The following is a 57,671-nucleotide window of genomic DNA, read 5'->3' as shown; positions in this document are numbered from 1 at the left end:
TTGTTTTTGGTCGTGCGGAAGCCTTCTGGCTTTCTTTCAAATCTTTTATCAGCTCTTCAATTTTTTTTCTGCGCGGATCGCCTTCCGGCAGCTTGTCCAGCATCTCCCGGTTATGCCTTATTAATCCTTCGTGAGTCAAGAAGGAAGGATAAATTGGCGCTGCAACAGCTATACCGGAATTTCTAAACGATTCCTGTAAAAATGCTATGTTGCCGCCTAAAGTTCGCCCGGTCATTTTCTGGCTGGCTATATCAGCGCCGCGGCCTATAACCTCACCGCGCTTTTTCCATTCCTCCAGGTCATACAACTTCATAAACCGATCAACGCCACCGGCAATATTTCCGGTGGCAGTATCCATGACGCCTTGATGTTCAAGATTATCCAGTAGATGATTGTATGGCTGCACTAATGAAGCGCCTTCGGTGGCGTAAGCCATAACGGACGTTCCGCCAATGCCAAACGCCCTTGTTAGAGTTCCCAGAGCTCTCATTCTCGCTAGAATCTCCGGTGAGCGCATTTTTATTTTATGCCAAGCTTTGCCGAACTGGCCGACGCCGGCCTCTTCCAGCTTTTCCATTTCGGCTTTTTCAAATTCCAATTTTTTCTTTATTTGTTCAGGGTTCAGCCTCCCTTCTTTTCTTCCATGCCTTAATTCATTATATGTTTCCCGGGCCGCCGTAACCGTTGTACCTTTTAACACTTCCCTGAATTTTTCGGCCGATACTTCGTTATGAGCGCTTTTCCAGTCACCCGCATCCTCGCCGCTCTCCTGCTTTTTTTTAAAGGCTGATCTTGAATATTTATCCCATTCCGATTTTCCCCGGTCTAAGGCCGCGAAAGCGCCATATGTAATCCCTCTTAGCATAAAAAATCCCGTGCAAGTCAAGACTGAATTAACCGCATCCCGGCCCAGCCGGAAAGCATTTACCTTCTGTCCGGTATATTTCCGCAATGCACCTTCATATTCATCGCTTTGCCCTTTTTGCAGGCTCGTTTCCTTTAACTTATGCCCGCGCATTATTTCTAAAAGATTTTTCCTTAGTTCCAATCTCTTGGCTTCAGGCAAATTTACGTCATCAATCTTAGCTTTAACCTCCCGAACCGTATCGCGGTACTCTTTTCCGGCCGTAGTTATTTCTTTTTGCTCTTCCTTTGATAATGACCCGAATCCTCCTCTGCCCTTGGCCCGCTGACGGAGATCAATGGCCCTGTTATTAACGCCAAGCAAAGTCCTTTCCACCGCGTTCTCCGTAAAATGCTTATGGACATCGCCGCGCATGGAAGTCTTAACTCCCAGCTTGGATAACCCATACAAAGACCAGTCGACAATTCCTTTTACTCCGGCAATCGAAGCAATAGTGTCATAACCGATCTTTCCGCCCTTAGTTACGATAGCGTTTTCCCTCTCTTTGGTTAAAAATTTTCCGATTCTTTGCAGCCGACTTTCGGGTTTTGAGCCAGCCGCGCTTTCCATGTCCGCCGGATCGTTAAAATTCTCTTCGCGGCGCGCGCCAAAAGCCCGGTCATACATTCCTTTGGCCTTTTCATACATTCCGGACAAAAAAGACTTACTTTCAATATTCACTCCATTCTCTTGGCGTGCGTTTACCTCAAGCTTATTTTCCTTCGGTTTTTTCGGTTTAAGCTGGAACGGCATTTCCGGGCTGAATGTTGCGCCTGAACTCATATGAGTATTGTTAAATAATTTATAATAACGCTTTTAGTTTGTCCGCGGTCTCTTGATTCAAGGCTTTCTCCTCCTTAAAATAGTCGCTCCGGATTTTTTCCAGCTCTTTTCTTAACTCGTCTTCAATCTGGCCGGTTTCATCATTTATCAGGCGGGTTTCCAGTATGCCGGCTAGCCGTTCAAGCTGGGCCAGCGAAAAATCAGCGATAATTTCCATAAATGCGTCCTTAGCTTCATCCGGAATATTCAAAGCCGCTATTAAAAAACCGATTTTCTTCCCTAGCTCTTCGGCGTATTTTACTAAGTCTTTGGAGTCGTTGCCCATAAAGTTGATGTTAGCTTTTATACTGAAATTATACCAAAAATAAGAAGACCTAGCAATTGCCAGCAAAAAAGAGGAACTTTAATTCCTCTTTAATAAGCCTTTCTCGGGAAGTTAGCTGTTAATTCCTTAGATTTTCCATTCTCCCCTGGGTTAGAATATCTTCATACCCTGCCTGGCCTGCTTCAGGGTAAGGAATGTTTTCCGGGCCAGCTTCCTCAAAAAATCCCAAATCGCTTGGTCCTTCTTTTTTAGCCTCAAGTATATTAGCAAGAGGAGTCCAATTATCTTTTGGCTCGCTAAAATTATTAAAATTGTTTTCATATTGTTTTGAAGTCTGAATTTTTTCCCTGTTTTTAGCCCGGCCTGGCCGGCGGGAAGGCCAAAAACCTAGATCGTATCTCTTCTCGGGAAAAAGATAAGTATAAGTAAGCCCGAGGATTAGCCCGAAAACTAATGCCAAGGCCACATTCAAAAAGATATTCGGTTTGACCGGCCAATTGGAAACCGCCGGCTTGTCGATTACTTTAACAACAACATTATCCCCGCCGCCGTGGTAATTCTGATTCTTGGTTATTAGAACGAAATTCACCGCCCGCGAGATCTGCTCGGCTTGATAGCGGTCCGGGTGGTAAACATCTACTTGCATGATTCCCGAATCAGCCAGCGATTTTGCCGCCACTGTCTTTTCCCATTTTTTCAGCTCGTCTTTCCCCGCGCCTTCTTTGGTAAAATATTTAAGATCAATATTAAAGCCGGCGTTTTTCACCTCCTCGTAAAACGAGTCAGACGAAATTACGCTCGCCAAAACTCCGCTTAGATATTCATTCGAGCGGTTGATAGTATAAATGTCCGTTCCGCCGGGGAATTTTTGGTAAACCAAAATTTTTGATTCTGAACCGTATTTCAGAGTTTGGACCAGGCTTAAGCCGATTCTAAAAATCAAAAATAGAGCGATAATGGTTGCCAGGGTCCCTTTTTTATTTTTTAGTAAAATTAGATCCATAAAAATTGGAAATAATTATCTTTTGCGTTATTTAATTTGACTCATCACCTTATCATTTTCGAGTCCAAAAGTCAACACTACAAGAACACTATTTTTTAAAAAAATCAAATATACACAAAAAGCCCAAATTATTGGTAAATTTGAGCTAATATTAGAAGATTTATCTAATAATGATTTTATATTGCGCTACATCTGGCCGGTTTCGTCAATAATAACCATCTTCTTTCCTTCCAGTATATTATAAAGAAAAACGTCGGTAATATCTCTCCGGTACTTAAACTCATTATAGTCCATAACGGTAAAGTTCAGCTCTTTTTCCAGCTCTTTTTCCATTTCGCCGATTAAAAGATTTAATTTTCCCTTGTTGACTTTGCCGACAATCAGAATATCAACCGGAGAATTCCCGTTTCCGGCAAAGACGCCGGTAAAAATCAAAAGTTTAATCAATCCGGCTTTTTTGATTTTTTCCGTAAAATCTTTTTCATAAAGCACTTGGGCGTGGATAATGAGATTCTTTAGTTCATCCAGTAAAACAAAATCCAGATTGATTTGGTAATATTTCCTTATTTGGCTGGGAGCCGTTCTTGCCTGGGTTATGCCGGCCAAAATTTTTATTGGAGCTTTGCCGGATTTTTTCCCATTATCCGGCTCTGTATCCACATCCGGCTTCGATTCGTTCGGATTTACGGTTTCTAATTGCGATTTTAAAAGGCCCAGCTTTTCCAAATTATCCAATTCCCTTTTAGCGGCATTGACCTGCAGGCCAAGGCGCCTGGCTATTTGGCGGACATAAAACTTTTCTTTCGGGTTAAGAAAAAAAAGTTTTAGTATGGAAACTCTTGCTTTGGATCCGAAAAGTTTTGTAAGCATAATATTTCCCTGTTCACAAATTTTATCCGCCCAAGCTCTGCCGGCAAAAATCGTATCGGGCGGCCCTTTTATCTATTTATGTATTTATAGTATAATAAAACCAGTAAACAGTCAAAACTATTATGAATTATAAATTTGCGCAAATAAACCTGGCTTCCCGGGGCAATGCCAAGTCTTTTAGCGATATTTTTCTTGCCGAAGTGGATGTTGATAAGGAATTGCGAATGGGAAAGCTTTTCGTGCTGGTGGAAATAGATTCAAACCGGAACGACGGCTTGAAGCTTATTAATTTTCTATTGGCCGAGATTTCGAAAAATTATTATCAAAACGAAAGATACTTTTTTAAGGAGGCCGGCCTCTTAAAAATCGACCATCTCTTGGAAGCCGCGCTGGCCGATACTAACAAAGCGCTGGTTAAATTTTCTTCGGAGCAGAAAATCCCGGTTATCCGAAAAAATTTCAATCTTACCGTCGGGGTAGTCCATAAGGACTTTTTGTATTTTTCCGTTACCGGGAAAAATAAAGCCTTCCTGGTCGCCAAAGTTTTAGAAAAAGACCAGCTGAAGAACAAGCTCATGAATATCCTGGATGAAAGCAAGGGCTCGGTTCCGGAAACCGAATCAAAAAAATACCTTTTTTCCCATATCATTTCCGGGCCCTTGAGGCGCGGATCCTATGCCTTCTTCACTAACGAAGCCTTGCCCGAATACTTTAGCGAAAAAAAATTATCGGACATTATCGCCACCCTGCCTCCGGCCGGCGCCGCCGAACAAATAAAAAACGACTTATCAAACATCAACACCTACTCTTCCTTTCTTGGGTTAATTATAAAAAATTTAAAAACTGAAAAAACAACCCAGGAAAGCCTCTTGATTAACGGCCCGGCCGAGCCGAGCGCTTCTCTTTCTTATCTCGATAAGACCGAAAAGCAAACCGAAACCTTCTTAAGCCCGTCCGGATTGATCCCGGTTAAAAAATGGGGGCAAAAAATTATTTCAGCCCTTCAATCCCGGTCGAAAAAATTTCTTCCGAAAAACGACCGGTTTATCTTATTGGGAGAAAAAATAATTTCAAAAAGAAGGGCTAATCCGTTTTCTCCGAAAAAAGCCTTCCAGGGGACGAAGACGGCGGCGATGAGGCTAGCCGGGTTTGGCTGGTATCACGCGTCAAAAATCCGCTTTTCGCCGCGCGCCGCTTTGGCTTCGATTGTCCGCGCCGGAAAAAAAACCATCGCGGCAATAATAAGCGGAGTAATTTGGCTAAAAAATTTAAAACCGATAAGCAAAGGATTGCTTGGCGCGGGGATTATTTGTTTAATCCTTTTTTCGCTAAACCTTTTCTGGCTTTCTAATAAGAAAAAAGGCGCCGAAGAGGAAAGGAATTTTACTCAATTGGCCGAAGATGTCGCGCAAAAGCAGAACCAGATTGAAGCTAACCTGCTTTACGGCAACGAAAAAGGCGCCAAGGAGCTATTATTGGAAATAAAAAACCTGCTTGGCCAGATTCCCCAGAAGACAAAAGACCAGCAAAATAAGTATGCCGAACTAAAGGCCAAATTCGACGCCGAAGAAATTAAGTTAAGCCATCTGGTCAATATTGAAAATCCCAAAGAGATTGCCAATTTTTCCTTAGTGGCGGCCGCGCCCCATCCTTCCAATATCATTAAATCGGGCAATAAGATATTTTCGGTCGATTCTCCCAACTCGCTTCTTTTTAAAGTCGACTTGGGAAAAGCCGCCACCTCTCTCCCCCTGCCCGCGGAATACCAAGGGTTGTCTTCTCCGAGCCTGGATAAAGGCGGGAGCGCGCTGTTTAAAACCGGGGGGATAATAGCGGCATTAGATCCGGCCACGGAGAAATGGGAAAGCCGGCCGCTTGACTATCCGGACACTTCCAGCTTAGGAAATTTTTCCATTTATAATAACCGGCTTTACTTTTTAGCTAAAACTAAAAATGAGATTGTCCGCTTTAAGCAAAACGGCGCCGCCTATAGCGAGAGCATGAATTGGCTTACTGACGCGGTTAATTTTAATGACGCGGTGGATATTGATATCGACGGCAATGTTTACGTGCTTTATAAGGACGGCTATATCCAAAAATTTTACTCGGGAAAATCCGTGGTCTTAAAGCTTGACGCCTTAACCCGGCCGATTGAAGAAGCGGATGCCATCCAGGTTACGCCCTCGGACGGCGGGTATATCTACATCCTTGAAGCTAAAAATAGGCGGCTTATAGTCTTTGACAAATCCGGGCAATACGCCATGCAATACCAGTCAGACAAGTTCGATAAGTTAAAAGACTTTTTCGTCGACGAAAAAGCTAAAAAAATTTATTTCTTAAACGGCGCGATTGTATACGAGGTTGATCTGCAAACTATAAAATAATAAAATTGCGCGCATTAAAAAATTGAGGGAAAAACAGGCTGGAATTTTTCTTTACAAAATTTCACTGTTTGACCCCGCATTTGCGGGGGAGTTTGAAATTTTGTTAGAAAAATAACAGACTGTTCCGAAATTTTTTTCGCGGACAATTTTATTATTTTATGGCTTGCAATATGCAAAACACCCCGCTCAAAATAAGCAGGGTGTTTTAAAACTTGCGGTTGTAGCCTTATTTTAAAGTTACTTTGGCGCCGGCTTCTTCCAATTTCTTTTTTATAGCCTCGGCATCCTCTTTCTTTATGCCTTCTTTGATCATTTTCGGGGCTCCGTCAACCAAGTCTTTAGCGTCTTTTAATCCCATCTCGGTGACTTCGCGGACTACTTTAATGACGGCGATTTTATTGGCGCCGGCTTCGGTAATCTCAACGTCAAAGCTGGTCTTTTCTTCAGCGGCCGGGGCTCCGTTTCCGGCGCCCGGCGCGGCCATCATCATAGCCGGAGCGGCGGCGGATACGCCGAATTTCTTTTCTAAAATTTTGACCAATTCGGCCAAGTCGAGCACCGACATTTTTTCGACGGTTTCAACTAAAGTTTTGAATTTTTCCGGCACTTCGACCGGAGTTTCTTCCTTGCCCGCCGCAGTTTCGGAGGCGGGATTTTTGATTTCGTCTGCCATATTGTTTTTTAATTATCAATTATCAATTCGCAATTTTCAATAATTCATTAATTCGTAATTATTAAAAATGCTTTTAAAGCTAATTGTAAATTAATTATATTAAATTGTTAATTATATTAACTGGTCTTTTTTTCCTCAATCGCTTTTAAGGCATAAACCAAATTCCGAATGTTGCCGGCTAAGGCGTTTACGAATCCGGAAACAGGAGAATTAATCGATCCGACAAGCCTGGCATACAATTCCTGTTTGGAAGGCAGATTTGCTAACTGCTTTACCTCCATAGCGCTAATCAGTTTCCCGTCTAAGATGCCGGCCAAAAACTGGAGCTTAGCATCCTTTTCCCGGGCATACTTGTCGGCTTCCCTTACCGGGACGATCTCATCGCCGTAGCCGAAAATCAAACCTACCTGGCCGTCAAGCGCCTTCGCGTCCACTCCCTCAATCTTATTTTCTTTTAAAGCCAGGTTAATAAGAGTTTTCTTAGCTACTAAAAATTCCGCGTCGTTTTTTTTCAAATCATTCCTTAACTTTTCACTGTCTTCCACCGTCATGCCGGTGTATTTGGTGAAAAATAAAGATTTGGATTTTTTTATTTTTTCTATTAGGGTCCTTAAAATTTCCGATTTTTGCTCTCTGGTTTTTGGCATATTTTAAAATTTAGCTTAGATTAAATAAAAAACTGTGGATAACCACAGTGCGAGTACAACAAACATCCTAAAATCCGAATGTTTTTGCCTCGGCAGGACTTACCTCTGCGCCTGCTTTCTGCGGCTGATTATTATTATACTACCACATCTAAAAATTCTGTCAACTGATATTTCGTCTGGCCAAGCCTTCGATAATTTCAAGCGTCTCCCGGGCGCATTTTTCCCAGCTAAAATCCTTGGCCCGCGAAAGCCCCCGGGCAATCAATTTTTTCCTTAATTCCTGGTCAATTATTATTTCATAAAGGCGCTCGGCCATGGCGTAGGGATCTTCACTATTGTAAAACAACGCCGCGTCGCCGACTACTTCAGGAATCGGACCAAAATCAGAAGCGGCAATCGGAATGCCGGTCGCCATAGCCTGCAAAAGCGGAATGCCGAAGCCTTCATAGCGCGACGGAAAAACAAAGGCGTCGGCGCCCTTATATAAAAACGGCAAATCCCTTTCTTCAACCCAGCCCGTCATAATTACCTCCTTTTCCACGTCATACTCGGAAGCCATAAAATTCACTTCATCATAACCGGATCCGGCGTCTCCGGCCAGGACCAATTTATGCTCTACCTCGGGATGCTTATTTTTCATGATCCCGTAGGCTTCAACCAAAGCGGAAATATTTTTCTTTCTTTCCAGGCGGCCGCAATAAAAAAAATACGGCTTCTTTAGGCCGTATTTTTCCAAAGCCGCCGCAACGCGGGTTGCGCTGGCCTCGGCGTTATAAGCTTCATTATTATAGCCATTAGCGATAACTTTAATTTTTTCTCCCCGCGCCTTATAAATCCTCATGATCTCTTTTTTAGTAAATTCGGACGGGCAAAGGATTATTTTCGCGTGCCGTAAAGCATAACCTACCGCCCAGTTTTGGTAGTCTAAAGAATTGGCCCCATATTTTCCTAAAGTAAAAATCCGGACGAAAAGGTCGGTTAGGCTTTGGACCCGGAGGTTTTCCGGTCCTTCCCGCTCAAAATCATAAAAGCGGCGGTCATGCTGAAAGCCGATATCATGGATAGTAACAATCGATCGGCCGGGGTGGAAAAAAGGCAATGTGTGGGCCGGAATAAAAAGGGCGTCCAGCCGGACAATTTTTCTTTTTAGCATCGCAATCGACAGCCGGCCTTGAGTCCATAAAAAATTAAAAGGCCAGGAAAGAACCTTGGCCCGGAAATTATTATAGGGACTCTTTATAGCCTGAAAGCCTCTGCGGTCTAATTTTATTTCGCCGGCCGGATTTTTTGCTAGCTCCGGGCATGTCAAATCCATAAGCCCGCCGGTAAGCGGCCGGTCGGAAAAAAGGATATATTGGTTTTTTTTGTCCAGGCGGGCAAAGTATTTTATCAAGTAGTACGAATACCATTCAGGCCCTCCTCGGTGCTCGCGGTTTGCCCTGGACGCGTCAATGCCAATTAACATTTTATATTATTTAGTAGCCAGGATAGATCTTTTGTATGAATCCAAATTATCTAGCGCGATTCCGGTTCCTTTAGCGACGCATAAAAGCGAATCATCAGCGACGTAAGCCGGAACGCCGGTGGTCCGGGAGACCAGCTGGTCGATATTTCGCAAAAGTGAGCTTCCGCCGGACATAACGATCCCCTTGTCCATAATATCGGCGGCTAATTCCGGCGGCGTGTCGTGCAAGACTCTTTTAGCCGAATTGACGATCGCTTCCAGTTCATTTTGGATGGCCTCGGTAACATCATCCGATTTCACGGTGATAGTGCGCGGCAGTCCGGTTATTAAATCGCGGCCCCGGACTTCCATGGTTAGTTTGTCTTCCAAGTATAGAGCCGATCCGATATTTATTTTTACGTCTTCGGCCGTGCGCTCGCCGATCGCCAAATTATATTTTCTTCTGATAAATTCGATTAAGGCCGCGTCGAATTTATTGCCGCCGACCCGGACTGAAGTTGAGGTGACGATTCCGCCCAAAGATATTACCGCCATTTCCGAAGTTCCGCCGCCGATATCGATTATCATGTGCCCTGAAGCCGAGCCGATCGGGATGTCGGCGCCGATCGCGGCCGCCACCGGCTCTTTAATTATGTAGGCGGCTTTGGCGCCGGCGGCAATAGTGGCGTCGATTACGGCGCGCCGCTCGGTTGATGATATTCCCGCCGGTACGGCTACCATAACTTCGGGCCGAAAAAGTTTTATCCCGCCGGTAGCTTTATTGATAAAATACCTAAGCATCGCCTCGGTAGTCCGATAATCGGCAATCACGCCGTCTTTTAACGGCTTCAGGGCGATAATCGTGTCCGGAGTCCGGCCCAGCATATCCTTGGCTTCATTCCCCACTGCCAAAACTTTCCGGTCCACCATAGATACCGCGACGACCGAAGGCTCGTTTATTACAATCCCGCGCTTCGGCAGGTAAACCAGCGTGTATGTTGTCCCTAAATCAATTCCGACTCTTTTAATAAACATAAATTTTTTCAAATTTCCCTTTCCGGTTTTATAATTTCACCTCAAAAGACTTGTCCGTAGTTAAATCCGTTTTCCAGATGATTTCGCCGCTTGAAATTTTGTCCGCGGAAAATCCGGTCGGGATGTAGGCTTTTATAGTCCGGTCCGGTTTTATATCCACCTGGACTTCTGATACCCGGTTGCCCGGCTGTTTCTGCAGGGTTAATTTATATTCTCCCTGGTCTAATTTCCTGTACAGTCTGTCCGGCAACTGGTATTCGATGGTAAAATTCCCGATTTTTCCCGGCGCGATTTTCAAGAATCCGCCGAAGAACATCTTGTCTTTTTCGGTTTTGGAGCAAGTTTGAACAATATAATCCTCGTCCTGTCCGGCCGTAACTTCGCTTAAAAAGCCTTCGGAACTCACCAGCCTTGAACCCTGCGGAACGTAAACCCTGGTATAAGTCCGGTAATCGGTTGTCCGCCAGTCTCTGGTCCCCTGATGGGAATAATAGGCGGTAACTTTGGCGAACAGGCCGCCGGTTTTTTCTTCCAGCTTATAGATTATATTTTTATTCATTACTGAATCGGTCTTAAACGAGCCCATATTGGAATCAACGACCATTAAATAATCGTTATCGGCCGCTTTCTGCTCGCCGGCAATTCCCTCTTCGACCGCCAGCTCTTCCAAGTCGCAATCATTAAAGTAGACCAAAATATTTTTCTCATCGATATTGTTGGCTATGGCTTTAAAAATTTCTTCCCAGCGGTCCATCGGCAGGTCGAAAATCCTTGTCTTCAGCTCATTGGCGATTTTTCCCACCATCTGTTTGCGGTTCCAGGAAGACTCCCCCATTTCCTTGTAGCCCATTTCCACCCGGTATTCCAAAAGCTCGGAAAAATTGTCTTTGTTGTATTCATGCCCCTCAAGGATAATCGGTCCGGTAATGGCCAATAAATCAGTGATGAATTTCGGAGTGATGGCGATAATTCCGGAAAAATCCGTATTTTCCTTGCTTTGAGCCAGCCCGGACTCCTGCTTAAAAAACCATTCAGACGTCTTCGCGGCCGCGGTAAAATCCGGCTGCCAGTTAGAATCCCTAAAATACCATTTCTTAGCCAGATATTCTTTTACCGGCGCCGGCGGATCGATATTCAATTTATCTTTGACCGGCATATCAAGATGATAGGAGTCGTCGGTGTCGAACCGGACAATATCGCCGTTTTGAGTTTCGATGATTCCGTAGTTGCCGATAAATCCTCCGGTAGGCCGGAGCTCGTCGGAATTCTGGAGCAGAAACAGAAAGCGCCTTTTTTCGGGAAAACCGGCCAGTTCGGGTAAAAATTTCGAAGCCGGAATCGCCCGCTCTAAAATTTCCCGCCCCAGATCCAGGCGCTCTTTTAAGCTTTCAATTTTGCCTTTTATCGGAAACAAAAGAAATGAAAATTTTATTTTTTCCAGGTTCAGGCTGGCTAAATCAAGGTTGGCCTTTAGCCCGACCAGTTCCGGGGAGCTTTGGTAAAGATAGGCAAGCACTTTTCCTTTTTCTTCCGGAGTGAACTTTGAAAAACTGGCGCTTGATTTTTTAACCAAGCTCTCCATGCCTTTAGAAATTGTAACGCCTTCGGTAACAGTGCGGCTTAAGATGCTGGCGGTGGAAAGAAGATATTTAGCGTCCGAAACCGATGAGCCGATAAGCGGCAGGTATTTTATGGCGCTCCCGTCCATTTCATTGGCCATGATGAGCGCGTTCTTGAAATTTATTTCGGCTTGTTTGGAAAAGGATATTGAACTTTCAAAATCGCCCTGCCCAATGAAGGCGACCGATTGCTCGATATTGGCTTTGCCGCGCATGGCTTCAAAATAGATCTTCGCGAACATCCAAAAAGAAATGCCGGCGAGAATTATGAACAAGGCAAAAAAACCGATTAAAAGCGGCGCGGCCAGCCGGACGATTTTAGCCGCCTTAATTCTTTGCTTTTTTTTCTTAACCAGCGGCGCTTCGCTATAGATTTCCCTGGCTTCGGATACGATTTTTTCTTCCTGGTTTTTTACGTACGAAACGAGTTCTTTTGCCTCAATTTTTGCCAGCTCGCCAATATCGGCCGCTTCGTCCTTAACTTTTTCAAAAGCTTTGGAAAAATCTATTTTTTTCTCTTTGCGGTAAAACATAAAATATGGGACAAAATGCCGGTCCCATCAATTTTTACTTAAATAAACCGTTTTAGATTATGTCCGATGACATAGTCTTGTTCGCTCGTCCCGCATGGTGCGGGGCTCACTCAATGCGATTATGTCAAAAAGACATAGTCTTCTTCGCTCGGAAATTGGAGCAAGCTCCATTTCCTCACTCAATGCGATTATAGCACTTAATCCTAACTTTTCAATACCGCCGGTCTTTTTACTCTGTCCCTGTATTACCGCCCACGCATCCATCCTTTGCCTGGCTATCCGGCAACTTTGCCTTATTCGCGGCGCAAAGCTTCAACCGGGTCAAGACGCGCCGCCTTCCTCGCCGGATACAGGCCGAAGGCCAAGCCGAATAATAAAGAAAAACCTATGGCCACGGGATAAGCGCGAAGCGGAACGGCAAATTCCCAGGCCAGTCCAAAGCCTCTGGCCGCGAGCGCGATTAAAAATGATAATAACACCCCGAGAACGATTCCCACAATCGCGCCCGTAAGGGTGATAAGGATTGATTCAAACAAAAACTGGCCCATGATATCCGAAAATTTCGCGCCGATTGATTTGCGCAATCCAATTTCCGGCGTCCGCTCGGAAACCATTACGTACATAATATTCATAACGCCAACGCCGCCGACGACTAATGATATGGCGACAATAGTTAGAAGTAAAAGGGTAATGGCGTTGGTAACAGTCCCCAAAATTTTCATCATCTCGGCCATGGTAGTAACGGCAAAATCATCCCGGTCCGGATCGGTGATGTTATGATTGGTTCTTAAAATCGTTTTTATTTCGGCGGCGGTTTCATCTGCCAGACTTACGTCATTTAGCTCATGGATCATATATAATACATGGTCAATGCCCATAATCTTTTTTTGCAGGGTGCGAAGCGGGATAAAAACAAATTGGTCGAAATTCATTACTCCGCCCATTGAACCCCGTTCTTTTAAGACGCCGATAATCCGGAATTTTTGTTTTCTTACCCTTATCCACTTGTCCAAAGGGTCAGAATCGCCGAACAGCTGATTACTGATTTCCGAACCAAGAACCGCCACCTCGGCCAATGAGCGGTCTTCGGCATCGGTAAAAAAACGGCCGGAGTCGATTTCGCTTTGGTCAATGTCAATGTAGCTCGCGCTTACTCCTTCGACAAAAACTTTTTTAAGTTCATTGCCGTAGCTGGCCTGCTCCTGGCCTAAAACCGCGCCATAGCTTTCTTTTACGTTCGGCAATTTATCAATATCATCCATATCTTTCAATTTCATGGAAGTAACCTGGACGCCTTGAGCCGCCGCCATGCCCTGTTCGGTGTCCGAGGCTCTTCCTTTAGCGGTTTTTTTCGGCACCCGCGGCTCTGATTCAATAATATTGGTTCCAAAGGATTCTACCTGCCCGATAATCAGATGGCGGATTCCCTCGCCGGCCGAGAAGACTATTATGACCGACGCTATGCCGATTACTATGCCTAAAATCGCCAAAGCCGTTCGGCCCTTGTTGGTGCGTAAAGACTTAAAGGCGGTTTTAAGGGATGAAAACATATTGGTGCCCTCGGCAGGAATCGAAGGGGCGGAAGCCCCCTGCAAAACGGCAGGTCCTCGCAACCGCCGAAGAACAAAAATTTCCGGCTCTAAAGAGCCGTGAATTTTTGTGCCCTCGGCAGGAATCGAACCTGCATCACAAGTTCCGGAAACTTGCGTCCTATCCATTGAACGACGAAGGCAAAATGTGAATTTTATTTTTTATTCATGCGCCAAGCTATTCATACCGCAAAGCTTCAATCGGGTCAAGCTTCCCCGCTTTGCTGGCCGGGTAAATTCCAAACACCAAACCGACAAAAGAGGAAACTCCCACGCCTAAGGCGATGGATAAAAACGAAACGCTGTAATCCCATTGGTAGTTCATGGCATGGGCTCCCAAAGCGATTATAAGCGAAACCAGCGCGCCGGCGGCAATGCCGATTATTCCTCCGGTAAGGGTAATAATTATCGATTCAGTTAAAAATTGAATAAGGATATCCGAGCGCCTGGCGCCGACTGCTTTTCTTAGCCCAATCTCGCGCGTCCGCTCGGAAACGCTCACGAGCATTATATTCATAATGCCAATGCCGCCAACCACAAGGGAAATTGCCGCCATGGCCGCCAAAAAATATTTTAGCGCGTCAGTAACCGTCGTTACCATATCAAGCGCCTGGGCGGCGTTTCGAACCGTAAAATCGTCCCCGGCGCCGGATTGGTCGCTTATTCCGTGCCGTTCGCGAAGCGTCTTTTCTATATCCTCGGTCGCTTTAGGAATATTGTCTTCGCTATCTACCTTGCCGCGGATCATGTTGACGTAGTTAATCCCCAGAATCAGCTTTTGGGCCGCGGTAATCGGGACCATAATTTGGTCATCATAGTCCTGGAAGGCTACGCTTCCCTTTTTCTTCATAACGCCGATTACCTGGAAAGTATGTTTTTTAATTTTCAGCTTTTGCCCGATAGCGTCGCTTTGGCCGAAAATATCGTCTTTTACTTTTGAGCCCAGCACTACTACCTTGGCAATGCCCCTTTCTTCGTCCGCCGTAAAAAACCGCCCGGCTTCCACGTCATGCGATTCGGCTTCCGGATAGCTAGCCATAGTCCCGTTTAAATTGGTATCAACTTCATTATTCTCCCATGAAACCGTAACCACTCCTTTAACGGTCGCTTCAACGCTCGTCAAGTCCGGAACATTATTCACTTTCGCGAGCGCCAAAGCGTCTTCGTAAGTAAGAGTGGCGATTACGATTCCCATCACCGAAGCCGGCGGCTCTTTAGAATCGCTTTTACCCGGCTGAATACCGATTAAATCCGTACCGATTCCTTTGATCTGATCTAAAATCAGGCTTTGAGCCCCGGCGCCGACCGCCATGATAATAATTACCGCCGACACGCCGATGATAATCCCGAGCATGGTCAAAAAGCTCCTCATCTTATTTCCTAAAAGCGCCCGGACAGAATTCTTTACGCATTGTTTGCAAAAATTAATCATGGCCGTTTATATTTACTTTTCCGTCTTTATCATCGCCAGACAATCACATCTATCGCGTCCATATCAAAAATTCTACTTGAGCATCACGCCGTCTTTGGCTATGCGGCGGTGCTCCACGAGATAGTCATCGACAATTTCGCCGTCTCTTATCTTTATAATTCTTTTCGCGTGCTCGGAAGTGTAAGTTTCGTGCGTTACCATGACAATCGTATTGCCTTCATTATTCAAATGCTGGAGTATTTCCATAATTTGGGTGCCGGATTTTGAGTCAAGATTTCCGGTTGGCTCGTCGGCAAAAATTATCGACGGCTCATTGACCAAAGCCCGGGCAATGGCGACGCGCTGTTTTTCCCCGCCCGATATTTGGTTAGTGAAGTATGGCAGGCGATGGCCCAGCCCGACGCTTTCCAAAACTTTTTTCGCCCGGCCCTGCATGCCGGCCTTGTTCGCCGAATAAGACAAAGGCAGAACTACATTTTCCAAAACGCTGGTCCGCGGAAGCAGGTTAAAAGCCTGAAAAACAAACCCGATTTTCTCATTACGCATTTTAGCCAATTCATTGTCCGACAGTTCGGTTACGTTCACTCCTTCGAATTCATAAACGCCGGATGACGCCCGGTCAAGGAGCCCCAGGATATGCATAAGCGTCGATTTTCCCGAGCCGGACGGCCCCATAATCGAGACAAATTCGCCTTTCTCGATTTTAAAACTAACCCCACGCAGAACGTGGGTTTCGATGTCTTCGGATTTATAGATTTTATGAAGGTCGTTAATATTAATCAAAGCGGGCATATTGGCAATTTCCTATTTTATTTTTCCGCCGTCCGGCGGATATTATTTCGCGTTTTCTTTTACGAACGTAACTACCTCGTCGCCTTCTTTAACCCCGGAAATCACTTCGACCATCCCTTCGTCGCCTTTTAATCCGATTTCAACCGGAACTTCTTTCGGAGTTTTGCCGTCCATAACGCGGACGTACTTTCCTGATCCGTTTTTATCAACGACCGCGCGCAAAGGCATAATCAGGACTCCGTCTTTTTTGGCGGCAAAGATATCGACGTTGGCGGTCATCCCGGGTTTTATCCGGGAATATTCTTCAGTCATCTCGGCCTCCGCTTTCGCGGCAGAGGCATTTTCGGCGGTCTCGGCCGGATTTTCCAGGTCTTCTCCGGCTTCCGAAGAGCCTTCTAATAAAGGGGCCGTAGATGTCGCGCCAATAGCTACGGCGCCAGCCGTGCTCGTCGCCGTTAGTTCGTCCATAACATCGGTTCCTTTTAATTTGACTTTCACTTTGTAATATACTACGTCCTGGATTATGGTCGGAGCCGTGTCAATAAAATAAACAATTCCCTCGAATTTCTTTTCCGCGCCAAAGGAATCGAAAGTGATTTCGCATTCATTCCCCGCGCTTATTTTGGAGACGTCGATTTCAGAAATATCGATCTTTATATTAAAGTCATTGTCGCCGATCATTGAGATGGCGGTCGAAGCCGCCTGAACGGTTTCACCAATTTGGTAGGCGATTTTGGTTACCGTTCCGGAAACCGGCGCGATGATGACGCTGTCTTCAATCTGCCTGTTTATTGATTCTAAATTAGCTTCGGCCTGGGCAAAGCCGGCCTGGGCCGCGCGGATATCGAAGTTATTTGATCCAGCCAAAACCTTATCCAGGCTGGCTTGCGCCGAGTCGTAAGCCTTAAGCGCCGTTTCAACTTTTGATTCTGCCGCCGCCAAGCTTTGCTCCCCGGTTAATTTAGTTGAGTCTAAACTGTTTTGGGCGCCCAAAGCGGCGTTATCCAGGCTGGCTTGCGCCTGGGCCAGGTCTTCTTCAGCTTCCCGGACTTTAGTATCATAATTTAAGATTCCGGTATTAAGATTCTGACCGGCGGTTTGCAGAGACGAGATGCTCGCGGTAATGGTGCTTATTTGCGTTGAAATTAATGTTTTATCGGCATCCAGCGTAGCTTGGGAATAATCCGAAGTAGCCAAGCTTTTTTCCAGTCCTTTAAAGCAGTAATCAAGCGCTTTTAAAACCGCGTTAAGGAAAGTGATGGCGCTATTAGACGCCGTTTTAATGTCGGCGTCCCGGTTAGAAGATTTGCCGGCGGAAAGATCAGTATTAGCCGTATTTTTTTTAACCCCGGCGTCAGTATAACCATCTTTGGTTTTCGCGATAAAAGACGCATCTTTAACGCTGAAGTTGGCCATCTTGTCCGTATCCTGCAAAATCGCGTCAATTTTATCCAGAGCAGTTTGACCGTCGAAAATACTGTCTTCAACGGCGGACAAGGCGTCAGCGCGATAATTTTTTAAGGCCGTTTCGTAAGAAGATCTGGTATTGTCCAGGACGGTTTTCGCTTGGATTACCGACTGCTCATAAGTAGTAACGTCAGTCGGCGCGGACGAGGTTAAGTCACTTACCTTTTTTTGCGCCTGCCGGTTGTTTTCAGCCGTGGTATTTTTTGTTTTTTCCAAGTCAACCACCGCGGCGTTATAGCTGGCTTTGGCCTGATTGACATTAGCCCGGGCGACTCTTATTTCTGATCCGGTTGACCCGGAAATAAGTTTGTCCAAACTGGCATTAGCCGAATCCAGGCTGGCCTGGGCTTCTTTTTTCTTAATGGATAATGCGCCATAATCCAGTTCGGCCAAAGCTTGGCCGCCAAAAACCCTTTCCCCTTCTTTCACTAAAATTTTATTCAAGCGCCCGGAAGCCAAAAAACTTAAATTCAAATCTTCCGGCGCCTCGACCGTTCCGGTTTCCGATACGGTTTGCTTTAAGGTTCCTAGGGCGGCTTTGGCGGTCGTATACTCGGCCGCCGGCTTTTTCTTTAAAACAAAAAACGCTCCGATAATAATGACGGCCAGCGTTAATACCAACAATATTTTCTTTTTTAACGATAAGGACTTAATCCAGGAAATTATTCTTAGCATTTGGTTTTTTCAAAATTGGAAACAATCTTTTTTATTTTTTCTATAAAATCATCAATATTAAATTCATTTTTATTTATGAACTGGACGGCGCCGAGCCTGGCCGCCTTTTCCCGGCTTTCCGAATCGCTTAAATTGGTAAAAACAAATACCGGCAGGTTCGGCAGTCCCCGGCTCGATTTTAAAAGGGATAAGATTTTAAAGCCTTCGGTTTGCGGAAGTACAAGATCAAGAATAAGATAATCCGGTAAAAAGCTCTTTACTTTTTCCACAACCCTTTCTTCGGTCTCGTCGCCCTGGCTGATGATAACTTCAAAACCGGCGACCCTTAATTTAGCCTGCAGGCTAAAAAGCATATTGGCGTCATCTTCGACGATGAATATTTTTTTTGGCATAAATTATAAAAATTCTTTCCGTTTGAAAGCTTGCCTTAATTATCCCATAAATCCGAAGCTGTGAAAAGGGCTGGGCATTTCATTTTATTAGGGCGCCAGCCTGGTTTAGATAATATCGGGCATGGGTGTTTTCTTTATCGATTTTTAAAGCCTCTTCCCACATTTTCTTAGCCTCCCCGTATTCCCCCAAACTCCAATAGCTAAGGCCGATTTGGACGTAAATTCCCGGAAGCCGGTAGCCGTTTTCAGCCGCCTTTTTGAAAAGCTCGACGGCTTTTATTTGGTCTTCGGCTTTGGGCCGGCCGGCATAAACTCCGGCCAGGCCAGCCAGTTGCTTGCCGCCTTGCGGATTTTTTGCGAGCTCGCCCTCGTATATTTCCTGCGCCAGTCCGTCTTCGCCATAGAGTTCGGCAAAATTCGCGAGAAGCATCTTGTCCGCCCCGGCCAGGCCAGCCAGTTGCTTAAAGCGCTTTTTAAATTTTTCCCCGTCCATTTTATATCTATTAATGAGCTCGCGGTTTTTTTCGCCGTTTTTTACCATCAGCACGGTATAATTATCAAAATAAATCATCGGCCAATTTTCATCCTTCATCCGTTCGGCCAAAAACTGCCTAGCCCAGGGCGTTCCATCAGTGTAGGAAAAATAAATTAAATTTATGCCATACTCTTTAGAATATTTTTCCCAAGCCTCTTTTGAGGTCTGCATGGGCTTATAGATGTTCTGGAAGAACTCAACCGTATAAGCCTCGGGCCGGTTGTCGGTAAATACCCGCTCGCCCGGATAAAGCCAAAATTCCAAGGCGCTGCCTAAATCATAGTTATTAAAAATCGGGCCGGCTAACCGGCTTGGCTGTCCGGGTAAATTATTTTCCTTAAAAAATTTTATGGATTGGTCTGACCCGGCTTTTAAGCCAAGACCGAATGGATTTCTCACAATTTTTTGATCGGTTTTTTCGTCCTTAATGACGTAATTTAAGGCCGACGCGTAAACAATTAAAATCACGGCTATAGTAATAGCGTTTATTTTCAAGCTTCCCCCGCTTTTTTTATTATCGGTTTCCTTCAGAGAAAGCCCGGCCGCGAAGCCGGGCCATTTTTTCAATGAACTAAAATTCAAGGCAATAATCGGCCAGCAAATAAGCCCGAAAACAGGCAAATTGCGGATAGCAAAAAAAGAAATCGCTGAAAAAAATATGGAAACGAAAAAATGAAAAATAAATCTTTCGCTGATTTTTTCTTTTCGCCGGATGATAAAAGCTGTCTTTACGATAAAGCTGGCAGCAAGCAGTCCGAGTATCAGCTTAAATACGAAAATATTCGGGTCGACCATTAAATTCTCTAAAAAAAACGGCGATTTGTTTTCGACTATTTCGTAGCCGTAAGCCTTAAAAATATTTAAAGGATAAATAAGCCCCTGGATGAAACGGGGATTTGCGAGGCATGCCCCCCAGGCGCCAAGAGCCAAATAAATCTTATCCTTGTTCGCAATAACAGTCTCTTTAAAGCGCGGCCTGCTTTTTTGTTTAAGAAACGAAAAAATTAGCGAAAGAGCTGAAAAAAGGCTTATTAGAAGAAGACCGGCGAAAAAATAAATATGCAGATTCACCCAAAAAAGCATTATTAAGGACGAAGCATATATTATCCGCTTATTGGAAAGGCCCCGGCTTTCATTCTGCCGCCATTTTTCCAAAAGCCAAAAAAATAAAACAATTAAAAACAGGCTGAACATTTCCGGCCGAATATCCGTCCGTTCGCTCATGATTATAATCGCCGGCAGGCCGATTATAGCGGCTATTGCCGTACCAGACATTTTTTTGGCATGGAAAAAACTAAAACCGGCGGCAAGAAGAGCCAGTAAAATATTTAACAGGCTTAAAATTTTGAATCCGCCGATTTTATACAATCCATAGTAAACTACGCCCGAGAGCCAATGGTGGTTTACGAAAGGATGATCCGGTTCGGTAAAAGAATATAAATTTTTATATAGCACCTGCGGCTCGCTCCAGACTATCTTGCCGTTTTCCAAATGCCTCCCTAAATCAAGCGAAGTAAAATTAATTTCCTGAAAAAAAATCAAGCCGGTCAAGGCCAGCATTAAAATTAAGATGAGGGATTTTAAAATAATTATGATTTTTTCTTTATTAAAATACATATCTGTAAAAGGGTAAAAAATATTCGGTTTTGAAGCGAGGACTTAAGCCAGATACCAATGTGAGATTAAATCATTGACAAACATCCATTAAGCAAGAATTAATTAGTTACATTTGAAGCGGTTCCACAGCGAAAAACCGAATATTTTTCACCCTTTTAACGCTGGCATCCTTCGCAAAAAAACGCGCTCCTTTGCTTGTGTTTTTCGCGTTTAACAACTCCGGCGCATCGGAGGCGCGCGCATTTCTTCCCTTCCTGGTTATAAACTTTTAAAACTTCCTGGAACCGACCCTTGGCGCCGGAAGTATCGCGGTAGTCCGAATCCGACGTGCCGCGCAAGGCCACGGCTTTTTTCAGCACACTTTTAATCGCCGAATAAACCTTTTTCACCTCGCCTAGAGATAAATCATGCGCCCGCCTTTTCGGCATCACTCCGGCTTCAAATAAAATTTCCGAAACGTAAATATTCCCGATTCCGGCGATTAAATTCTGTTCCATTAAAATATCCCGGACAAACCAATTGTTCTTCCGCTCCAGTATTTTTTTAAATTTATTCAGGGTAAAATCCAGAGCCAAGGGCTCAACCCCTAAGCTATTTAATTCTTTATCGCTTTCCAGTTCTTCGGCTGTCATTAACCTGATCTTCGCGAACTTCCTTAAATCGGAAAAATCCATCTGGAATTTTTTCCCGTTTTTTTTAAGATACCAGATATGATGGATGTATTGGTTTACTTTTTCGCTAAAATGACTATTTTTATCAATTGCCTGTTCCCGGCCGCCAGCCATCTTTACTAATAAATGCCCGGTCATCTTAAGGTGGATATGTATAACCAGTTTGCCGCTTAAAAATATGAGCAGATTTTTTCCCCGCCTTTTTACTTCCAGAATTTTTCGCCCCGTTATGTTTTTTTTAAATTTCGCCAAATCCATCTTAATCCCCTTCTTCCAGTCAGTCCAAAAATCAAAAATCACCGCGCCTTTAATTTTGCGGTTTAAATCATCTTTAATAGTTTCGACTTCCGGCAGTTCGGGCATAGTATTATTATATCAAGGCTAAAGAAAAAAGCTATTTTTTATCAAAAGCTTGATTATTCAAAGGTAATAAAAGAGCCGTCCAAAAAAAACATGGACGGCTCGGGTTTCGCTGTTATCAGTGAGCAGCACATCAGCTCAAAAGATAGTTCATGGCGTCTTCTACGCCGTAATCACCGTTTTCGTCGGTGAGTAACTCGCGTATAAACGCAAATTTACTGCTATAGGTCTGGGTCGGTATTTCTCCCGGGCCGCCGATTTGTGAATTTCCGAATAAACCGTTACAAAGGGAAACCACGCCTTTGGTTTTTTCGATATTGCCGCCTTTGCGCAAGTAATCCTTGATCGGTTCAGCCGGACAACGGTAGAAGTCATGGCCTTTTTCGTCAATGCACACTTCAACGAGGGCGCCATGGGTGCACTTTGGCGTCCTTAACGCCAACTGATCCCTGTCGGTAAGATTTGTGAGTTTAAAGGGAAAACCGGTTGGAGAGGCCGACATATCGGTTTTCACTAATAGTTCATTGCGATAGGCGAGCCGATTTTTTCTTCGGCGCAAATCATCCCGCTCTCCCGATTCTCTGCTCGAAGCCATTATGCCGCCCACCTGAACGCCGGTAGCTCCGATGCTTTTGGCCCAGGCCAACTTTTCCGGCGAAGCGCAGTCGCCGCCGACCCACCAAGGCAACCCGAGCTTTCGCATCAAGTTTACCATTCTTCCCCAATTTGGCATGTCGCGTATTGGGTCGTATATCGGTTCGCCAAAATCATCATACCGGATTATCCCCCTGGGCCGGACAACATGGCCGCCGGCCGGAGGCAGTTCGACAACAAATCCTTCTATTGTACTACTGCACTTGCTAGCCAAATATTCGGCCAGCACGTGCGTGCCAATAATAGGAATAAAACCTGGGCGTTTCATCTTGGGAAGATGTTTGCGGAAAAATTTTATAAGATCAAATTCTATCCGCACTGTCCCCTTTTTGTCGGCTATCGTTGCGTCAACCTCATAGGCAGGATTTCGGCCCGCGGCTATCGCGTCCAAGATCCCGGGAATCTGGATAGGAATTCCCGCGCCCGCGGTCACCTCGTCAACACCGGCCAGCATAGCGCCAACCAAACCGTAGATTAGGCTAAGCTGGACCTTTTCCAAAAAATTTATTGCAATCGGCCCGCCATGTCCCTCTTTTGCCAGCCAAACCAGGCAAAAATTAGCGCAAACCGTCAACGCTATCAATAAATTGGATGGGTTTAAGGTGAACATGGGAACTGGCTTGAACTGTGCGCAAGGCAGAATACCGCCGGCCACAAAGTACGCTTCCAGAACCTGTTCAGCTATTTCCGGAAAGGGGAAATGAGCTAAAGCGCGACGATAGTGTCCGCCGATGTCGCCAAGCTGTAATCGGCGCGCCAATACAGTACCGGCGACAACCCCCGATACCGTGCCATAGCCACCCAGCCGAGACACTTTGTTGCCCAAGGATGGAATTGAGATATCAATACCCATTCCTCCTTGACGTATTATTGGAAGTTCCATCATCATTTCCCCCTTTAGTTGAGTGTAAATCCTATATCGGATACTTTTTTGAAAGAGCCAAAAGAGCCGCTTGTTTACTTTCTAAGCTAACTTTAACAATACTAATTTTCTTAATCTTACGCAATAACCGGTCAAATGCGAATAAAATAAAAAACAGCTTTTTAGGCTGTTTTTCTTGTGGGCCGGGGTGGACTCGAACCACCGAAGGCCGAAGCCAGCAGATTTACAGTCTGCCCCAGTTGACCGCTTTGGTACCGACCCGATTTTTACTGTCTTAAATGACTGCCCTTCATTCTAGAGGCAGCCATTATTTTGATTATTTATTAATATCACAATTCCCGTTTTTTTTCAAGTAAAAAACTCACCGGGGGTTTTACGCCCGGCGAGTAAATCCGTTCTAGATTTATAAGAGTGCTTACGCTGGTCCGCCGCATTTTAACCGTTCGTATCGTCGATAATCGGTTGCTTCTTCGGCAGTACGCTCCAGTCAACGTCCATGGATTTTAACTGGTCCTTTCCGGCATCCCAAGGCATTTCTTCCGTCTCGCCGGTTAACTCGCTCACAATTTCTTCAAATTCCTGGCCTAAAGAATCCAGTTCGTCGAACTTGGCGCTTAAAATATCATCGTCGATTTTCTTGGTTTTTATCATGGCGACAATTTCATTGCCCTTTATATTTATTTCATTCAATTTCACTTCCGCCTCTTTGGTCGCGAGCTTTTTCCTTTTTAAGTCCCGGATTGTTTTTTGTCCGGCCGCGATCCGTTTTTTGAAATCCGAAGCAAACCGCCCGAGGTTGGACATCATGGATATTATTTTTACTTTTCCCCAGACCTCTTCCATCTGCCCGAACACGTCGTTTTCCATAAGGTCAAAAGCGTCGTCCGCTTCGCCGGCCGCGATTTTCTTTTTGGCCTCGGCGCTGGCCGCCTTCAACTTATTATAGGCCTCTTCGGCTTCCGCGTATTCAGCTTTCATGTCAAAGCCTTTTTTCGCCAGACTGGCTAAAGACGACTTGGCTTTTTTTAGTTCGCTGGCGATGCTTTTCAATTCCTTATCAGATTGTTTAACAGTTTCATTCCAGCGCGCCAATTTCTCCAGACTGTCGCGGTTTTCTTCCAAAGAAACCATTATGTCCTGCAAGTCCTCAACTCCGGCCGCTTCCATCTCATCCCAGTTTTTGGCCTTATTGACCGCGGCGTAAATTTCTTTGGCTTTTTTCAGGTTAGCGGTAATTTCTTCCGGTATGGTAATTTTTTGCTTGACCAGTTTTTTTATCAGGCTTTCATACATTTTAATGCCGTTCATCATGCCCTTTATTCCCCGCTTTACGTCCTGCACGCGGTTGACGTTTTCTTCGATGTCCTGCCGGCTTCCTTCCAGCTCATTAATAATATCGCCCAGAGCGCCCATATCTATGTTTTGAATTTCATCCACGGTTTGGGCATTATTTAATTCCTTAATTATAGCGTCGGCTTTATCTAAGTTGGCCTTGATCTCCGCCGTCATCTCCATGCCTTTGGCTTTCCCGTACATGGACTTAAATCTTTTCAGATCCACTTCCATCCTTTTAACATTGCGCTTGATATCTTTCAGCTGTTGCGCGTCTTGAGTTTTGCGCCGCGCCTCGTCTTGAGGATTGGATTGGTTGTTGTTTTGTCCGCTTTGCCCTCCCTGGTTATTGTTTTCGCAAGCTCCCGGCTGTTCCACGCCGTCAATTCGGCAAGTCGCGCCAGGCTGGGATGGAGGGTTGGCAGGTTCTACTGGCTGGAGCGGTGCTGGCGGATTGCCGGTATTTCCTCCATCAGCCGGAGGAGCCGGTTCTACTGGCTCGACCGATGGAGCCGGAGTTTCCCCGCTTTCTTGCGTTAATTTAGTGCCTAAAACTTTCTGCTTAGCGCCAATTTCTTTGAGAGCTTTTGGCATTTCCAAATAAAATGCCCCAGCCGGCATAGCTCCGAGTACTAATGCCGCCAGCGAAAATACGCAAACCATCTTTTTGAGATGCTTCATACTTTTTTTTGCAAGCCCCAGCCGTCTAATGGCGGGACGAGAAATATAATAAATTATGGTATTTTTTTAATTATACCAAAAATTCTAAAGCTGAACAATATAGCTCTGACCATATTATTAGCTATCAGCTTGATCACGATTTAACTCATATATTAAATTGCGTCTCTTAAAGCCAGTCTTTAGAGGCTTGACTTTACCTTAATTTAAAAGCATAATCTATGTTAAGGTTCGAAATTTTTTGAACCTTGATTTTAAATATAGAAAGGAGATTGCCCTTTACAAAACTTTTTTAACCGCATTTAAACATGCGTGAAATACATAACTCTGGAATTAACCCCAAGACTGACAAAGGAGTATTTCATGAGCACGGATTTCTTGTTTGATGGTACGAGGGGAAAACCAAACGACGTTGTCGTAGAAAGAACCCTCCTGGATCTGCCATCACCGAGGGAAATGGTGGAGAAGCACGGACCGAAGGTCGGACAATATCCTACCGCCGACTGGAGCGACAATAACGGCATGTTCGCTTTGCGACTGGCAAAGGCCGATCGTTACGGCATCGAAGACTGGAGGCGATGGGTCGTGACGCACGGAGGGATGGGGGCTATCGAATCCATTCTTCTGGCTGTTAAAAAAATGCCAAGGAAAGGAGTAATCCTGGCTGAAGAATTCACCTACGATCGCTTTCTCCAAGCGGCGAAGATTCATGATCTTACCGTCATCGGCGTAAGGCTTACCGACGAAGGCATGGATTTAGACCACCTGGATTACTGCCTGAAGCACAACCAGGTTGCCGCGCTGTACCAGGGGCTCATTGGAAATCCGACCGGAATCCTGACGCCATTCGAGAATATCATCAAGGTTTCCGAACGCGCCGTAGGCAAATTTTTCCACGCCCTTGATATCGCCTACCTTGAGGTTCCGGCTGATGAAGACGAATTACCGCGCTACAAAGCCTTCCCATTTGACGCCTGCCCGGGCACGTCCTTTATCGTTTCAGATTCAAAGGCGGGCGGGACTCCCGCGTTGAGGTCGGGCGGTATAATCCTGGCCGACCAAAAATATTTGGACCTGTTCACCCACTTAAACGCCAACACCTTCCTCTGTACCAACTTCCTGGTCCAGGCACAAATACTGGAGATTATGGAAAACGGAATCCTGGACAATACTCTCATTCCTTGCCTTCACAAAATATATCCGGCCAGAAGGAAGGCGCATAATCAAGCGCTCGACAAATTTATGCCCGGCCACAGGAAGATGGATGCTGGTTTCTTCAACCTGCTTCAGATTCCGGGTATTACCAGCCCGGAAAAATTCATCCGCGAAGTGGCAAAACACCCAGTAAAAATCGTTGACGCCAGTAACTGCGTCACCCCTGACCGCCGGGCGTATTACCAAGCCAGAAACATTTTTCTAACCCGACTCCCGGTCGGGAGCAACACAGTTGAAGGCAATAAGCTGGCGATTAAAACGATATCAGAAGCCAGCCAAGAATCGCGCGTTTTCGTCAGAGATCCCGCGCTTGCAAAAGCCAGCTAGTCGCAGGAGGCAATAAATGACCGCTTACGATTACGGCATGTCCCGGCTCGAAGAGCTGGGACTGGGAAAAGACACGCTGGCCATGCTCAAACGCCATCGCGTTCTCGGTGGGCGAAAAGTCGGAGGGGGCGAGTTCCGTGTCCTCATCGACGGCGGATGACGTCCGCTCTTTTTCCGCGGTCGCGGTAGCGATTGGTCTGATTGGAGAAGGGACTAGCCCTACTCCCAGAACCAAAACAACAAAACGGCGGGTCTCCCTTGAGGAAGGAGCCCGCCCACCATTTTTTAACTAAAAAGACGCTATTTGAGCGCCTTTTATTTTTGCGTTTAAAAAAGATAGAACTGCCTCTTATCCAAATATCCGCATCCAGTTTTACCATCCTCCGCCACCGCCGCCTCCTCCGCCACCGCCAGCCCCTCCCGCTTCTCCGGAACCAGAAGGCGAAGAAGTGTTTGAGGCGATTGAAGACGATAGCCCGGAAATCGCGCCGTTCAAACTGTCCGCGTCAAACGAGCCCATATTGCCGATAAACCAAACCGGCGCGTAAGTCCGATAAAAATCCTCGCCGTAAATATCTTTCATTTTTTTAATCCACAGCCCGGTAATGCCAAAGACTATGGCGTAGGGTAAAAACTTTTCAAATATATTTTCTTTTTCGTAAAACTCGGCCCGGTGCTTGTCTACCGTTTCCATGAACATTCTAAAACCTTTTATTTCCCAGTTTAATTCCGCTCCGGCTAAAGTCCTTTTAGGCATTATTGCTCCGAAAATCAAAATGATTGTTCCGGAGACGATAAGGCTCGCGCTTAAAAATATCGACCAGCCGGCAAAAACAAAAGCGGCGGGAATAAGAATTGCGCCAATAACTATCATGCCGATACTGTAGCGCCGGCTGGAAGCGACTAACAATTTCTTTTCTTCCAAAAGCCCAAGCGCCTTGTCTTTAATCCATTTTATCGCGGTGTAAAAATCATTCTTTAAGTCGGATAGCTTCACCGTATCTCCATCCAAAAAAATCCTTTCAAGAATCGCCTTTTCAGCCGGCGTCAATATTCTTTCAGCATCGGGGGAAGAATTTTTCGTCAATTCGAAATCCTTGGAATGGAAAACCAAAATCTTATTATCAATCTCTTTTATGGTGATTAATTTTTTCGTGGCCAAATTAATTATTTCCGCCGTAATTAATTTATTACTAAACCGGCCGTTGGTCATAAGCATCCCGAGTTCCATCGGCGCGAGCTTTCCCGGCGCCTCGTATTCGGGGATAATGGATTTGTCCATTTTTGGGTCTTTACCGTATTTCCACCATAAGCGGAAGCAGACGATAAAGACAATTAACGGAATAATGAGCCAGGCATATTGGCCATAGCTCTCTAAAAATCCGGCCTGGTAAGTCGTAAAAATATTTTTCGGGAAAATTATTGAAGCGGTAATACCCTCCCGGTTATAAAGAGTTTTTGTGCTATTAAACTCTAAAGTGCTCGCCACGCTCCATTTATACTCGGCTGAATCTTTGGACTTGCTTCCGAGCGCCCCGGTATAATAGTCGACGGTGCTGTTATTTTCATTCACTTCGCCCGGAAAGATAATATTGGCGTGGAAATGATCGGTTTCCAAATCCCAAAAATTGCCGTTTAAATTCCAGTACAGTTCGTCGAAATCTTTATTAAAACGGATAACATTTTTTACTAAATAATGGATCCGGTAGTTATTAACGCTCTGGACTTCCCTTTTCGGGTCGCCGATTTTCCAGGTGACGGTGCGGTCGAAAAAGTTTCTTGATTCCGAGTATTTTAAACTCCGGCCGGAAAAATCGGTTATGCTTATGAGTTCCACCGGCGTATTGATAGCGCCTCCGTTACTAAACTTAATCCGCTCGGGCAGAATCCGGAAAATTCCGTGTTTTCCGCTTACTGTACCGCAATCAGCCGTAATATCTTCGGTTATGTCCAAAGTTGAATCCTTGTTAACGATTATTTTCGAATCGAAATTTTTTATATACCAGTCAGAAACATTTTGGCGTATAGCGCTTTCTGCCGGTAGATCATTTGATATTATTGCGGCACTCGTTGGAGGCTGGGCAAAGGCTGATATTAACGGAAAAAATAAAAAGGCGGCAAAAATCGCCGCGCAGACAATACTTAATGACCCATTTTTATTTAACATAAATTTCCCTTATTGTTAGCGCTTCCATTATACAAAAAAAATAGCCGGGTGTTAAGCCTGGCCAAATAATAAAGAAACCCGGGGGACTTGCGATTTCAGCCGCAAGCCTCCGGGTCGAACTTAACGCGGTCACCTCTCGTATGGAAGCGGAGTGACCACGTCAGAATTGGCCGGTTTTTTTTCCCGGCCATAGCCGAATAACTCTCTCCCATCGGAGCAGAAGTCCGCCTGCCGCGGGAAAGAGGTAAATGGGTTAAAGGCCGCCGTGCCAGAAGCCCTGGATTGGGCTCCGCGGCTGGCCATTGTTACCGGAGCTTTTTTGGTTGGTTCGGCCGGCGAAACAGCTGGCTTTCCGGGGGTTTGCTGGAATTGCCTCCCGTCCGGGCTCTGGTCCAATCCGGCACAGCCGGAAAGCATGGAAGCTCCGGCGATAAAAACAGCCGTAACCAGCACTCTCAACATTTTATTCACCACTACACTCCTTTCCGTTGAAAAACGAGGTGTTCTTAATTGGTTAAAAAACATTAACTAATCAGCCGCAAACGGCCAGCCCTAATATAACGCCGATCGCTACGAAGCAAATAAAAATTGCTACGGCAACAGTAAATGAAACATATTCTGCGGCCAGCCAAGAGATTGCCAGGCCCACTACGGCCGTCTTTGCCGACTGAACCAAGACGGCTCGAAGGTAAAACCGTCCCCGGTTTTCATTTTCGCCCCGGGGTTTGATCCCCCAGCGCATTACCTGAACAAAGACAGAAAACATTTTTCTCCTCCTTAACTTGAATTGAATTGTCCAATTCATACCCTATTCTAGTACCAATAATAAAATTTGGTTTCATTTTTAACCCTATTTAAATGTGCAGGAATAACGAATAAATATAACAAAAAACGACCAAGCTGTCAATTCCGGGCACGGCAAAATAAAAACATCCTAGTTTTAGGATGTTTTTGCTTGAGCCGACGCGCCCCGCATTTTGCGGGGCAGACCTACTCCTTACCATGCCCCGCATCTGCGGGGTACCAGCTGATATTTAGTGTTTTTTGAGCCGACGCGCGGATTCGAACCGCGGACCTACTCCTTACCATGGAGTTGCTCTACCAGCTGAGCTACGTCGGCATATTATTTTTTACTCATAACCATGCTCTGCGGAAATGGGGTACCAGCTGCCTGTCCGCCTGCGGCGGAAGCTACGCCGGCATTATTTCGTAAAAATATACAACACGTAATCCGCAATACGCGGCTTCTGCCGCGCAACATCAGGCTACGTGCTTTAATTCTATAACTCGCTAATTTGTTCTTTTAATTCGGCCAATTTCTGGTTCTCCGGGTTGGCTTTTTCCAGCGCTTTAAAAGCGTCCAGCGCGGCAATTTTATCTTTTCCCATTATACTAATTTCTATCATGGTGTCAAGGTATTTCGGATTGGACGGCTCGATTTTTAACGCTTCTTTCATGCTTTTGCCCGCTTGTTCCAAATTTTCTTTTCCCCGAAAAACCGACGCCAAATCAAAGTGGATCTGTCCCCGTTCGAGGTTTAGGGTTTTTAACTGGTCTTCCGAACCTTCATCCTTACTCTTCATCAAAACCACTTCCTCATCTTCAATCAATTTTAGAATATGCTCGAGAGTCTGTTTGGCTTCGTCAAATTGTTTTTTCAGAATATACAAGTCGGCTAATTTTTTAAAGGCCTTTAGGCTGCGGCTTTGGAGGCTGATGATTTCAATAAATTTCTTTTCGGCCTCCTCGAGCGACCCGTCTTTAATTAGGGCGTCGGCATCAAGGAATAGCTGTTCGGCCAGCTTCCCCGGGTCGCCCTGCTTCTTTTTGTTTAAGATGCTTTCTTCCTGATATTTGTCTTTCATTTTATCCAGCCGGCTCAAAACGTAAGAAAAACCCTTGCCTAAATTCTGGGCGATAAAGCGTAAAACCTTCATAAGGCTCGCGCCCCATTTCGTTAAATTCCTTTTCAGGCGGTTGGAAATAATCCGCTCTTTAAAACGGCTTTCCTTTTCCGCCGGCATGCTCTCGATGTCCAAATTGGCGAGCGCCGAGAATTTCCGGACTACGATGCTTAGCATTATGCTCAAGCTGATCATGATTAATACCAAAGGAATTATATTATACATAATTTGTTTTTAATAATTCTTTTTTATAATAAGCCCGCGGGCTTTGTTCACTTTGACTGCGGCGCGAATTTATACTAATATAGTATCACAAAACATCTAATTGTAAAAGCTTATCTAATCATATGACTATTGGCCAAATAATCGCTAAAGTAAAGGAAAATGATGAAAGGGCTGATACGGATATATTGGAACTGGCTTTTGATTTTGCCAACAAAGCCCATGGCCGGCAAAAAAGGAAAAACGGCGACCCGTATATTGAGCACTCGCTCCATACCGCTTTTATTCTGGCGCAAATGAAGGCGGATATCAATACGATAGCCGCCGGTATTTTGCATGACGTTCCCGAGGATACGGAATACAGCCTGGCTGACGTTGAAAAAAATTTCGGCAAAGAAATCGCTTTATTGGTCGAAGGCATTACTAAATTATCAAAAATCAAATACCGCGGCGTCGAAAGGTATCTCGAGAGCTTAAGGAAGATGTTTATCGCCATGGCCAACGACCTGCGCGTTATCTTGATAAAGTTTGCCGACCGCCTGCATAATTTGCGGACGCTTGACGCCCTGCCGCCGGAAAAGCAGGAGCGGATCGCGAGAGAGACTATGGAAATTTACGCGCCGATCGCGGGGCTCTTGGGAATCTGGAGATTAAAATGGCAGATGGAAGACATCTGCTTTAAATTTCTTTATCCCGAAGAATACAAAAAACTCCAATACATATACGAAGTGGAAAAGAAAGTCGAGCGCAACCAGTACATCCAGAAAATAAAAAACCTTTTGGGGCGCGAGCTGAAAAAAGTCGGCATCAACCCGGAAATTGAAGGCCGGTTCAAGCACCTGTACAGCATCTATAAAAAAATGCAGATAAAAGACCGGAAGTTCAACGAGATTTCGGACGTGTTCGCTTTAAGGGTCGTCGTCGATTCAATCGAGGACTGTTATAAAACCCTGGGCGTCATCCATTCTTTATGGAAGCCGAAAAAAGACCGCTTCAAAGATTATATCGCCCTGCCGAAACCAAACGGATACCAGAGCTTGCATACGACCGTTTTCGGTCCGGGCGGAAAATTGACCGAATTCCAAATTAGAAACCGGATGATGAACGAAGAGGCTTTATACGGAATCTCGGCTCATTGGTATTATAAGCAGAAAGAAGGCGGGCATAAAGAGATAGCCGCCTCCCAGCCGGTTTGGGTTAAAGAAATTTTAGAGATCCAGCGCCACGCCGTCACTTCGCACGATTTCATCAAGGACTTAAAGTTTAATATTTTCAAAAATAGGATTTTTGTTTTTACCCCCAAAGGCGATGTTTATGATTTGCCTGAAGGCTCAACCCCGGTCGATTTTGCCTATGAAGTCCATTCGGATATCGGAAATAAATGCGTCGGGGCTTTGGTGAACGACAAAATCGCGCCGCTCGATTCGGAACTTTTAAACGGCGATTTGGTAGAAATCATTATCGACAAAAATCGGAAATCCCCTAATTCAGACTGGCTGAAATTCGTCAAGACGGGAAAAGCCCGGGGCCGGATAAAGCAATTCGTCAAGACTTCCAGGTTTGAACAGTTAAAAAGCATAAAAAAATACATCCCGGGAATGAAAGGTTAAATTTTCCCTTAATGAGCTTTGAAAAAACTTACAGCAAAAAACGCCCCGCATAATAATTATGCGGGGCGTTTTTACTTGCTTGCGATTATCGGAAGTCGTCTTCTTTCAGCTTTCCGGTCTTTCTTAAATATTCCTGCTGGGATTTATATTTTAACCGGATCAGGGCGGATTTTTTTACCAGGTTCCGGCTTTTCTTTCCGCTATGGCGCTGTTTAGCCCGGGCTTCCAGGAGTTTCCCAGATTGAACCAGCCTTCGGTTAAAACGCCTAAGGAAACTTTCAAAACTCTCGCCTTTTTTTCTTCTGAATTCTACCATAGTTTCACCTCCGTTCTGCTGTATGGCCGCCTTATCCTCCCCCGGAACCGCATTATTTATGCTCATCCAAGGCCGGATCTTTTAGCCATTCAAAATTATTTTTTTTCTGAAATTCTTTTGGTGATTTCCCCTTTTATTTTATTATAATCGATCACTTCCTGGATGCCTGATTCCATATCGCGGATTAAAACCGTCCCGTCAACCACTTCCTTTTGCCCTAAAATCAAGCTGAACTTCGATTCCAGCCGGTTAGCTTCTTCGAGCTGGGATTTTAACGAATCCTTGGTAAAAGCCTGTCTGACCGAAATTCCGGCGCGCCGCAAATCTTCAAAAAGCGCCATGGCTTTTCTTTTTGAGGCGTCGCCTAATTGGGCGATAAATACAATCGGCTCTCCGTTTTTTTTCAAAGGGATATTCTTCTCCTTAATTTTGGCGATGGTCCGTTCCAAACCCAATCCAAAACCTAAACCCGGAGTCGGCCGGCCGCCCATATACTCAACCAGTCCGTCATAACGCCCGCCGCCGCCTAAAGCCGCTTGCCGGGGCAAGTCAGCCGTCCGCTCTTCTCCCGATGGCTTGCCCTTTCCGGCTTCTATTGCAGGGGTTTCGCTCGCGGGTTCGCCCGCCGAAGCTTCAGCGTGGGCAGGCCAAATTTCAAAGACTGTCCGGTTATAATAGTCCAGTCCGCGGACCAGATAAGGATTAAGATTATAGGGTACGTTCAATTCATCCAAAAATTCCAAAACTTTAATAAAATGATTCTTGCACGGCTCGCAAAGAAAATCAACAATTTGGGGCGCGTCTTGGCGGACCAGAACACAGCCCGGCTCTTTGCAGTCCAAAAGGCGCAAAGGATTTTTTCGGAGCCGCTTTTTGCAGTCCGGGCAAAGCTTGGAGCGCTTCCCTCTTTCATTATAGAACTCAATCAATTTTTTTTCGTATTCCGCCCGGCACTCTTTACAGCCGATTGAATTAATCTGGACCTGGACGCTTACTTGCAGTTCTTTGAAAAAATTATAAGCGATTAAAATTACCTGGGCGTCGGCCGCCGGCTTTTCCTCCCCGAACATTTCCAAACCAAACTGGTGGTGCTGGCGCTGGCGTCCGGACTGGGGTTTTTCGTGGCGGAAATTCGAGCCGATTAAAAACATTTTTACCGGCTGGGGAAGGTTGAACATTCCATGCTCAATATAGGTTCGGACCAGGCTCGGAGTCAGTTCCGGCCGCAGGGCTATCCGTTCGCCGTTTTTATCGGCGAAGACATACATCTCCTTGGATACTATGTCGGTAGTTTTTCCCGTAGCCCGCTCATAAAGCTCGGCTCTTTCCAAAATCGGGGTTTCAATCTGGTTAAAACCGTAAGTTTCCGCCAGATCTTTGGCCTTTTGGATGACCAAATCAAAATATCTATACTCGTCGAAAAGAATATCTTTCATTCCCCTTAAGCGGCTGTAAGTCCTTTCCCGGGGAGCCTTAGCATTTTTATCTTTTGATTTGTCCTCTTTTTTAGCTTTTCCTCTTGGCATAATTTATCCAATCGGCAATCGCCTTTCTGTCCGCCCGCATCAGGCAGTTTAATCGGCAATCGACAATTATTGTTTGAGAATTGAAAAATTAATGGCTATACGCCGTTATACGCCGGGTCGCTATTAAATACTTTTACTTTATCAAACGGCCATCCCCGGAAAAATACTTTTCCGATGATGAAGCTTTTGTTGACCGGCCCGAAGCTTCTTGAATCTTTGGAAGAGCCGCGGTTGTCTCCCATAACATAATACTCATTATCCCCCAGACTCGTAATTTCATTGTCCGAGTAGCCGTAAGTTTTCACGCCGGACGTCAAATAAGGCTCGTCAAGGGCTATTCCGTCAGGATTCTTTTTATTTATAATATATACGCCTCCGTCTTTAATCTGGACTTTTTCCCCCGGCAGGCCGATTACCCGTTTAATAAAAAATTCCTGAGGGTTCTTGGGATAGCGAAAGACGATGATATCGCCCCGCTGCGGAGTCTTTAAATGGTAAGACAATTCATCAATTATCAAATATTCCTGGTCATAAAAACTCGGTTCCATTGAAGCTCCTTTAACGTAAAAAGGCTGGATTAAAAACTGCCTGACCGGGATGATTATCACCAAGGATATTACGACGATTTTAACTAATTCCAAAACAAAAGAAAAAAAATTTCTTGCCATATATAAGGTAAATTATTTTAAAACGGCCGATACAAAAATACTTAAACAGCCCTTCCGGCCAAATAAGATTAAGGGGCTTTTCTTTATTGGATAAATATAACATTAAAAAATTAATTTGGCAAATCCGGCCGGTTAAAGAAGATCGGCGGATAAAATTGGCCTAAAATTCGGCGGCTTGTTAAATACGCAAATCTTATGATATAATAGGAAAGGACTTGAAAAATCTGATTTTCGTGTTTTAATTTTAAATTAATTTCGCCGGGCTAAGATAAAAACATTATTTTTCAGTATGCTAGAGAAGCCAAACAACCAGCCATTCGGCAGCCAAGACAATGAGGCCGTAATAGCCCCGCCTGTCGAAAAGAAAAAAAACTGGCTCAAAAAAGCCGTTTATTTTTTTGTTTTCCTCGGCGTAAGCCTTGCGTTCTTTTTTTCCCAGACCCTAATTTCTGAAAAAAGCTCCTATTCCTGGATAAAGCACATGCCGATTTTAGAACAATTTAACACCTTGGTCGAAAGCGCGGATCGGAAGCTGAAAGGCGAAGAAGAAAACCGAATCAATATCCTTCTTTTGGGAATCGGCGGCAAAGGCCATGACGGGGCTTATTTGACTGATACGATGATGCTGGCGAGCATCGAACCGTCCACCAAAAAAGTATTTCTTCTTTCCATTCCCCGCGATTTAGTAGTTCCGGTAGAAGGCATGGGATGGAAAAAAATAAATTCCGTCGGCTCATACGCCGAAATGAAAACCCCGGGCTCTGGCGGCCAGGCCGCTTCCCAGGCCGTCGGCGACCTTTTGGGAATACCGATCCATTATTTTGTCCGCGTTGATTTTGCCGGCTTTACTAAAATTATCGACGAGCTGGGCGGAGTTAAAGTTTATGTTGATAATACTTTGGACGATTATTCTTATCCGGTTTTAGGCAACGAAGACGGCCCGTGGAATTCCCGCTATGAGCATCTGCATGTTGAACAGGGCTGGCAGGAAATGAACGGCTCTCTAGCTTTAAAATACGCCCGTTCGCGGCATGCCGCCGGAGTCGAAGGGTCGGATTTCGCCCGCGCGAAAAGGCAGCAAAAAATCATTGAAGCCGCCAAAGAAAAAATCCTTTCCATTAATATGATTTTCAAGCCAATGGCGATTAAGAATATCATATCCGATTTAAGCGAACATATCAGCACCGATATCGAGATTTGGGAAGTCTACAAGTTCTGGGATCTGGTCAAGGACGTGGATAAAGCCAATATTACTAATCAAGTCCTTGACAACCGGGCGGGCGGGCTTTTGGTCAACGCCGTAGGACAGGACGGCGCCTATATCCTCCAGCCGAAGTCAGGTGATTTCAAAGAAATCCGCTATATGGTCCAGAACGCATTTTCCGCCCCGCCGGCCGAGGATAGCCATAAAGTTGATGTCGAAAAAACTAAAGTCGAACTGAAAAACGGAACCTGGATCAACGGCTTGGCCGGGCAGGTATCGGTTGACTTGGAAAAATACGGCTTTGAAATAACCAGGATAAGCAATTCCAGCCATCAAAATTTCCAAAAGTCGGTAATATACGACCTTACTTTCGGAGCCAAAAAAGATTCTTTGGGAATCCTTAAAGAAAAAACCGGCGCCAACGTTTCCTTTGACGTGCCTGACTGGCTTACCGAGGAGCTAAAAAATGACAACGCCGGCAAAACCGATATTAACACGCCGGATTTCATATTGATACTAGGCGAAGATGCCAACAAATAAAATTCCACAAATCGTAATTTTCGGCCGGACTAACGTCGGTAAGTCCACCCTTTTTAACCGTTTAATCGAAGAAAAAAGGGCCCTTACCGCCGACCTTCCCGGAACCACCCGCGACGCTAATTACAGCCTGATAAACTGGAGAGGGTATGACCTGGAGCTTGTCGATACCGGCGGAGTAATCAACCTAAAAGAATTCACTTCTTCGGAAAAAATAAGAATCGCTCTGGATCGCGAAACCATCGACCGGAAAGTCCAGATGCAAGCCCGCGGGAGCTTAGAGCGGGCTGATTTAATTTTATTTTTAGTCGATACCAAAGCCGGACTCTTGCCGGATGACCGTAAGCTGGCTTTGTTTTTAAAAGAAAAAACGCCGGAGAAAAAAGTTATTTTAGTAGCCAACAAAACCGACTCGCCCAAGGAAAATTACAAGGTGCCCGAATTCTATAAGCTGGGGCTGGGCGACCCTTTGCCGATCTCGGCCGCTACCGGCTCCGGAACCGGCGATCTTTTGGATTTGATAGTCGACGAAATAATCCGCCGCCAGCCCAAGCGGAAAAAATTAATAAACCGGCTGGCTGATTTTATCGGCTACGGAGAAGAAAGCGCGGGGGACGAGGAGGGTGAAAAGAAAATTCGCGGCCGCCGCAGACCCTACAACGAAAATGATCCGGTTCGGGTAAGCATTTTAGGAAAGCCCAATGTCGGAAAATCAAGCCTGATTAATTCCATTTTAGGCCAGGACCGGGTGATCGTCAGCTCGGTGCCCCATACGACCCGGGAGCCCCAGGATACGGACCTAGATTACGCGGGGAAAAAAATCGTTTTGGTCGATACGGCCGGAATTTCGAAAAACGCGACCAAGAGCAAAAAAACGAGAAATAAAATCGATCTGGAAAAAGAAGGGATAGAACGGTCGTTTAGAAGCCTTAACCGATCCGATATCGCCCTTTTGGTTTTGGATATCTCCGAAGACATCACCCGGCAAGACCAAAAAATCGCCGATGAAATTATCGGCCGGAAAAAAAGCCTGATTATAATCGCCAACAAATGGGATTTGATTTTAGAAAAGGATACGAAAAAATTCACCGAGTATATAAATTATCATCTGCCTTTTGTAAAATGGGCGCCGATTATTTTCGTTTCAGCCCTTACCGGGAGAAAAACCAATGACGTTATGGATTTAGTTCTAGACATAAACCGCCAGCGGGCGCGCGAATTAAGCGAAAAAGAATTGGATAAATTTTTGAAGCGGATCGTTAAAATCCACCGGCCCACCCGCTATAAGGCTTCGGATAAATATCCTTATATTAAAAAAATCAAACAAGCGGCCTCTTACCCGCCGGAAATTCAAATCCTGATCGGCGCTAAAGAAAGCATCACCTCGCCTTATCTTCGCTTTATTGAAAATCAGCTTCGCGGCCAATTCGGGTTTTTAGGCACGCCAATTTCCGTCCGGGTAAAAAAAGGCAGTTTTGTGCATGGCCAGTCAAAAAACATTCTTAATGAAGAATAGTTATTTAACAGTTTTTTCATTAGCTCTGGCTTAAATTTATGCGCGTCATAATTGGCTTGGGAAATCCAGGCGATAAATATAAAAATACCAGGCACAACGCCGGATTTTTAGGAGTGGATGAAATTGCCAAAAAGCATGATTGCCAGTGGGCTTACAATAAAAAATTTAAATCAGAGATTTGCCAGCTTCCTGATGGCACGCTATTAGTTAAGCCCCAGACTTTCATGAACAATTCAGGCGTTGCAGTCGCGGCCGTTTTAAATTATTATCACCTTTTGCCTAAGCGCCTCGGTTTTCTTTCAGTCCACGACGCGCCGCTGGCTGACGTTCTAACTGTTATTCATGATGACTTAGATATTGAACTGGGAAAGTATAAAATTTCGCTGGATTCAAGGAGTGCCGGACACAGAGGAGTACAGGACATAATTGACCATATTAAAACCAAAAACTTTAAGCGCGTCCGAATAGGAATTCGCAGTCAGGCTTTAGACAAAATTCCGGCTGATAAGTTTGTTCTCATGAAATTTTCAGCAGACGAGTTAAAAATTATTAATGCGGTAATCAAAGAAATTGTTAATGAATCCGCCTAAAAATTTTTCATACAAAAACTCCAGCCACAAAGCTGGAGTTAAATTTGCAAGGGTAAATATTACCCGATTTACTACTTGCCAGCGAGGGACTTCAGTCTATAAGTAGGCAAGGAGGGAACCCAGCTTATATAATTGATGCCCTCCGACAAGTAGTAAGCCAGGTACTATTTTTGTATTTTAATGACTCTGAACTATATCACGACTTTAAAGTAATGTCAAGGCTAATTATGGCTCATCCATCTTTGATGAATTTTAGCTAAAATTAAACAAATTCTAAAATGGATATTAAGTATCTTGCCGCTCTTAACACTTTTCCCAAATTCGGGCCGGTTAGGACGAAAAAATTAAAGGTTTACTTCCCTTCCTGGCAGGCGGCTTTTAACGCGAACTCAAGTGAATTAATGCAAGCCGGAATTGATGAAAAAATCGCTTTAGAATTTTCTCTTCATAGGAAAAATATCAACCCGGATGAGCTAATGGAAAATATATACAGGGAAAATATTAAGCTGGTCGCGCAAAATGACCCGGCTTATCCCTCCCTTTTAAAAGAGATTCCCGACCCGCCTGCCCTTTTGTATTTGCGCGGCGAATTAAAAGAAGAGGATAAATATAGCGTGGCAATTGTCGGATCAAGGAAGTTTTCCACTTATGGCCGCCAGGCAACGGATGATATAGTTAAAGAGCTGGCCGGCGGCCGAATTGTCATCGTCAGCGGATTGGCCTTGGGGATTGATGCTATCTCTCATATCGCCACGGTTAAATCAAACGGCCGGACTATCGGAGTTTTAGGGTCTGGCGTCGATAAAGAAAGCATCTATCCGGTAGCCAACCGAAATCTGGCGGAAAAAATTATTGGGTCAGGCGGCGCCATAATATCCGAATTTCCTTTGGGCACCAAAGCCATGCCCTTTTATTTCCCCCAAAGAAACCGCATAATTGCCGGACTGACCCGCGGCACATTGGTAATTGAGGCGGCGGAAAAATCCGGCGCGCTTATTACCGCGCGTTTTGCGCTAGACTTTAACCGCGAAGTTTTCGCCGTTCCCGGGAGCATCTATTCCCCGGTTTCGGTAGGCACGAACGAGCTCATAAAACAGGGGGCTCTTTTAGTCCGAAGCGGCTCGGAAATTATTGAAGCGCTTGACCTTAATCGCGTATCCTTATATATTAAAGCTAAATCCGCGGTCCCTGAAACCAAAGAAGAAGAAATCCTTCTTTCTTTTTTAGGAAAAGAGGCGGCGCACATTAACGACTTAATCCGCCTTTCCAATTTGACAGCATCCGTAGTATCGAGTACCTTAACCCTCATGGAAATGAAAGGCATGATCAAGAATCTGGGCGGAATGGAGTATGTATTAATCTAAAAGTTTAAAAAATAAATTATTTTTTAAACTTTCAACATATTATGAAACTAATCATCGTCGAATCCCCTACTAAGGCCAAAACGATTTCAAAATTCATTTCCAAAGATTACAAGGTCGAATCCTCATTCGGCCATATTCGCGATCTTCCGGTTAAGGAAATGGGGATTGATATTGAAAATAATTTTAAGCCTAAATACGTTATTCCGATGAAAAGCCGGAAAACGGTGACCAAGCTTAAGACTCTCGCGAAAAAGGCGGAAAGAGTCATACTGGCCTCCGACGAAGACCGCGAAGGAGAGGCGATTGCCTGGCATCTTACCGAAGCCCTGGATTTGGACGAAAAACAAATCGATCGGATTGTTTTTCATGAAATAACCAAAACCGCCATAATCCAGGCTTTGGAAAACCCGAGAAAACTAAACGAAGACTTGGTCGACGCCCAGCAGGCCCGCCGGGTCTTAGACCGGCTGGTCGGCTACGAACTATCGCCTTTTTTATGGAAAAAAGTCGCCCGGGGATTATCGGCCGGCCGGGTGCAATCGGTCGCGGTCAGACTTATAGTCGAGCGGGAGCGGGAAATTAAGGATTTTAAGCAGGATGAATATTGGAGTGTTGAAGCTTTGCTGAAGAAAATTAACGCAGATTCCGTGCCTTTTCTGGCTAAGCTCAATAAAATTGACGGCAAGGTTATAAGTAAGCTTCATATTAAAAATAAAGAGGAAGCTGATCAAATTTTGGCCGGCCTAAAAGGCGCCGAATATATTGTTTCTCAAATTGAAAAAAAGCAGGTGAAGCGGAAGGCGCCATCGCCGTTTACTACTTCAACCTTACAGCAAACCGCTAACCGCTGGCTGGGATTTTCCGCCAAGCAAACCATGATGACTGCCCAGAAATTATATGAAGGTACGGAAATAAAAGGCGAAGGCCAAGTCGGTTTAATTACTTACATGCGAACCGATTCGCTTAATTTATCGGAAAAATTCTTAGACGAGGCTAAAACCTATCTAACGGAAGAATTTGGATCTGAATATGCCCTAGCGGCTCCGCGCCGGTTTAAAACTAAATCCAAGGGCGCCCAGGAAGCCCACGAAGCTATCCGGCCGACTGAAGTGAGCCGCCACCCGGAGTCCTTAAAAGAATCTTTGCAGCCGAACCAATACCGGCTATATAAATTGATTTGGCAGCGCGCTGTCGCTTCGCAGATGCCGGAAGCCGAGTTCGACGCGACGACTTTGGATATAGACGCAGAGCCTGATAGCAGTCCGGTCCAGTCCGCCATAAAAGGCGCGGAATTAAAATACCAGTTCCGGGCTACGGGCCAGGTCTTAAAATTCCCGGGTTTCCTGAAAGTTTATCCGGAGAAAAGTACGGAGCTCGATTTGCCGGAATTAAAAGAAAAAGAAAAATTGGATTTGGAAAAAATTGACGGCGTAGAGCATTTTACCAAACCGCCGGCCAGGTACTCGGACGCCGGGCTGGTTAAAATTTTGGAAAAGCACGGCATTGGCCGGCCGTCGACTTACGCGCCGACAATCGCGACGATTGAAGCGCGGAACTACGTCGAACGGGATGAAAATAAAAAGTTAAAACCGACTGATATCGCTTTTGTCGTTAATGACTTACTGGTCGCCCACTTTCCGAAAATCGTTGATTTCGAATTTACCGCCCAGATGGAAAATGACTTAGATGAAATCGCGGACGGGAAAGAAAAGTGGCAGCCGGTAATAAAAGGCTTTTACAACCCTTTTCATGATAATTTGGAGCTCAAGCAGAAAGAGCTGAAAAAAACCGATATTATGCCCGAAGAAAAGTCGGAGGAAGTATGCGATAAATGCGGTTCACCGATGATTATTAAAACCGGACGCTACGGCCGTTACCTCGCCTGCTCCGGCTTTCCGAAATGCAAAAACATAAAAAGCCTGCCCGGAGAAAAAGGGACTAAATCCGCCGAGGTGAGCGAAAAAGTAAAAGAGCTCCAGGAAAAATATAAAGATGAGGTTTGCGATAAGTGCGGTTCGCCAATGGTAATCCGAAACGGCCGCTTTGGCCCCTTCTTAGCCTGCTCGGCCTATCCCAAATGCAAAAACATAAAAAGCATTTCGGAAAATTCCGGCTCCACCGGAATTAAATGCCCGGTCTGCGGCAAAGGCGAAATCGTTATGAAACGCAGCCGCCGCGGGTCCTTTTACGCCTGCGACCAATACCCGGATTGCAAAACCTCATTTGCCACCAAGCCGACCGGCGAAGTCTGCCCGGATTGCGGATCGTTATTAGTCGAAGCTAAAGACGGCGGAGTGAAGTGCTCAAACAAAGAATGCGGGTATAAAAAGTAAAGAAAAAACATATTATGCAAAAAATCCCGTTTTGGCGGGATTTTTGAATACTCAATATTTTCTTTATCTATTACTCCTCATCTCCCTTTCCACCCTTCTTTTTCTTTTCTTTCTTCTCGCCCTTATCTTTAATATAATCCATTACCCGTTTAAACCCGTCAGTAGCCATAACGAAAAAAGCGGCGGCTTCTTTTACTTTGTCTTTGAATGCTAAAACAGTGTTTTTCACTTCGCCCAAAGTTTCGCGGATTTCCCGGGTTACCTTATAGACATTTCTAAAGGACATCACCAGGTAAAACATGAACCAACAGATAAAAAAAGCTACGGCGCCGATTGAGACGGCTAAGACGATATTCAAAATGTCGCGGCTGGTTTCAAACATACTATTAAAATTAAATTGATGAGATTAAAAACAAATTAATTCCGGCTAATCGATTAATCAAGGCTCTCTTCGATTTCAATCTTCACTCCGCCGATTTTTTTGGCGGCAAAGTTGTAAATCGAGGCGATGATGTAGCCGATTACCCAGCCGATCGCTCCGGCGATGAAAAAGGTTAAGGCGCCAAAAAGCATTCCGCCGCCGATATGAAAAAGCAAAACCGTTATAGCGCTGCCGGTAAAGTCCGCGCGGGATACTATATTCCCGCCTACCAGCGCCGCAAGGATTATGCTGATAAAAAACCCAAGAGTCCCGTATATGGCGCCGATAATTTTGGCCAAAGTTGTTTTATGGATTTTTTTAATCTCCGTCATAGCGCTATTCGACTGGCTTTTAAAAAACGCGCGGCTAATTATCTAAAAGTCCCTTAGCTTGGCCTCGAATTTATCTTCCAGATGCTTGACCAGCTTCTTTTGCACTTCCTCCACTTCTTCCGAAGTCAAAGTCCTTTGGGCTGAATAGTATACCTGGAAAGCCAGGCTCTTTTTTCCGGCGCCGAACTTTTCTCCCTCATAAACATCGAAAAGTTCAACCGACTTAATAAGCTCGGAAAAATTTTCTATCTCATCTTTTATTTTATTATACAATATATTCTTCGGCAGGACAAAAGACAAGTCGCGGATAACCGAAGGATATTTTTCGATTTCCCGGTAATTAGTTCTTGGCGGGAAGAAATTTTCAAGTTTCTTCAGGCTGATTTCCGCGATTGCCGCTTCCCGCTTTATCCCGCTGGCTTTGGCAATCCGGCCGTCCAATACCCCGGCCGAACCGATTGATACTTCTCCAATTTCTATTCCGGCCGCCGCGTTTTTATCCATCCAGCCCGGTTTTTCTTCCAAAGGGACATACTTAGCAGGCAATCCTAAATTAAAAAGAAGATAAGTAATAATCCCTTTTATTTTCAAAAAAAGCTCTTCGCTCCCTGTGCCGTACACTACGATTCCCAGGCATTCTTCCTGGAACGGCAGGCGTCCTTCGCCTTTATCGTCCAAGGCTAGGTCGCCCGGCAGGCTGGAAAAAATATTTCCGATCTCAAAAATTCCCATTTCCGGGTAGCGGCTTTGGTTTTTTCTTATATTTTCAATCAAATTGGGCGTCAAACTTTGGCGAAGAAGCGCCTGGTTGGAAGCAATCGGGTTCAAAAGTTTAATATGGCCGGCCGGCTCTATATTCAATTTGGCGAGCTCGGCTTCACCGACGAAAGAATAGTTATATATTTCGGTTAGCCGGGCGCCTAAATATAAAATTTTTCTGGCCCTCCTTTTTAATTCCTGATTTTTCTCCTTTGGCTGGGGCGCGAGATTTATTTCGGGCAAAGCCGGAGCCAGTTTTTCGTAGCCATGAATCCTTGCCACCTCTTCAACAATATCTTCCTTAATGCTTATATCGCGGGTCGCCCGCCAGGAAGGAATGGCGATAGTAAGTTCATCGCCTTTTTTCACTAGCCCGAATCCCAGGCTCTTTAGGATCCTCTCTATTTCCCGCCAATCAATTACCTGCCCGACTTTTTCGTTAAGCCAGTTTAAACTGATTTTTAGCGGGCTGGTATTTAATTTGAAATTTTTTTCGTCGGCTGTCTGGCTGACAACTCTCGCGCCCGGACAAATCTCTTTAATTAGCTCTACCGCCCGGGATAAGGCCGCCTCGGCCAAATTCGGATCCAAAGACTTTTCAAAACGCATGGACGATTCGGAGCGAAGCCCCAAATCGCGGGAAGTTTTTCTTATGGATATATAATCAAAGCTGGCTGACTCAAGGACTATTGAATCCGTGTCGGATGAAATCTCGGACGCGCCTCCGCCCATCACGCCGGCAACGGCAATCGCTTTTTCCTTATCGGCAATGACGAGCATATTTTCATGCAATTCCCTTTCTTTCCCGTCCAAAGTCATCATAACCTCTCCTTTGGCCGCTCTTCTCACCTTTATTTCACAGCCGATTTTTTCATCCTTTCCGCCCGGGCAGATTTTAACCAAATCAAAAGCATGCATTGGCTGGCCGATTTCGAGCATGACATAATTAGTAACATCAACGATATTATTCACCGGTCGGACGCCGGCGGCGACGAGGCGGTCTTCCATCCATTTTGGCGACTGGGCGATCTTAATCCTGTCCAAAGCTACGGCCATATACCGCGGGCATAATTTTTCGTCTAAAACTTTTACCTTCAGGTCAACGTATTTGTTGTCGGCCGTGATCTTTGTCCCGCCGCCTGCCAATTTATCAGCTTTCTTTGTAAGCTTTACGTTTAAAAAAGCGGAAATTTCCCGGGCAATGCCCAAATGCGACCAAAGGTCCGGCCGGTGGGTAATGGATTTATTATCCACTTCTAAAATGACGTCATAGAGCCCCAGGTAATCGGAAAAGGACTGGCCCAATTTGGCTTTTTTGTCCAAAATCAAAATTCCGGAATGGTCTTCTCCTAAACCGAGTTCGTCCGGCGCCGAGAGCATGCCTTGGGATTTTATCCCGCGGACATCCACTTCCTTGATTTCCAGGCCATTAGGCATAACCGCCCCGATTAAAGCCAAGGGAACCATCTGGCCGGGTTTGATATTCGGCGCCCCGCAAACGATTTCCAGCTTTTCCTTCCCTGAATCCACTAAAGCCAATTGCAAGCGGTCGGCGTTAGGATGTTTTTTCACTTCCAATATTTTTCCGACAATGATTTTATCAAACTTATCCGCCTGGCTGGCGGCGCTTTCTATCTCAACCGTATGCAAAGTCAAAAGCCGCCCCAGCTCCCGGGGATCTATTTTTTTCGGCAAATCGACAAAATCTTTTAACCAGTTTAGCGATAAATGCATATTTGAAAATTTATTGGGCGCCAATTAATAATGACTGTCTAAATTAAAACTGTTCCAAAAATCTTATATCTCCGCTGTTAAACAGCCGGATGTCTTCTATGCCGTACTTAAGCATGACAATCCTGTTCAATCCGAAACCGAACGCGAATCCCGTATATTTTTCCGGATCGATTTTCCCTGCCCGAAGGACGTTAGGATGAACCATGCCGGCCCCGAAAATCTCCAGCCATCCGGTTTGCTTACATAGCCGGCAACCCTGGCCGCGGCAGATAAAGCAAGTTACTTCCCCGTTAAAACCCGGCTCGACGAAAGGATAAAATTTAGGCCGCAGGCGCACTTCGGTTTCCGGGCCGTAAAGGTGCTTGGCCATGGCTTCCAAAACTCCCTTTAAATGCCGGATGTTTATGCCTTTATCAATTACCAAGCCTTCCAGCTGGTAGAAAGTGTGCTCGTGCCGGACATCAGTCGCTTCCGAACGAAAGCATCTTCCCGGAATTATACAGCGCAGCGGCGCCCCATAATTAAGCATGGACCGCACCTGGACTGGTGAAGTATGCGTCCGTAAAACCAGGTCGTTTTCTCCCTGGCTGTTTTTTACGTCAACGTAAAAAGTGTCCTGCATGTCGCGGGCCGGATGATGGGGGGGAATATTCAAAGCTTCAAAATTAAAAAAGTCGCTCTCCAATTCCGGGCCTTCCAAAATCCTGAAATTCAGACTGCGGAAAAAATCCTCTAAATCTTCCTGGACGATAGTTATCGGATGTAGGTGGCCGGAGATAATTTTTTCGCCGGGAAGAGTTGCGTCAATCTGGCTCTCAATTTTACCGGTTTGTTCAAGCGCTTCTTTAATCTCCCGGAACTTTCCCGAGACTTCGTTTTTCAATTCATTAGCGAGCCGGCCCATTTCCTTTTTTTCCGCGTCCGCCAGTTGCGCCACCGCTTTCATAACTTTGGCCAGTTCGCCTTTGCGGCCAAGATATTTTATTTCTAAATCGCGAAAAGCATCCAGATTTTTAACTTTGGCCAGTTGTTCCGAAATTTCTTTTTTTAAATTTTCCAGTTCTTTTTTCATATTAGAATTCATCTTTCTTTTGGATAAACATAAAAATTTCATTATCCGCTTTACTGTTCACCATATTCTTTTACGGCGCTTATGTCATGTTTATTATAACTCACTAGAAAAAATTCCAAGACGCTTAAGCCGATTACCAAAAAGGCGAGGTTTACCCAGTTAAACATATCTTTGGAAAGCAGTATCAATACTACGATAGCCAGCCCGGCGAATAAAAACGACTGCCGGAAAGCTTCAATTACCGCGCGCAGGGCAAAGTCGCGCCGAAAAGCAATAAACCGGATTACAAAACCGAAGATGGCCGTTGTTCCAACGATGGATAAAAATAAAGACAAATAAAAAAGGAAAAAGCCCACCCCGTTGGTTACTTCCGGATTGACGGTCCAGGTTATATACGAAAAAACCGCCCAGCATACGGCCGTAGCGAGAGTCATGACAAATAGATACGATTTTAAGCCCATGTTTTCGGTGGTTGGTTCGTATTCAATAATTGATAATTATATGCTATCAGTTTTTCCCTTGCATTTCAACACTCTACCGGTTATTGATTTTCCTGAACTCGCAAATCCCGTTAAAGTCGCACCAGTCGCAGACAAATCCAGGAGTCGGCGTAAAATCACAGCTCCGGATCCGCTCTATTGAAGCCAAAGCCTGTTCCTCAAATTTCTCAACGTCTTTTTCTGTAGCGCTAAATGCGATTTTCTTCCCGCTGTCCAGGTAATAGTAAGCGAGCTTGGAAACTTTAATTTTAAATAAGTCTTCTAAAGCCAGCTGGTATAATATGAGCTGGCGTTTCTCTTCAAAGGCTAACTTGTCTTTTGGCTGACCGGTTTTATAGTCGATGATCATAGCCGTCCCGTCCGAAAGCCGGTCTACCCGGTCAATCGCCCCGCGGAACATAAACTCTCCGAGCCGCATGGCAAAGTTTTTTTCTAAGTATAGGGGTTCGGGCCAGCCGTTTTCTTCTAAGTCAGCGTAAAAAATCTCAAGCGACTTCCGAGCTTTTTTCTTATAGCCTTCCCTTTGCTTTTGATCATCATAACCATCGTCCTCCCAGCGGGCGGCGAATATGTCTAAAAGTTTTTTAAAGTCCGGATAAGCGGCTTTCCCGCCTTTCCCTTTCGCGGCGCCGAATAACCCCGGCTGGATGCCGCCGGCTTCCATTAACGGCGAGAGAAAATCCCTTAAAACGCTATGCATAACCCGGCCGTAAACAAAAACCGCTTTGCCCGGGGTCGGGATTTTTAAGATGTAATTAAATTTATACTGCAAGGGGCAGTTATTGTAAGTCTCTACCTGGGAGAAAGAAAATTTTGAAGGCAGATAATATTTGTCCTGGCAGGCTGGCGCTTTTTCTTTTTCGGGTAAAAACATATCGCCCGGACTCTTAGCGCCCTTTACCTGAATTTCGGCATACATAGGCTTAGCCCCTTCCTTTGCCACTCCGGCTTCAAATAAAAACCGGGAAATCTTTTTCTTTCTTACTCCGCCGTAATCTTCAGCGCTCGTAAAAAAGAGTTTTTCCTTAGCCCGAGTCATCGCAACGTAAAAAAGCCGGCGCTCTTCTTCTAAATGCTCGTCCCCGGTTTCCGGCAATTTTTCCCGGACTAAAGCGTCCGGCACCGGTATTTTTTCACCCCGGCCGATAGTCGGGAATTTTTTGTCAGCGACATTGACAATAAAAACGAACTTATATTCCTTTCCCTTGGCGGCGTGGACGGTCATAACCTTTACCGTATCGGCGTCGTCGGCTTGAGCGTTTAAGGATCCAGACTCGCCCGACTCCATTTCCAGGTTTAGGAGTTCCATAAAATCCCTTAACCTTAAATCCGGGTCATTGTCTTCGTAAAAAATTATCCGTTTGTAAAACTGGCTGATCTGGTTAAAAATTTCTTTGTCGCGGTCAAAATCATAATCGCGGATCAGGCCGGACTCGTTAATGAATTGTAAAAATATCCGCGAAGGCTTTTCCCGGCGGGCAAGGACCGAATGCCTTGCGATCATGGCTGTTAGTTTGGCGGCATTCGCTACTCCTTCCGGGCTGACTTTAGGAACAGCGGCGATATTGGCGATGCCCTCGTACATAGACCAGCCCTTGGCCCGGACAAAAAAATTAACCGCTATAATGTCAGCGTGGCTTAAACGGAAGGCCGGGATATTTAAAACCCGGAATAAGGCCGAAGATTCATGATAATTGTCCAAGAGGCGAAAATAGGAAACGATGTCCAAAATCGCCGGCTTAAAGTAAAGCCCTTTTTGCGAAAGAAAATCTCCCGGTATGTCATTTCTTTTTAGCTCGGCAATAAATTTATTGGCTGTGTCGTTTGCCCGGGTTAAAATCGCGAAATCGGCCCAACTCGCTTCTTTGTCTTCGCGCTTTAAGCTAAGGATTTTTTCTATAACCGCCCGGGTTTCGTCCTCGTCATTCATGAAATAGAGGTGCTCCACATTGCCCGGTTCCTTTTTCTGGGCTCTTAGGTCCTTCCCTATTTTTAATTTTACTTCCAGCCGGTTTGGGTCGTTATGCTTGATAAATTCGTAAGCCTTGTCTAGTATGGCCTGGCCCGAGCGGTAATTCAGGTTTAGAATCACTTCTTTAGCCTTGGGAAAATCATCCTTAAACTGCATGATATTGGATAAGGACGCACCGCGGAATTTATAGATTGCCTGATCGTCGTCACCAACAACAACCAAGTTTTTCTTTTCGCCAACCAAAATTTTAATCATTTCGTATTGGGCCCAGTTAGTATCCTGGAATTCGTCCACCATGATGTATTTAAATTTTTCCTGATAGATTTTTAGGATGTTCGGCCGCTCGCGAAACAGTTTAAGCGTATAGCAAATTAAATCGCCGAAATCCAGATAACTATTGTCCAGTAGTAGTTTATTATAGGCGTGATATGCATTGGCCAGCTCTATAATCCGCGAGGCTTCCATGCCGTCCATATCGTTGTCCGCGGTTTCAGTTAGCGCTTTGCCTAGCGCTTTCTCCGCCTTTGCGGCCCTGGCGCCCTTCACCTTAGATTTTACCTTACTGCCTTTCCCGCCCGACATCATGGCGTCAGAGTCCTGCTCCAATCCGCTCGCGTATTCAAGATACTCGCTCGGCCCGATATCTTCGTCTTTTAAGCGGGAAAAATGCTTTAAAAGTTCGTGGATGAATTTGGTCGGATTGCCTAAAGGCCGGTAATAATCCAGGTTAAATTCGTCCAAATGTTTTTTTACGATGACCCAGGCTTCGGTCTGCGTTATAACTTTAAAGTCGCCCGGCAAACCGATATCCAAAGCGTGCTCGCGCAAAATCCGGGCGCAGAAATCATGAAAGGTGGAAATCCAGCGGTCAACATACCCGTAAGGCAAAAGTTTATCGGCCCGTTCGTCAATCTCTTCGGCCCCTTTGCGGGTAAAAGTGATAAGTAAAATTTCTTCCTGCTTAGCGAGGCCCTTTTCAATTAAAAAAGCCAGCCGGTTAACAAGCACGGTTGTTTTTCCGGTTCCGGCGCCAGCCACAATTAAAAGCGGCCCCTCGGTATGGGTTGCCGCTCTTAGCTGTTCGGGGTTTAGTTTTGTTAACGAAGCGTTCATGTTTTTCCCAGTTTAAAATCCGCCAATCCATCTTTCATTCGTCCGCCAAATTTGCCAGCTTTAGCCAATCAGGTCTATAATATAACCAAGCCTTAATACTCGTATTTTATTTAATTTTAGGGGTATAGTCAATATGGCAAACAGCAATCTTACGAACGCAAAAAGGGCAAAAAATGACGAGTTTTATACCCAGTACGGCGATATTCAGAAAGAAATTGAAGCGTATCTGGAATTTAACCCCAATGCATTCCGCGGCAAGGCGGTGTATTGCAATTGCGACGATCCGTATGAGAGCAATTTTTTTCGCTATTTCGTGCTCAATTTCAATAAACTCGGATTAAAACAGCTTATCACTACCAGCTACAAGCCCTCGCCCGTAGCCAACACGCAACTAGAGTTGTTTGGCGATAATAAATCTCTCCCAAAATCAAAAGGCCGCCCCAAGATAACCGCCAACAAATTTATTATCAATGAAGTGCATGACTTAGACGGCGATGGCGAATTCAACCTAAAGGATGTTGCCAAGCAGTTAAAGGCAAATAAGCATAACGAATGGACTCCGCTTAATGAAGATGGCGATTTCAGAAGTCCCGAGTGCGTAGAATTACTAAAACAATCCGACATTGTAGTAACCAATCCCCCGTTCAGCCTTTTCCGCGAATACGTCAAACAGCTTTTTGAGTACAATAAAAAGTTCGTGATTATCGGCAACATGAACGCTATAACGTATAAGGAAGTTTTTCCAAAAATTAAGGAAAACAAGATGTGGCTTGGCGCGACTGGCAACGGGAGTGATATGGTCTTTGCCGTGCCGAATGGTTTTGAGATTGCGGAGAGTGATAGGCTAAAAGCGGCTAGGCTAGGGTATGTTGGCAACTATACAAGACTCGGGAATTCCTGCTGGTTTACCCGCCTTGACCACGGGCGCCGCCACAGAGCTTTGCCGCTCATGACCATGGAAGAAAATTTAAAATACAGCAGGCACAAAGAAATTAAAGGCAAAAAGGCGTATGATAAATATGATAATTACAACGCCATAGAAGTTCCCTTCACCGATGCCATCCCTAGCGATTATGACGGCGTAATGGGCGTGCCGATCAGTTTCTTAGATAAATACAATCCGGAGCAGTTTGAGATTTTAGGAGCCACTGAAAGTGAAGGTAGAGGTTTTTCAAATGGATTATGGGACGAAAAAAGCAAAGTATCGCAGCCGTTGATAAATAGCGAAAGGGCGTACAAGAGAATTTTTATTGGGCATAAGAAAGTTGGGAAATAAGTTTATAATTTAATTTAAAAAATGTATGTCTGAGCAAAAAAAATCATTTGAAGACCTCGACGCAGTAAAAATCTTAGTTGAGTCTTTAGAAAAATTTAACGATGAAGAAAGAATGAGAATCATTAAATGGGCTTGTGAAAGAATGGGCATGAAAAATGCTCCAAGTATTAAAGATGTAGGTTATTCTCTTGGTGTATCTGAAACTACTAGTCAAATTCAGCCCGATCAATCTATCACCAAAAGCAGAGGAGTTGATATTAAAAGATTTGTTAATGAAAAAAATCCAAGCAGTGACGCTCAATTTGTGGCAGTGGTGGCTTATTATTTTAAATTTGAAGCCCCAGAAGACCAAAAAAAAGAGTTTATTATTAGTGAAGATTTAAATGAAGCTGCTCGTTTGTCTGATAGGAGCCGATTTCAGAAGCCTGCGGCAACATTGAACAACGTTTATAATAAATCAGGTTATCTTGATAGGGTTGATTCTGGAAAATATAAATTAAATACGGTTGGAGAAAATTTAGTGGCAATGGTTTTACCTGACAATAATGACGGAAGAGTAGTTAAAAAGAAAAAGAGAAACCGTATAGAAAAAAAAGTGACCAAGAAAAAAAGTAAAAAGTAATATGCACGAAAATATTTCATTTATAGATAAAGCTATTATTGAATTAGAAAGTCTGAAAAAGATTTTAAATAAGAAGAAAATCGATCAAGTCAATTCTATTGATGAAAAAGATTTAATCAAGGCTACTTCTTATTCTTGGATTAAATTTTATCAGCCCAAACTTTCTATTTTTTTTAACGATTCTACTGATATCTCTAAAATTCATGATTCTTATTGTAGACTATTAGATTTTTCGGATAAGAGGACAAAGAGAGCTATTTATAAAAATATTATCAACAAATTAAAAAATGATTTGATTAAACTGAGGTCAATAATCATTAAAAAAATTATATCTGGCGAAATTGTTTATAATGATTCAAGTGTTATGCCTGATTTTTCAATTTTAATTTCTGATAAAGCGATGATTAGTATAATACAGAAAAGATGGGCAGAGATAGAAAATTGTTTAAAATGCGAGGCTCCTCTCGCATCAACTGTCATGATGGGTGGCTTGATAGAATCAGTGTTGATAGCAAAAATTAATAAGTTTGATGATAAATCTGTTCTTTTTAAACAAAAGTCAACCCCTAAAGACTATAAAACGAATAGGCCAAAACAGCTAGGAGAATGGATGCTTAAGGATTATATTGATGTTTTGAGTGAGATAAAAGTTATTACAAAGCCTTCAGCAGATTTTAGCCGCCTTATTAGAGACTATAGAAATTATATACATCCAGAAAAGGAATTGAGAATGGGCGAAAGTATAGTAATTGGTGATGCAAAATTATTTTGGACTACGACTACTAACTTAATTAAACAGATACTTGATAAATAGTATTTTAAAATAAACAACATGAAAGGAGCAATTTACATAATGACAACCGCGGTTTCCGGTTTAATAAAAATCGGAAAAACCGGCACTGCTAATTATCAGGAACGGATGCGGAATCTTGAAGCCAACGGTTATTATAATGTCGCCGGATTAAAAAGATTTTTTGCGATGGAGCTTGAGGATTACGCTGATAAAGAGTCGCTACTGCATGATATTTTTAATAAGCACCGGGTCGGCGAGAGTGAATTATTCGCGCTTGACCAGGAATTGATCCGACAATTATTGCTTTCTTTTAAGGGTAAAATTATTTATCCTGAAAATGTTGACCAAGAAAAAGAGTTTGACGAGGTGTCAAAAGTAAGAGAAGAGAGCAGGCTGTTCACTTTTTACAGAAAAGGAATAAAAAATGGAGAAATAGTTGTTTTTAAAGACGATGAAAATATATCGGCAAAAGTTGTTGGTGAGCGCGAAGTAGAATATGAAGGCCAGGTCTGGAAATTGTCGCCGCTTGCCTATAAGCTTTATGAGCAACGAAAAGAATTAAACGCAAGCGGAGCTTATGCCGGCGCAGATTATTTTAAATACAAAGGGACAAAACTAAGAGATTTGCCTGATGTTAAGTAATGCGGCCTATGAGCGATCAAGATAAAAATAACCAGATCATTATCTATAACGCCGAAGACGGCGAAACGAAAGTCGAGGTGGTGATGAGAAATGAGACAGTTTGGCTTTCGCAAAAGCAGATGGCGGAGCTTTTTGATTGTTCAACAGATAACATCAGTTTACACCTAAAAAATGTCTTTAAAGAGGCTGAACTAAGAGAAAATTCAGTTACCGAGGAATACTCGGTAACTGCTTCTGATGGCAAGAATTATGTCACAAAACATTATAACCTTGATGCCATAATTTCCGTAGGATATCGAATAAATTCTTTGCGCGGCACCCAATTTCGTATATGGGCTACTCAAAAATTGAAAGAATACATAGTCAAAGGTTTTGTGATGGATGATGAACGCTTGGCGGAAGGCCGGGTGAAGAAAACCTATTTTGAAGAGTGGGAAGAACGGATCAGGAGGATCAGGACTTCCGAGGCAAATTTTTATCAAAAAGTCCGGGACGTTTTTGCTACCAGCGCCGATTATAATCCCAAAACTAATTACGCGAAATTATTTTATGCCACTGTGCAAAATAAATTCCATTATGCCATTACCGGACTTACGGCGGCGGAAATTGTCAGCAGCCGGATTGATAATAAAAAAGAAAATCTGGGGCTTACCAACTGGAAAGGAAAAATCATTAATAGAGAGCAAGCGCAAATCGCTAAAAATTATTTAGAGGAATTGGAACTAAAAAGGTTAAATTTGTTGGTGGAACAATTTTTGTCTTTTGCCGAGCTTCAAAGCGTGGAACAAAGATTGATGTATATGAAAGATTGGATTGGCAAACTGGATAGTTTCTTGGTTTTGAACGATAAAAAAATATTGCAAAGTTCCGGCAATGTTTCACATTTGGAAATGGAAAAAAAGGTAAGAAAAGAATTGGAAAAATATAATCAAAAAAGGCTGGAAAGCAAAAAATAGTATAAAAACCCCTATGCAAAAACCAATTATTGATGCTGAAGCATTTATAAAATTCTTTGAAAAAACTACAGGCACAAAGTTCGTGGATGCTGAAACAGGTCAACCGGCTCTTGACATCCTTGCTGAGAAAAAGGGTGAAAAGAAGTCAGATTACGATCTGTGGCTTGAGCAACAAGACGAGGATGTGAGATTAGAACAAAAAATGGGGGTTTTGTGATAAAGAGTTAATAAAAATTTCAATATTATGAAAACAACTTTAAAAACCAACATTACCGTCAAAGATATTTGCAACGGATTTGTCTATAACGAACTTGAGGGCAAAGGGTTATTTGGTTTGTCCGGCAAGCTTACTATTCAGCCGGAGTATCAGCGCAACTATATCTATGCCTCCGACGGCGGCAAAAGAGAGGTTGCCGTTATTGAATCTCTGCTTAAAAGCTACCCAATCGGCCTGATTTATTTTAATAAAGTTTCTCTAAACAACCTGGAAGTTTTGGACGGGCAGCAGCGCATCACCAGCGTTGGGCGTTTTGTAACTGACAAATTCGCTATCAAAGACGAAAACGGCATGGAGCAGTATTTTAGCGGCATGGCAAAAGACAAGAAAGCCAAAATTTGGGAAACTAGACTGCTCATTTATGAATGCGAAGGCACCGAAAGCGAGATAAAAGAATGGTTTAGAACGATCAATATCGCGGGAGTGCCATTAAATAATCAGGAACTGCTTAACGCGGTGTATTCTGGACCATTTGTAACACTAGGCAAAGAGGAGTTTAGCAACAGCCAAAACTCAAATATCCAAAAATGGAGCGCGTATGTATCGGGCAGCGCTAACAGGCAGGATTTTTTGGAACGCGCGCTGGATTGGGTAAGCAAAGGCAATATCGGAGACTATATGAGCAGTCATCGTTTTGATAAAAATATTACCGAGCTGAAAAGGTATTTTTGCAGTGTGATTGATTGGGTTTCCGGCGTATTTATTGATGTGGAAAGCGAGATGCGCGGACTGGAGTGGGGACGGCTGTATGAGGCATACCATAAAAAATCATACAATCCGAAAAAGGTTTCGGAAGAAGTACGTGAACTTTATGGCGACCCGTATATAAAAAACCGCAAAGGAATTTTTGAATATATTTTAGGAGGCTCTGTTGACGCGAAATTGCTTGACGTTAGAGTTTTTGACGATGCGACCAAAAAGGCGGTTTATACTGCGCAAACCGCCAAGGCAGAGAAAAAAGGCGAATCAAACTGCCAGCATTGCGCTCTTGGACATGATGCCGGTAAGAATAAGATTTGGAGTTTTGCTGAAATGGATGCCGATCATGTAGCGGCGTGGAGTAAGGGTGGAGCGACGTCGGCCAAAAATTGTCAGATGTTATGCAAGACTCATAATAGAGCAAAAGGAAATCGGTAACAAGACGACTGCGCAAATCCTAAAATCTAAGTAGCTTCGCGAACATTTTTTCTTGCGTTTTATAAGGCCCGATTATGGCTAAATTTAGCCTTGAATTATCAAAAATTCTTCCGGCCAGTTCGCGGATATCTTTCGGGCTGACCTGGTCGATTTTTTTAAAGAAGTCTTCGGGAATCAGGATTTCCTTTTTTAAGTCCGGCGCGGTTTTTTCCAGCTTGGCTTTTTCTAAAGCCATAATCGCCTGCCGGCCGTACCAGCTCGCGATACTGTCCGAGGATTCGAATTGCAAAGACATCCGCCCCCGGATCAGGTCCTTTATCCTTTTTAATTCTACGGGGCCGACCAGCTCGCGCGCCAGTTTTTTGAACTCCCGCAAAATTATCTCAATTGACTCTTCAATTTTTTCCACCTGGACTCCGGCGCTTGCCGCGAAATATCCGCTGTCAGTATAAAATTCGCTCTGGGCCCGGACGTAGTAAGCCAGCCCGCGCTTTTCCCTTAACTCGGTAAAAAGCCGCGATCCCATTGATCCGCCCAAAATTATCGCGAGCACCCGCAGGGCGAATTCGTTTCTTTCACCGTACGGAAAAGCGCGGACGCCGAGCATAAGATGCGCCTGGTCGGTTTTTTTAAAACTGATTTTTGCCTGCGGAGCGGCCTGCGCCTCAACCACTGCCGCTTTATCTTCAGGTCGGGCTTTGCCGATTCCGGAAAAATGCTTTTCCGCGAGTTTAATAATTTCCTTCTCATTAATATTTCCCGCTACGCTGACGATCATGTTTTCCGCGCCGTACTGCGAGGAAACATATTTCAAAAAATCTTCCCGCCTAAGCCCGGCAATGGTTTTTTTAGTCCCGATAATTTGCCAGCCGGCCGGCGTGTCGCCGTACAATCCCTCTTCAAAGACATCGTCAATATGCATGATCGGATTGTCAACGTACATGTTAAGCTCTTCGATAATCACGCCTTTTTCCCTTTCAATTTCCTGGGCTTCGTATTTTGAATTCTTGATCAGGTCGCTTAATATTTCTACCGCCGCGTCCAATTTTTGGATATTCACCTTAACCCAATAGCCGGTATATTCTTTAGTGGTAAAAGCGTTATTTTCGCTCCCGAGCGAATCAAAGGCATTGGCAATATCAATAGCCCGCGGCCGCTTTTTCGTCCCTTTGAAAAACATGTGCTCAAGAAAATGGGAAATTCCGCTATTTTCCCGGTTTTCGAATTTCGAGCCGGTAGCGACCATAATTAAAACCGTCGCCGTCTGGG

General features: G+C 44.5%; 47 protein-coding genes, 3 tRNA genes and 1 other annotated feature (2 of these 51 running past the window's edge). Of the genes, 15 read left to right on the top strand and 35 right to left on the bottom strand.

The window, feature by feature from the left end; genetic code table 11:
* From WC715_04795 to WC715_04780, 4 genes are all read right to left on the bottom strand, one after another.
* Nucleotides 1-1,687 carry the start of a hypothetical protein gene (locus WC715_04795; GenBank protein ID MFA6171733.1) on the bottom strand. Its footprint begins 2,804 nt before the window's first position, so 1,687 of the gene's 4,491 nt are visible here — the first part of the coding sequence; it begins with the start codon at nucleotides 1,685-1,687; its stop codon lies off the left edge, out of view.
* A 19-nt stretch (nucleotides 1,688-1,706) separates the two neighbouring features.
* Entirely contained in the window at nucleotides 1,707-2,012 is a 306-nt protein-coding gene (locus WC715_04790; GenBank protein MFA6171732.1) for a hypothetical protein, read from the bottom strand.
* A 118-nt stretch (nucleotides 2,013-2,130) separates the two neighbouring features.
* Nucleotides 2,131-3,015, bottom strand: a complete 885-nt coding sequence (locus WC715_04785; protein MFA6171731.1) for a hypothetical protein — start codon at nucleotides 3,013-3,015, stop codon at nucleotides 2,131-2,133.
* Between the two features lie 186 nt (nucleotides 3,016-3,201).
* Nucleotides 3,202-3,885 (bottom strand): helix-turn-helix domain-containing protein, encoded by a 684-nt coding sequence (locus WC715_04780; GenBank protein MFA6171730.1) that lies wholly within the window; start codon nucleotides 3,883-3,885, stop codon nucleotides 3,202-3,204.
* A 122-nt stretch (nucleotides 3,886-4,007) separates the two neighbouring features.
* Here WC715_04780 and WC715_04775 point away from each other — a divergent pair, with 122 nt between their 5' ends.
* Nucleotides 4,008-6,269 (top strand): hypothetical protein, encoded by a 2,262-nt coding sequence (locus WC715_04775; GenBank protein ID MFA6171729.1) that lies wholly within the window; start codon nucleotides 4,008-4,010, stop codon nucleotides 6,267-6,269.
* 226 nt (nucleotides 6,270-6,495) lie between these two features.
* On the opposite strand, the gene rplL is transcribed toward WC715_04775, so the two are convergent.
* The 16 genes from rplL to WC715_04695 form a co-directional block, all read right to left on the bottom strand.
* Nucleotides 6,496-6,942, bottom strand: coding sequence for a 50S ribosomal protein L7/L12 (gene rplL / locus WC715_04770; protein MFA6171728.1), 447 nt, complete (start codon nucleotides 6,940-6,942; stop codon nucleotides 6,496-6,498).
* A gap of 116 nt (nucleotides 6,943-7,058) precedes the next feature.
* Nucleotides 7,059-7,589, bottom strand: coding sequence for a 50S ribosomal protein L10 (rplJ, locus tag WC715_04765; protein ID MFA6171727.1), 531 nt, complete (start codon nucleotides 7,587-7,589; stop codon nucleotides 7,059-7,061).
* Nucleotides 7,590-7,605: 16 nt separating this feature from the next.
* Nucleotides 7,606-7,731, bottom strand: a sequence feature (ribosomal protein L10 leader region).
* An 18-nt stretch (nucleotides 7,732-7,749) separates the two neighbouring features.
* Nucleotides 7,750-9,054 (bottom strand): glycosyltransferase family 1 protein, encoded by a 1,305-nt coding sequence (locus WC715_04760; protein ID MFA6171726.1) that lies wholly within the window; start codon nucleotides 9,052-9,054, stop codon nucleotides 7,750-7,752.
* A gap of 6 nt (nucleotides 9,055-9,060) precedes the next feature.
* The gene (locus WC715_04755; protein ID MFA6171725.1) at nucleotides 9,061-10,068 is read right to left on the bottom strand and encodes a rod shape-determining protein; all 1,008 of its coding nucleotides are present in this window, start codon (nucleotides 10,066-10,068) and stop codon (nucleotides 9,061-9,063) included.
* Nucleotides 10,069-10,096: 28 nt separating this feature from the next.
* Nucleotides 10,097-12,220 (bottom strand): DUF4012 domain-containing protein, encoded by a 2,124-nt coding sequence (locus tag WC715_04750; GenBank protein ID MFA6171724.1) that lies wholly within the window; start codon nucleotides 12,218-12,220, stop codon nucleotides 10,097-10,099.
* 293 nt (nucleotides 12,221-12,513) lie between these two features.
* Nucleotides 12,514-13,770 (bottom strand): ABC transporter permease, encoded by a 1,257-nt coding sequence (locus tag WC715_04745; protein ID MFA6171723.1) that lies wholly within the window; start codon nucleotides 13,768-13,770, stop codon nucleotides 12,514-12,516.
* 110 nt (nucleotides 13,771-13,880) lie between these two features.
* A tRNA-Arg gene (locus WC715_04740) sits at nucleotides 13,881-13,952 on the bottom strand.
* 35 nt (nucleotides 13,953-13,987) lie between these two features.
* On the bottom strand, nucleotides 13,988-15,241 hold the full coding sequence (locus tag WC715_04735; GenBank protein MFA6171722.1) for an ABC transporter permease: 1,254 nt from the start codon (nucleotides 15,239-15,241) through the stop codon (nucleotides 13,988-13,990).
* Between the two features lie 72 nt (nucleotides 15,242-15,313).
* Entirely contained in the window at nucleotides 15,314-16,033 is a 720-nt protein-coding gene (locus WC715_04730; protein ID MFA6171721.1) for an ABC transporter ATP-binding protein, read from the bottom strand.
* 42 nt (nucleotides 16,034-16,075) lie between these two features.
* On the bottom strand, nucleotides 16,076-18,175 hold the full coding sequence (locus tag WC715_04725) for an HlyD family efflux transporter periplasmic adaptor subunit (GenBank protein MFA6171720.1): 2,100 nt from the start codon (nucleotides 18,173-18,175) through the stop codon (nucleotides 16,076-16,078).
* Nucleotides 18,169-18,567: a response regulator gene (locus WC715_04720; protein MFA6171719.1), complete on the bottom strand. Its 399-nt coding sequence runs from the start codon at nucleotides 18,565-18,567 to the stop codon at nucleotides 18,169-18,171. The genes WC715_04725 and WC715_04720 overlap by 7 nt, the downstream gene beginning before the upstream one ends.
* 79 nt (nucleotides 18,568-18,646) lie before the next feature.
* Entirely contained in the window at nucleotides 18,647-20,719 is a 2,073-nt protein-coding gene (locus WC715_04715) for a hypothetical protein (GenBank protein ID MFA6171718.1), read from the bottom strand.
* Between the two features lie 155 nt (nucleotides 20,720-20,874).
* Nucleotides 20,875-21,753 (bottom strand): bifunctional DNA-formamidopyrimidine glycosylase/DNA-(apurinic or apyrimidinic site) lyase, encoded by an 879-nt coding sequence (gene mutM, locus WC715_04710; protein ID MFA6171717.1) that lies wholly within the window; start codon nucleotides 21,751-21,753, stop codon nucleotides 20,875-20,877.
* Between the two features lie 130 nt (nucleotides 21,754-21,883).
* Nucleotides 21,884-23,257 (bottom strand): nitronate monooxygenase, encoded by a 1,374-nt coding sequence (locus WC715_04705; protein MFA6171716.1) that lies wholly within the window; start codon nucleotides 23,255-23,257, stop codon nucleotides 21,884-21,886.
* A gap of 208 nt (nucleotides 23,258-23,465) precedes the next feature.
* Nucleotides 23,466-23,548: transfer RNA gene (locus tag WC715_04700), tRNA-Tyr, on the bottom strand.
* Nucleotides 23,549-23,722: 174 nt separating this feature from the next.
* A complete protein-coding gene (locus WC715_04695; protein ID MFA6171715.1) occupies nucleotides 23,723-25,300 on the bottom strand; it encodes a hypothetical protein in 1,578 nt (525 codons plus the stop codon).
* 309 nt (nucleotides 25,301-25,609) lie between these two features.
* On the opposite strand from WC715_04695, the gene WC715_04690 reads away from it, so the two are divergent.
* On the top strand, nucleotides 25,610-26,839 hold the full coding sequence (locus tag WC715_04690) for a pyridoxal phosphate-dependent aminotransferase (GenBank protein ID MFA6171714.1): 1,230 nt from the start codon (nucleotides 25,610-25,612) through the stop codon (nucleotides 26,837-26,839).
* A 373-nt stretch (nucleotides 26,840-27,212) separates the two neighbouring features.
* Here WC715_04690 and WC715_04685 read toward each other — a convergent pair whose 3' ends face one another.
* From WC715_04685 to WC715_04665, 5 genes are all read right to left on the bottom strand, one after another.
* A complete protein-coding gene (locus WC715_04685) occupies nucleotides 27,213-29,006 on the bottom strand; it encodes a DUF2207 domain-containing protein (protein ID MFA6171713.1) in 1,794 nt (597 codons plus the stop codon).
* Between the two features lie 129 nt (nucleotides 29,007-29,135).
* On the bottom strand, nucleotides 29,136-29,468 hold the full coding sequence (locus tag WC715_04680) for a hypothetical protein (protein ID MFA6171712.1): 333 nt from the start codon (nucleotides 29,466-29,468) through the stop codon (nucleotides 29,136-29,138).
* 70 nt (nucleotides 29,469-29,538) lie between these two features.
* On the bottom strand, nucleotides 29,539-29,811 hold the full coding sequence (locus tag WC715_04675) for a hypothetical protein (protein MFA6171711.1): 273 nt from the start codon (nucleotides 29,809-29,811) through the stop codon (nucleotides 29,539-29,541).
* Nucleotides 29,812-30,053: 242 nt separating this feature from the next.
* Nucleotides 30,054-30,126: transfer RNA gene (locus WC715_04670), tRNA-Thr, on the bottom strand.
* A 160-nt stretch (nucleotides 30,127-30,286) separates the two neighbouring features.
* Nucleotides 30,287-31,135, bottom strand: coding sequence for a hypothetical protein (locus WC715_04665; protein ID MFA6171710.1), 849 nt, complete (start codon nucleotides 31,133-31,135; stop codon nucleotides 30,287-30,289).
* A gap of 122 nt (nucleotides 31,136-31,257) precedes the next feature.
* On the opposite strand from WC715_04665, the gene WC715_04660 reads away from it, so the two are divergent.
* Nucleotides 31,258-32,742 carry a RelA/SpoT family protein gene (locus WC715_04660; GenBank protein MFA6171709.1) on the top strand — a complete coding sequence of 495 codons (1,485 nt, stop codon included), beginning with the start codon at nucleotides 31,258-31,260 and terminating at the stop codon, nucleotides 32,740-32,742.
* Between the two features lie 85 nt (nucleotides 32,743-32,827).
* Here the strand turns inward: WC715_04660 and WC715_04655 are convergent, their stop codons facing one another.
* The 3 genes from WC715_04655 to lepB all read right to left on the bottom strand — a co-directional run bounded on the left by WC715_04655 (nucleotide 32,828) and on the right by lepB (nucleotide 35,252).
* Complete coding sequence (locus WC715_04655) at nucleotides 32,828-33,124, bottom strand: 30S ribosomal protein S21 (protein MFA6171708.1); 297 nt, start codon at nucleotides 33,122-33,124, stop codon at nucleotides 32,828-32,830.
* 29 nt (nucleotides 33,125-33,153) lie between these two features.
* A complete protein-coding gene (gene hisS, locus WC715_04650) occupies nucleotides 33,154-34,584 on the bottom strand; it encodes a histidine--tRNA ligase (protein ID MFA6171707.1) in 1,431 nt (476 codons plus the stop codon).
* 95 nt (nucleotides 34,585-34,679) lie between these two features.
* Entirely contained in the window at nucleotides 34,680-35,252 is a 573-nt protein-coding gene (gene lepB / locus WC715_04645; protein MFA6171706.1) for a signal peptidase I, read from the bottom strand.
* Nucleotides 35,253-35,541: 289 nt separating this feature from the next.
* Between lepB and WC715_04640 the strand changes: the two genes are divergently transcribed.
* From WC715_04640 to topA, 5 genes are all read left to right on the top strand, one after another.
* Nucleotides 35,542-36,996 carry an LCP family protein gene (locus WC715_04640; GenBank protein MFA6171705.1) on the top strand — a complete coding sequence of 485 codons (1,455 nt, stop codon included), beginning with the start codon at nucleotides 35,542-35,544 and terminating at the stop codon, nucleotides 36,994-36,996.
* Nucleotides 36,983-38,509 carry a ribosome biogenesis GTPase Der gene (gene der, locus WC715_04635; protein MFA6171704.1) on the top strand — a complete coding sequence of 509 codons (1,527 nt, stop codon included), beginning with the start codon at nucleotides 36,983-36,985 and terminating at the stop codon, nucleotides 38,507-38,509. Before WC715_04640 ends, der begins: the two co-directional genes overlap by 14 nt.
* A 38-nt stretch (nucleotides 38,510-38,547) precedes the next feature.
* Complete coding sequence (pth, locus tag WC715_04630; protein ID MFA6171703.1) at nucleotides 38,548-39,099, top strand: aminoacyl-tRNA hydrolase; 552 nt, start codon at nucleotides 38,548-38,550, stop codon at nucleotides 39,097-39,099.
* Nucleotides 39,100-39,377: 278 nt separating this feature from the next.
* Complete coding sequence (gene dprA / locus WC715_04625; protein ID MFA6171702.1) at nucleotides 39,378-40,463, top strand: DNA-processing protein DprA; 1,086 nt, start codon at nucleotides 39,378-39,380, stop codon at nucleotides 40,461-40,463.
* 41 nt (nucleotides 40,464-40,504) lie between these two features.
* Entirely contained in the window at nucleotides 40,505-42,796 is a 2,292-nt protein-coding gene (gene topA, locus WC715_04620; GenBank protein MFA6171701.1) for a type I DNA topoisomerase, read from the top strand.
* A 70-nt stretch (nucleotides 42,797-42,866) separates the two neighbouring features.
* On the opposite strand, the gene WC715_04615 is transcribed toward topA, so the two are convergent.
* From WC715_04615 to WC715_04590, 6 genes are all read right to left on the bottom strand, one after another.
* On the bottom strand, nucleotides 42,867-43,178 hold the full coding sequence (locus WC715_04615) for a hypothetical protein (protein MFA6171700.1): 312 nt from the start codon (nucleotides 43,176-43,178) through the stop codon (nucleotides 42,867-42,869).
* A 53-nt stretch (nucleotides 43,179-43,231) separates the two neighbouring features.
* On the bottom strand, nucleotides 43,232-43,549 hold the full coding sequence (locus WC715_04610) for a hypothetical protein (GenBank protein MFA6171699.1): 318 nt from the start codon (nucleotides 43,547-43,549) through the stop codon (nucleotides 43,232-43,234).
* Nucleotides 43,550-43,591: 42 nt separating this feature from the next.
* Nucleotides 43,592-46,042 carry a phenylalanine--tRNA ligase subunit beta gene (pheT, locus tag WC715_04605; protein ID MFA6171698.1) on the bottom strand — a complete coding sequence of 817 codons (2,451 nt, stop codon included), beginning with the start codon at nucleotides 46,040-46,042 and terminating at the stop codon, nucleotides 43,592-43,594.
* 43 nt (nucleotides 46,043-46,085) lie between these two features.
* On the bottom strand, nucleotides 46,086-47,114 hold the full coding sequence (gene pheS / locus WC715_04600) for a phenylalanine--tRNA ligase subunit alpha (protein ID MFA6171697.1): 1,029 nt from the start codon (nucleotides 47,112-47,114) through the stop codon (nucleotides 46,086-46,088).
* A 50-nt stretch (nucleotides 47,115-47,164) separates the two neighbouring features.
* On the bottom strand, nucleotides 47,165-47,575 hold the full coding sequence (locus tag WC715_04595) for a hypothetical protein (GenBank protein MFA6171696.1): 411 nt from the start codon (nucleotides 47,573-47,575) through the stop codon (nucleotides 47,165-47,167).
* Nucleotides 47,576-47,648: 73 nt separating this feature from the next.
* A complete protein-coding gene (locus WC715_04590) occupies nucleotides 47,649-50,699 on the bottom strand; it encodes an ATP-dependent DNA helicase (GenBank protein ID MFA6171695.1) in 3,051 nt (1,016 codons plus the stop codon).
* A 133-nt stretch (nucleotides 50,700-50,832) separates the two neighbouring features.
* On the opposite strand from WC715_04590, the gene WC715_04585 reads away from it, so the two are divergent.
* The 7 genes from WC715_04585 to WC715_04555 are packed head-to-tail and all read left to right on the top strand — an operon-like array spanning nucleotide 50,833 to nucleotide 56,402.
* On the top strand, nucleotides 50,833-51,975 hold the full coding sequence (locus WC715_04585) for an adenine-specific methyltransferase EcoRI family protein (GenBank protein MFA6171694.1): 1,143 nt from the start codon (nucleotides 50,833-50,835) through the stop codon (nucleotides 51,973-51,975).
* 25 nt (nucleotides 51,976-52,000) lie between these two features.
* Complete coding sequence (locus WC715_04580; protein ID MFA6171693.1) at nucleotides 52,001-52,597, top strand: hypothetical protein; 597 nt, start codon at nucleotides 52,001-52,003, stop codon at nucleotides 52,595-52,597.
* A 1-nt stretch (nucleotide 52,598) separates the two neighbouring features.
* Nucleotides 52,599-53,411 carry a hypothetical protein gene (locus WC715_04575; GenBank protein ID MFA6171692.1) on the top strand — a complete coding sequence of 271 codons (813 nt, stop codon included), beginning with the start codon at nucleotides 52,599-52,601 and terminating at the stop codon, nucleotides 53,409-53,411.
* An 18-nt stretch (nucleotides 53,412-53,429) separates the two neighbouring features.
* On the top strand, nucleotides 53,430-54,032 hold the full coding sequence (locus WC715_04570; GenBank protein MFA6171691.1) for a GIY-YIG nuclease family protein: 603 nt from the start codon (nucleotides 53,430-53,432) through the stop codon (nucleotides 54,030-54,032).
* Nucleotides 54,033-54,040: 8 nt separating this feature from the next.
* Nucleotides 54,041-54,988: a RhuM family protein gene (gene rhuM, locus WC715_04565; GenBank protein ID MFA6171690.1), complete on the top strand. Its 948-nt coding sequence runs from the start codon at nucleotides 54,041-54,043 to the stop codon at nucleotides 54,986-54,988.
* 13 nt (nucleotides 54,989-55,001) lie between these two features.
* Nucleotides 55,002-55,205, top strand: coding sequence for a hypothetical protein (locus WC715_04560; GenBank protein MFA6171689.1), 204 nt, complete (start codon nucleotides 55,002-55,004; stop codon nucleotides 55,203-55,205).
* A 27-nt stretch (nucleotides 55,206-55,232) separates the two neighbouring features.
* A complete protein-coding gene (locus tag WC715_04555; GenBank protein MFA6171688.1) occupies nucleotides 55,233-56,402 on the top strand; it encodes a DUF262 domain-containing protein in 1,170 nt (389 codons plus the stop codon).
* A gap of 19 nt (nucleotides 56,403-56,421) precedes the next feature.
* Here WC715_04555 and WC715_04550 read toward each other — a convergent pair whose 3' ends face one another.
* Nucleotides 56,422-57,671, bottom strand: the 3' portion of a protein-coding gene (locus WC715_04550; GenBank protein ID MFA6171687.1) for a pitrilysin family protein. It continues 64 nt past the right edge of the window; 1,250 of the gene's 1,314 nt are visible here — the last part of the coding sequence; its start codon lies off the right edge, out of view; its stop codon occupies nucleotides 56,422-56,424.

The organism is Patescibacteria group bacterium (assembly GCA_041661505.1).
Taxonomy (GTDB): domain Bacteria; phylum Patescibacteriota; class Patescibacteriia; order Patescibacteriales; family JBAZCA01; genus JBAZCA01.
This window is presented reverse-complemented; position numbering and strand designations above follow the sequence as displayed.

What these genes read in the sequence shown, in the direction of transcription:
- WC715_04790 (MFA6171732.1), bottom strand. Translation starts at nt 2,012, where the DNA reads ATGGGCAACGACTCCAAAGACTTAGTAAAATACGCCGAAGAGCTAGGG.
- WC715_04785 (MFA6171731.1), bottom strand. Translation starts at nt 3,015, where the DNA reads ATGGATCTAATTTTACTAAAAAATAAAAAAGGGACCCTGGCAACCATT.
- WC715_04780 (MFA6171730.1), bottom strand. Translation starts at nt 3,885, where the DNA reads ATGCTTACAAAACTTTTCGGATCCAAAGCAAGAGTTTCCATACTAAAA.
- WC715_04775 (MFA6171729.1), top strand. Translation starts at nt 4,008, where the DNA reads ATGAATTATAAATTTGCGCAAATAAACCTGGCTTCCCGGGGCAATGCC.
- rplL (MFA6171728.1), bottom strand. Translation starts at nt 6,942, where the DNA reads ATGGCAGACGAAATCAAAAATCCCGCCTCCGAAACTGCGGCGGGCAAG.
- rplJ (MFA6171727.1), bottom strand. Translation starts at nt 7,589, where the DNA reads ATGCCAAAAACCAGAGAGCAAAAATCGGAAATTTTAAGGACCCTAATA.
- WC715_04760 (MFA6171726.1), bottom strand. Translation starts at nt 9,054, where the DNA reads ATGTTAATTGGCATTGACGCGTCCAGGGCAAACCGCGAGCACCGAGGA.
- WC715_04755 (MFA6171725.1), bottom strand. Translation starts at nt 10,068, where the DNA reads ATGTTTATTAAAAGAGTCGGAATTGATTTAGGGACAACATACACGCTG.
- WC715_04750 (MFA6171724.1), bottom strand. Translation starts at nt 12,220, where the DNA reads ATGTTTTACCGCAAAGAGAAAAAAATAGATTTTTCCAAAGCTTTTGAA.
- WC715_04745 (MFA6171723.1), bottom strand. Translation starts at nt 13,770, where the DNA reads ATGTTTTCATCCCTTAAAACCGCCTTTAAGTCTTTACGCACCAACAAG.
- WC715_04735 (MFA6171722.1), bottom strand. Translation starts at nt 15,241, where the DNA reads ATGATTAATTTTTGCAAACAATGCGTAAAGAATTCTGTCCGGGCGCTT.
- WC715_04730 (MFA6171721.1), bottom strand. Translation starts at nt 16,033, where the DNA reads ATGCCCGCTTTGATTAATATTAACGACCTTCATAAAATCTATAAATCC.
- WC715_04725 (MFA6171720.1), bottom strand. Translation starts at nt 18,175, where the DNA reads ATGCTAAGAATAATTTCCTGGATTAAGTCCTTATCGTTAAAAAAGAAA.
- WC715_04720 (MFA6171719.1), bottom strand. Translation starts at nt 18,567, where the DNA reads ATGCCAAAAAAAATATTCATCGTCGAAGATGACGCCAATATGCTTTTT.
- WC715_04715 (MFA6171718.1), bottom strand. Translation starts at nt 20,719, where the DNA reads ATGTATTTTAATAAAGAAAAAATCATAATTATTTTAAAATCCCTCATC.
- mutM (MFA6171717.1), bottom strand. Translation starts at nt 21,753, where the DNA reads ATGCCCGAACTGCCGGAAGTCGAAACTATTAAAGATGATTTAAACCGC.
- WC715_04705 (MFA6171716.1), bottom strand. Translation starts at nt 23,257, where the DNA reads ATGGGTATTGATATCTCAATTCCATCCTTGGGCAACAAAGTGTCTCGG.
- WC715_04695 (MFA6171715.1), bottom strand. Translation starts at nt 25,300, where the DNA reads ATGAAGCATCTCAAAAAGATGGTTTGCGTATTTTCGCTGGCGGCATTA.
- WC715_04685 (MFA6171713.1), bottom strand. Translation starts at nt 29,006, where the DNA reads ATGTTAAATAAAAATGGGTCATTAAGTATTGTCTGCGCGGCGATTTTT.
- WC715_04680 (MFA6171712.1), bottom strand. Translation starts at nt 29,468, where the DNA reads ATGTTGAGAGTGCTGGTTACGGCTGTTTTTATCGCCGGAGCTTCCATG.
- WC715_04675 (MFA6171711.1), bottom strand. Translation starts at nt 29,811, where the DNA reads ATGAATTGGACAATTCAATTCAAGTTAAGGAGGAGAAAAATGTTTTCT.
- WC715_04665 (MFA6171710.1), bottom strand. Translation starts at nt 31,135, where the DNA reads ATGTATAATATAATTCCTTTGGTATTAATCATGATCAGCTTGAGCATA.
- WC715_04660 (MFA6171709.1), top strand. Translation starts at nt 31,258, where the DNA reads ATGACTATTGGCCAAATAATCGCTAAAGTAAAGGAAAATGATGAAAGG.
- WC715_04655 (MFA6171708.1), bottom strand. Translation starts at nt 33,124, where the DNA reads ATGAGCATAAATAATGCGGTTCCGGGGGAGGATAAGGCGGCCATACAG.
- hisS (MFA6171707.1), bottom strand. Translation starts at nt 34,584, where the DNA reads ATGCCAAGAGGAAAAGCTAAAAAAGAGGACAAATCAAAAGATAAAAAT.
- lepB (MFA6171706.1), bottom strand. Translation starts at nt 35,252, where the DNA reads ATGGCAAGAAATTTTTTTTCTTTTGTTTTGGAATTAGTTAAAATCGTC.
- WC715_04640 (MFA6171705.1), top strand. Translation starts at nt 35,542, where the DNA reads ATGCTAGAGAAGCCAAACAACCAGCCATTCGGCAGCCAAGACAATGAG.
- der (MFA6171704.1), top strand. Translation starts at nt 36,983, where the DNA reads ATGCCAACAAATAAAATTCCACAAATCGTAATTTTCGGCCGGACTAAC.
- pth (MFA6171703.1), top strand. Translation starts at nt 38,548, where the DNA reads ATGCGCGTCATAATTGGCTTGGGAAATCCAGGCGATAAATATAAAAAT.
- dprA (MFA6171702.1), top strand. Translation starts at nt 39,378, where the DNA reads ATGGATATTAAGTATCTTGCCGCTCTTAACACTTTTCCCAAATTCGGG.
- topA (MFA6171701.1), top strand. Translation starts at nt 40,505, where the DNA reads ATGAAACTAATCATCGTCGAATCCCCTACTAAGGCCAAAACGATTTCA.
- WC715_04615 (MFA6171700.1), bottom strand. Translation starts at nt 43,178, where the DNA reads ATGTTTGAAACCAGCCGCGACATTTTGAATATCGTCTTAGCCGTCTCA.
- WC715_04610 (MFA6171699.1), bottom strand. Translation starts at nt 43,549, where the DNA reads ATGACGGAGATTAAAAAAATCCATAAAACAACTTTGGCCAAAATTATC.
- pheT (MFA6171698.1), bottom strand. Translation starts at nt 46,042, where the DNA reads ATGCATTTATCGCTAAACTGGTTAAAAGATTTTGTCGATTTGCCGAAA.
- pheS (MFA6171697.1), bottom strand. Translation starts at nt 47,114, where the DNA reads ATGAAAAAAGAACTGGAAAATTTAAAAAAAGAAATTTCGGAACAACTG.
- WC715_04595 (MFA6171696.1), bottom strand. Translation starts at nt 47,575, where the DNA reads ATGGGCTTAAAATCGTATCTATTTGTCATGACTCTCGCTACGGCCGTA.
- WC715_04590 (MFA6171695.1), bottom strand. Translation starts at nt 50,699, where the DNA reads ATGAACGCTTCGTTAACAAAACTAAACCCCGAACAGCTAAGAGCGGCA.
- WC715_04585 (MFA6171694.1), top strand. Translation starts at nt 50,833, where the DNA reads ATGGCAAACAGCAATCTTACGAACGCAAAAAGGGCAAAAAATGACGAG.
- WC715_04580 (MFA6171693.1), top strand. Translation starts at nt 52,001, where the DNA reads ATGTCTGAGCAAAAAAAATCATTTGAAGACCTCGACGCAGTAAAAATC.
- WC715_04575 (MFA6171692.1), top strand. Translation starts at nt 52,599, where the DNA reads ATGCACGAAAATATTTCATTTATAGATAAAGCTATTATTGAATTAGAA.
- WC715_04570 (MFA6171691.1), top strand. Translation starts at nt 53,430, where the DNA reads ATGAAAGGAGCAATTTACATAATGACAACCGCGGTTTCCGGTTTAATA.
- rhuM (MFA6171690.1), top strand. Translation starts at nt 54,041, where the DNA reads ATGAGCGATCAAGATAAAAATAACCAGATCATTATCTATAACGCCGAA.
- WC715_04560 (MFA6171689.1), top strand. Translation starts at nt 55,002, where the DNA reads ATGCAAAAACCAATTATTGATGCTGAAGCATTTATAAAATTCTTTGAA.
- WC715_04555 (MFA6171688.1), top strand. Translation starts at nt 55,233, where the DNA reads ATGAAAACAACTTTAAAAACCAACATTACCGTCAAAGATATTTGCAAC.